Source organism: Cellvibrio sp. BR, assembly GCF_000263355.1.
Classification (GTDB): domain Bacteria; phylum Pseudomonadota; class Gammaproteobacteria; order Pseudomonadales; family Cellvibrionaceae; genus Cellvibrio.
This window is the reverse complement of sequence record NZ_JH668204.1, coordinates 230,686-288,356: the sequence shown is the minus strand read 5'-3', so window position 1 is coordinate 288,356 and position 57,671 is coordinate 230,686. Positions and strand designations below refer to the sequence as shown.

Genomic DNA, 57,671 nt, shown 5'->3' with positions numbered 1-57,671 from the left:
CATTGTGGGTGCAGGTGCAACCGGTGTGGAACTCTCCGCAGAATTGCATCACGCCGTACACGAAATTCACAACTACGGTTTCAATGCGGTCACCAACGAACATTTGCACGTAACACTGATTGAAGCTGGCCCGCGTATTTTGCCCGCACTGCCCGAACGTATTTCCGGCTCAGCGCACAGTGAACTGGTAAAAATTGGTGTGGATGTAAAACTCAACACCATGATTACCTCCGCCTCTACCGAAGGGCTGCACACTAAAGACGGTCAATTAATTCAAGCGGATATCATCGTGTGGGCAGCAGGCATTAAAGTGCCCGACTTTATGGCCAACCTCGCCGGTCTGGAAACTAATCGCATCAATCAATTGCATGTGAATGAATTTTTACAAACCACCCGCGACACCACCATTTTTGCCATCGGCGACTGCGCACAATTTGTAAACCCGGACGGCAGCCGTGTGCCACCGCGCGCACAATCCGCTCACCAAATGGCGAGCGCCTGTTACAAAAATATTATCGCGCACTTGAATAACAAACCGCTAACCGCTTACAAATACACCGACTACGGCTCACTCGTTTCCCTCGCGAGTTATTCCACCGTCGGCAATTTAATGGGCAATCTGAGCAAAGGCAGCATGTTCATCGAAGGCCGCTTGGCGCGCATGGTTTATATCTCCTTATATCGCATGCACCAAATCGCCATTCACGGTTTACTCCGCACTGGCTTGATTATGCTAGGTGGACGATTGAACCGCTGGTTAAGACCGCGCTTGAAGTTGCATTGATTTAAATCCCCCCTGCCCCCCTTTTTCAAAGGTGGGATGGTGTGTGCCAATTTATGATATTTGCACTCTGTAGTTCCCCCTTTGCAAAAGGGGGTTAGGGGGATTCACTCGACTCCGCTCTAGGCCCCCATTAACCTGCCGCCCACCCAAACGGGTACAGCGCAAATTTTCCAGTACAAATAAATTGGTTAACCAAACTGGATTAGTGATCTTCGGGGGGAAATTAAATAAATAGTTAAGACAGCGCTTGAAGTAGCATCGATTTTTTATCTTATAGAGCCTATCCGCATACAGTGTCCTACAACATTAAAAAAATGCCCATTAAAAAACACCAACCACCGCATGAATATGATTTTTGGTAATTGCAAGAACTGTGGATAACTCATATTGTCTACAAGGTATTCATCCTTAAGCTAGTCAATTCTAGGGATGCAACTAAAAGACTCAATCAATGAAAAAGGATATATTTTTATGCCTACAGTTACAGCCAAAACCTTATGGGATAACCACCCTTATCCAGACTCGCCATGCAGCACAGAGCTCTTTGCTAACCAATGTGCTATCCGAATGGGCGCTGCCTTGGAAAAATCGGGGATAGATACCACCTCGTTTAACACCATGTATCCACGCAGACGTTGCAACTCAGCTTACCCAAGCCTAAAACACCACAAGCCAGGACACATCATGGCTGCGCAAGAGTTGGCTAATTGGATCGACAAAAACCCCAAAATTTTTGGCAAAACAAAAAAGATAACTAAAAAATCAACTTCAGCTGATTTCATTGGAAAGAAAGGAATCATTTTTATCATGAATGGTTGGGGTGGCACTGACCATATCGACATATGGGATGGTAGCGATATGAAAGGTGGATCTCCCCAATATTTCTCACTAGGAGAACAAGTATGGTTTTGGCAACTAAACTAAATAAAGCTAGCTGTTTATTACTTGCATTGCTTTGCGCTGGCTGTCAGGCAGATGAGGCAAATATTATTGACAAAACCACTATAGCCGGATACGAATTGCAGATTGTGATTGACAAAACTAACTGCAAACTTCTGTCCACCAAAGATGGAGAGCAAAAGACAACTCCATTGAACGTCAAGCCACCTTGTCATTTTATTAGACGTGATAACGGTGAAACACAACAACATGCCTACCCTGACAAAAGTATACAAGCCCTTGTTCTTATAGTTGGCACATCAATATCTGAAGAGAAAAGACAAAAGTGGAATTTAGAAAAAGGGTTGGTGTGCGGAGAGCAAAGGCAGGCGATTTTTATTACTGCAAATGAAATCAATGTATCTGACAGTATTCTGGAAGGTGGAATTGCATGCAAGGACAAAGGAGCCGATGAAAAAGATTTCGCTTTTTTTGCTCAACAATTTGAATAGCAACCATTAAAGCTAGAATCAATGTATACACGAGTTAGCCGGTCATACGGCTAACTCGCTGCATAAATCACAACCCCACCCGCATCACATTCACCTGACGCCCACCCAATTTCGTGCGGCGTACAATTTCCCAGCCGCGTTTTTGGTAGTAGTCGGTGTAGTCTGTCGCTGAAAGCCAGAGTTCTTCCAAACCTAAATCCAGTGCGTAATTTTTTGCGGCATCGATCAAGCTATTGCCTATACCTTGATGACGCAAATTTTCCTCTACAAATAAATTGCTGAGCCACACCGGACTGGCGCTGGTGACTTTGGGCATACGTTCGCTACTGCGATAGGTGTAATCCACCAGGCTAACGCAACCAACTAGTTGATCGGTTTGCAAGGCGATAAGGGTTTTGGGGATGGCGCTTTCACGGATATGCATGACCAAGCGCTGCAGGCGCAGGGCGAGAGTTGATTTTAAACCTTGGCGCTCACACTCCTGATGATGCCAACGCGCGACCTGCGCAAAGAATTCCGGTTTGGATTCCAGTGCGCAGACGCTGATCCTAATGTCTTTTTTTACTGCCGATAATTTCACAATCGTTACTCGATGCGCACAAAATAGCAGTGCCGAACGGGCGCCACTGCTATAAAAAATGGGGATGCTTGAAATGGGGCAATCTACTTAGTGAGACAGTCTAATTAATGGGACAACAGGCAGAGACAAAAAACTCCCGGCTAGCGGGAGTTTTTTAAACACCGGTAAACAGGTCCGTTAATTGGTTTTGGTTTCACCGAACCATTTTACGTCTTCACCGTGCGCTTGTTTGTCCGCGTGGTACGACGAGCGCACCAGTGGGCCGCAGGCGGCGTGTTTAAAGCCCATTTCTTCCGCGAGTTTGGTGTACTCGGCAAATTCGTCAGGGTGAACAAAACGCTCAACCGGCAAATGGTCTTTAGAAGGCTGCAAATATTGGCCGATGGTGAGCATGTCGATGTCGTGCGCACGCATGTGTTTCATTACTTCAATAATTTCTTCTTTGGTTTCGCCGAGGCCAACCATCAAACCGGATTTGGTGAGTACATCGGGACGACGCGCCTTGTATTGTTTGAGCAATTCCAGCGACCATTCGTAATTCGCACCGGGACGCGCCTGGCGGTACAAACGCGAGACGGTTTCCATATTGTGGTTGAACACATCGGGCGCTTCTTTTTCCAGAATATCCAAAGCGATTTCCATACGGCCCCGGAAATCTGGCACCAGTACTTCCACTTGCAATTTCGGGCTGAGTTCGCGCGCTTCGCGGATACAGTCGGCAAAATGCTGGGCGCCGCCATCACGCAGATCGTCGCGGTCTACCGAGGTAATCACTACGTATTTCAACCGCATCTCCGCAATTGCTTCAGCGAGTTTGCGCGGTTCCTGTTCGTCGAGTGGATTGGGTTTGCCGTGGCCCACATCGCAGAAGGGGCAGCGACGGGTACAGATATCACCCATGATCATAAAGGTCGCGGTGCCGCCACTAAAACATTCACCCAGGTTCGGGCAGTTGGCTTCTTCGCACACGGACGACAATTTGTTTTTGCGCAGAATAGATTTAATGCGATCAATTTCGGGCGAGGCGGGAATACGCACACGAATCCAGTCAGGTTTGCGCTGGGTTTCGTCGCGATCGCTGGCAATCACTTTTACCGGAATACGCTCGACTTTGTCGGCATCGCGCAGCTTTTCACCCTGTTTGTAGCGCTCGGTACGTTTGACCGGCTGCAGTTCGGGTACGAAAGTCGATACGGGTGGAAGGTCTGTCATAAGAATCTCGTTGTTGGCTGACTGTGCCATTAACCCGTTGCGAGTCAGGAATAGCGTGTGAGACACGCCGTGAACCCATCCATGGGATGGGGGCTTGTCGTCGACATCCTGTCTCCGGCAGTCTCACAAGGCTATTCCTGCCTCACAACTCACTATGATGAAAATTCAGGCGTATTAATTGGCGCGCATTGTACAGGTTTCATAACCCAATTTCCGCGCAAATTCTGCGACAAGTTGGGTTTGAACATCCGCCAATGCGGGCGGATTGGGCAATAAATCTTTCATTTGCGTCATCGCCAAGCCCTGATAACCACAGGGGTTGATGCGCTCGAAGGGCGCTAAATCCATCGCCACATTGAGCGCCAAGCCATGAAAACTGCAGCCGCGCCGCACGCGCAGGCCGAGAGAGGCGATTTTATCGCCGTTCACATACACGCCCGGAGCATCCGCCTTGGCGGCAGATTCAATGTCGTAGTACGCGAGCGTGGCAATAATAGTTTGCTCGATGCGAGTCACCAGCTCACGCACACCGATGTTCAGGCGACGCAAGTCCAGCAACGGGTAGGCCACCAACTGGCCGGGGCCGTGATAAGTCACCTGCCCGCCGCGATCCGTCTGCACAACGGGAATATCACCGGGAAACAGCAAGTGCTCGGCTTTGCCTGCCTGCCCTTGGGTAAATACCGGCGGATGCTCCACTAACCACAGCTGATCCGGTGTTTCCGGCGTGCGCTGGTTGGTGAAATCGGTCATGGCTTGCCAACTGGTTTGGTAATCCTGCTGGCCGAGGTTGATGACTTCCAGCGCTAAAGAGGATTGCGCCAAGTTACATCACCATTTTAATGCTGCGATTAATACGCAGATCTTCGTGAATTGCCGTCAGCTGCTCTACGCCTGTAGCGGTAATCCACACAGTTAATGAGTTGTAACGGCCTTTGCTGCTTTCTTTGATAGTGATGCGCGTCTGATCGAAGCCGGGCGCGTGGCGCTCCATAATTTCTATCACATAGGTATGCAGATCCGGCCCTGCCTCACCCAGCACTTTGATGGGGTAGTTTTCGCAGGGAAACTCAATTTTGGGGGGCTGTTGGTCTGACATAAGGTATCTCGGCTATCGACAAGTTGGGCAAACGGGCTGTCCTTGATACTTGCGCGGGTACTTGTCTTGGTAAATAGAGGGATAAAAGCTGGCGCAAATTATAGCCTCAGTATGGGGGCGAAATCCTCTTTAACAAGCCGGAAAAGGTGGTTTTGACTATTCAGATATAGGCTTATCCGTTATGCTCGCCGCCAATCTTGGCGTTAAAAAAACAATTATTTGCGCCAAAAAAGAATAACTTTTGCGCCAACTACGGTAGCCATCACCTACGCTGATACGGCCCCAGTGACATGTAAAAAGGATATCCAGACTTGTCATCACACTCGCACCCACTACTCGACACCCGCCACGCCATTGAAACCCCGGAAGGCGCGCTCCTGCCGCTCACGCCCGCTGGGTTTATGGTGCGCTGTTTAGCACAGCTGATCGACATTCTGATTCGCGGCGTGATTACCACGATTATGTTTGTCCTGCTCTCCCTGCTCGGCAAAATGGGCACTGGGGTCGCGCTGATACTGGCGTTTTTGCTGGAGTGGTTTTACCCGGTATTTTTTGAAGTGACACGCAACGGCCGCACACCCGGCAAAAAATGGCTGGGGATTCGCGTGGTAAACGACGACGGCACACCTATCACCTTCGGGCCATCGCTGCTGCGCAATCTACTGCGCGTGGTGGACTTCCTGCCCATGCTCTATCTCACCGGCATTATCACCAGCCTGTGCAATCGCCAATTCAAACGTCTGGGCGATTTAGCCGCCGGCAGCATGGTGGTGTACGACGCAACCACCGCCCAACACACCGACTTTGCCGTGCGCGGCCAACTGCCGGTGCCAGCCGATTTCTCCACCGACGAACAGCGCGCGCTGCTCGCCTTTGCCGAGCGCAGCAATTATTTGTCTGCCGAGCGCCAAGCTGAACTCGCGGCACTGTTAGTACCGGTGATAGGCGCGCAGGACCCGGTCACGCGCATTAAACAAATGGCCAACAGCATGGTCGGCAAACACTAAGCCCACCGCTGCAGCATTTAGCCAAGGAAAAAATAGCCGATGAAACAAGGCCAATTTGAGCAAACCTATCAACCCTTATGGGAATTGCTGGAACAGCAAATCATTGCGCTGGAAAGCCCCAATCGCCAGCTCTCCGGCAGCGAACTGGCCAGCTTTGCCAGCCGCTATCGCCGCCTGTGTCACTTACATGCACTGGCAACAGACCGCCACTATTCCAGCCATTTGGTCGACAAGCTGGGCGATTTGGTGGTGCGCGGCCATCAACAACTTTATCGCCGCAAACAACCGTTTATGCAGCAACTGATCAGTTTTGTAGTCGCGGGTTTTCCGCGTTTGGTGCGCGCACAACAAACCTATATTTGGTGGGCGACGGCATTGCTCTATGTGCCGGGGCTGATTATTTATTTAGCGATTTTGTGGCAGCCGGATTTGGTTTACACCATTACGTCACCGGCGCAAGTCAGTAGTTTTGAAGAAATGTACGACCCGCAAAACCGCACTCTGGGCAGCGCACGCGAATCCGATACCAATGTGCAAATGTTTGGTTTTTATATTCGTAACAACATTGGTGTGAGTTTTCGCACCTTTGCCTCCGGCATTTTATTTGGTGTTGGCTCGATTTTTTTCCTCGTTTACAACGGTTTGTTGATGGGCGCCGTGGCGGGGCATTTAACCAATGCGGAATTTACCCAAACTTTTTTTACCTTTGTGGTGGGGCACGGCAGTTTTGAATTAACGGCGATTTGTATTTCCGGCGCCGCCGGTTTGAAACTCGGTTATGCGCTGCTGGCGCCGGGCAATCTCACGCGTACCGAATCGCTAAAACGCGCGAGTAAAATTGCCATCCAATTAATTTACGGCGTGATTATCATGCTGGTGATTGCGGCATTTATTGAAGCTTTTTGGTCCTCCAACAATATTTTAATGCCATGGCAAAAATATCTGGTCGGCGGATTTTTATGGACAGTGGTCATTAGCTATTTAGTCTTTAGCGGGCGCGGGCTGGATACATGCGCAGAGGGAAGCCCGTCATGAATCTGAATCAGGTCACGCTGGAAATTCGCCCGCGCTCGGCGTGGGAAGCAGTGGATTTAGGTTTACTCATGGCGAAGCGTTGGTGGCTGCCGATGATAAAAGTCTGGCTACTCGCCAGCGCACCTTTTTTGGCGTTGGCACTCATGGTGCCAGAACATTATTTCTGGGTCGCTTTTGTATTGCTCTGGTGGTTTAAACCACTTTACGAGCGCCCGCTGTTGCACATTCTAAGCCGCGCAGTATTTAACAATTTGCCCACAACACGCAGCACGTTAAAAGAATTCACCAAACTCGCGCGCCAACACCTGTTTATGAGCCTGACGATTCGCCGCTTTAGCCCCACGCGCTGCATGGATTTACCGGTGCTGCAACTGGAAGGGCTTGCTGGTAAACGTCGCCAAGCTCGTTTATTGGTATTACACCGTGAAGACTCAACACCCGCCGGCTGGTTGAGTTTTATCGGGCTGTTGCTGGAAATTTTTCTCACCATCGGCATGATCAGTATTCTCTGGTCAATGGTTCCGCAGGAACTGGAAATCGAATGGCGACATTTCTTTTTTAATCAGGAAAAGTCATGGCTGCCTTATTTACAACTGGGGCTGTGGTATGTGGCTTTGGGTTTAACCGCACCTTTTTATACGGCCTGTGGTTTTGCGCTTTATTTAAATCGCCGCGTGAAATTAGAAGCCTGGGATATAGATATCGCATTCCGCCGCATTGCCAACAAACGCACCGCTTCATCGCAACTGGTTTCGCTGCTCGGTGCTATAGCGCTGGGCTTTTGTTTGTTAATCGATGCAGCACCACACGCCTATGCCGATGACCAATTACCGACCATGGAAGCTGCGCAAGAGCAAACGGAAAATAGTGCGCAGGAATTGCTTGAGCAACCCCTGGGCGATTATCAGGACATAAACCGTGACCAAGCGCAGAAAGCGATTACCGAGGTCATGCAACAGGTAGAATTTAGTCGCAAAGAAACCAAACGCCAGCTCACCTTTATAGAAAAAGAAGAAGAAAAAAATTGGTTTTTTGAATTTCTTGATAAACATTTTGGCGATTTTTTTGACGAATTTGAGGATTTCAAAGGTTTTGGTTTTTTCGCCAGTGGCTTGGAAATACTCTTGTGGAGCGCCGTGCTGCTACTTGTCGCACTGGTGGTGTATCGCTACCGCCATTGGTTGTCAGCGCAATTTGTACGCATTGCGCCCACCAAGGTACCGCGCAGTAAACCGCAAACACTGTTTGGTATGGAAGTCACGCAGGAATCGTTGCCCGACGATGTCAGTGCCAATGCCTTACAACTCTTGCAACAAGGCAATAGCCGCGAAGCGCTTGCCCTACTCTACCGCGCCAGTTTGTTTCAATTAATTTATAAAGGCGCCGATATTCACGAAGGCCATACAGAAGGTGAATGTGTACAACTTATGCGCGAACTGCTGAATCATGTCGCTGCCGCGCAGCATCCGCAGCAACAACATTTACATCAGAAAATACTACAACAACAAATCGACTATTTTGCCGAGCTAACGCGCCATTGGCAGCAACTTGCCTACGGCCACAAGCTACCAGAATTTGCATTGGCGGAGCAGCTCTGCCTGCAGTGGAATAGTTGTTGGCTATTACCGGTCACACCGGCATCACCAGTTGCTGGCAAGGCGGGTGCGCAATGAGTAAAAAATCCCTGTCGCTGCGCCAAATTATTATCTTGCTTGCGTTTGCTGCCGTGGTGATCGCCGGGCTGATTTATTGGGCCATCAGTAACTTTCGCTGGGAAGAAAAAGAAATCGATTTAGGTTATTCCAGCGAAGCCAAACGAAATGATTTTCTCGCCGCCGAAATATTTTTGCGTAAACACGGCGTGCAAGCGACCAGCATTAAAAACCTCAGCCTGCTTGATGACCATCGCTGGCGCAATATTCCCTTGGGGCAGGACGATACCATCGTACTGATTAACGCCAATAAAACCCTCACCCAGGAACGCTATGAGCGTTTATACGAGTGGATTGAAAACGGCGGCACACTGATTACATCCACGCAAAACCCTTTTATCGGCTCCCACACCGATGAAGAGGATTTACTACTGCGCGATTTTGGTATCACCCCCGCCGCTGATCATGTGCCGGATTTAGCACAGTCATTGTTTGATGCTTTTGATAACAAGGATGAAGAAGACGAAGAACAGGAGGAATCAGAAGAAGACTCAACCGAAGCTACTGATAGCCAAAATGCTGAGCAGCTCCCCAAACAAGAGGCTGAAGAAACCGCTAAACAAGAAAGCACTAAGCAAGAAAATAAAGAAGAAGCAAAACAAAACGATAAAAAATCAACCACTAAAAAAACCAAAAAAGAAGATAAACCGGAAAACTATTATCGCTGCAGCTTGGGCGACGAACCGAACGAAGTAGAATTCGCCAATGAAGAAAAACCCTTACGTTTTGACTTTAGCCGTTACGATCCTTTTTTTTATCAGGATGAGGACTACGACGAGAGTGAAATAACTGCAGAAAATGAAACATCCGTAGACACTGAAGCAAACACAGCGGAAGCGAGCACAGAAGAAAACAACGAAAGCACCGACGATTCAGAAACATCGCACATGGTTTATTTTGAAGTTGGCGCTGGCGGCATCACCATTACCAGCGACAACACTATTTGGAGCAATCGCCGCATTGATTGTCACGACCATGCCTATGCACTCTGGAGCCTTGCTAACCACAATGGTCGCGTGTGGTTTTTAAGCAATCAGGATGCGCCCTCACTCGCTGCAATCCTGTGGCGCAATGCACCCTATGGTGTACTCGCCGCAATGCTTGCGCTGCTGCTGTGGCTCTGGACAAGAAGCCAACGCTTCGGGCCCATTTTTGTGAACAAGGAAACCGCGCGCCGCAGTTTGGCGGAACATATTTTTGCCAGCGCCATGTTGCTCTGGCGTAATCAACAACACCCACAATTACTCACCTTATTGCGCCAGCAAATTTTCGCTCGCCTGGTGCAACAGCATCCGCAGTTAGCACAAGCCGACAAACAACAGCGCAGTGTATTTTTACAGGAATTAACCGGCATCGACCTCGCAGCAATCCAGCGCGCACTTTATGCCGAGGATCTGCATCAACCGCAAGAATTTGCCAACGCCATCGCCCATTTGCAAACCATCAGGAAGCAACTATGACCGAGTCAATCCACAGCAGTGAAAGCGCCCACACGAATGAAAATACTAACGCGGTAGCAAACGCCGATGAAAACCTGCAGCAACGTTTGCAACAAGCCAGCGTACTGGCTAACAATTTATTAAACGAAATAAAACGCGTATTAATCGGTCAGGACGCGATTATCGAGCAAGTATTAATTGCATTGATTGCACGCGGCCACGTATTAATTGAAGGGGTACCAGGGCTGGGAAAAACCCTGCTGGTACGCAGCTTGGCAAAATGTTTTGGCGGGCAATTTTCGCGCGTGCAATTCACCCCGGATTTAATGCCCAGCGATGTCACGGGTCACGCCATGTTCAATATGGCAAAGCAGGAATTTGAAATCCGCAAAGGCCCGGCTTTCACTAATTTATTACTCGCCGATGAAATTAACCGCGCGCCCGCCAAAACCCAGGCAGCGTTATTGGAAGTGATGCAGGAAGGGCAGATTACGATTGAAGGGGAATCCTTTAAAACCGGCGAGCCGTTTATGGTATTGGCGACGCAAAACCCGGTTGAACAGGAAGGCACTTACCCGCTGCCCGAGGCGGAGCTGGATCGTTTTATGTTGAAGGTCATTATCGATTACCCCAGCGAAAACGATGAGCAATTAATGTTGCGCCAGGTTACTTCGCAAGCACAAGGCGGTTTTGGTTTGGAACATATTCGCACCCTGTTAAAACCAGCACATGTATTAAGCCTGCAAAAAATCGCCGAGCAAATTACGGTGGATGACCAAATTCTGCAGTACGTAGTAAAACTGGTGCGCGCCACCCGCAGCTGGTCAGGCATTGCGCGCGGCGCTGGCCCACGCGCTTGTATCGCATTACTCGCGGCAGCGCGCGCTTATGCTTTAATCAGCAACAACACCTTCGTCACACCCGACGACGTGAAAAAAATGTTTATCCCCGCCCTGCGCCACCGTATTTTGTTATCGCCGGAATTGGCGATTGAAGGCATAGCGGCCGAGCGGATATTGCACAATATTTTATTACAGGTTGATGCACCGCGAAATTGATTGGATTTTTAAATCCGCGCCCTTGAAATAAAGGCTTCATTTCGAAAACGCATGAATACATCCCTGTAGCTCCCTCAAGTCGTCCATGACTTGAGGGTTTCGAAATAAAGCCTTTATTTCAAAACCGCTAGCACCAATACCACATCAAAATATTTTCAGCCCCACCGGAAATTTTATGCGCAGAAAATGGATTCCCAGCTCACGATTAATTACCGCATTTGCACTATTGGGTGCAGCGGTTTTTATTAATGCCTTCAGCAAAAGTTATTTTAATGCGGGGCTGGCCGACTATTTACCAGCAGCGCTGTTTGGTGGGTTGATAATTATTGCGCTGCTGGATTTTATGTTGTCGCGCCGCCTGCCACCGGTAGAAATAACTCGCGAAGTCGCAGGCAACCTCGCTGTGGATAAGTGGGCACCGGTAACGCTGCGCATTAAACATCGCTTCACTCAGCCCACGCAGATTAAAATTTTTGACGGTGTTCCCAATAGCGCCGACCACGACAACCTGCCACTGACCATTGAATTACAACCCAATCACAACAGCCGTAACGAATACCAATTGCGCCCGCTGGTGCGTGGTGCAGAACAGATTAAGCAAGCGCAGGTGGAGTTTTATAGCCCACTCGGTTTCTGGGCGATTCGCTACTGGACGGGTGACATAACCCCCATCAAGGTCTATCCGGATTTTGTCGCCATTGCGAATTACGCGATTCTCGCCACCGAAAATCACACCAGTCAAATGGGCATTAAAAAACGTCAGCGACGCGGTGAAGGTATGGAGTTTCATCAATTACGCGAATATCGCCAGGGCGACAGCTTGCGTCAATTGGATTGGAAAGCTACCGCGCGCCGCCAAAAATTAATGGCGCGGGATTATCAAGACGAACGCGACCAGCAAATTGTTTTAATGATCGACAGCGGCCGACGCATGCGCGCCAAAGACGACGAACTCAGCCATTTTGATCACGCGCTTAATGCGATGTTACTCGTCAGTTATATTGCATTGCGCCAGGGCGACAATGTCAGCCTGCTCAGTTTTGGTAGCGAAGGCAATAAAAAACACCGCTGGATTCCACCACAAAAAGGTGTTGAGCGTGTAAAGACTTTGCTCAACGGAATTTACGATTTGCAAGCAACCCAAGCCACGGCAGATTACATCACCGCCGCCGAGAAACTCGCCATCCTACAACCCAAACGTTCACTGGTAATTCTCGTCACCAATTCCCGCGACGAAGACAACAACGAATTATTACTCGCGGTAAACCTGCTGAAGAAACGCCACTTGGTCATGGTCGTTAACATCCGCGAACACATTCTGGACAAACTCGCCGACACCCCCGTCCGCGATTTTGATGACGCCCTGCACTACGCCGGCGTACAACAATTTTTACACGAGCGCAGCGAAAGCCACCAACAACTAACCTCCTCCGGCATCTACGCCATCGACTGCACCGCCAATGAATTAGCGGTACGTGTGGCGAATGCGTATTGGGAAATTAAGGGGGCGGGGGTTTTGTAATAGAGGACTCACCACTGACAAGGCGAACGTAACCAAACTCCGTTTTTTCAACATCGTTTACCTTACCCACAGCAAAATTGATTGCCCAAGCGTTATATTCCGTGTAAGCAAAACCTTCCCGGCTCCAATAGTAATCACTTTGGGTAAGCGGAAAATATTTAATGTCAACAGCAGGATTATATTGCCCAGATTTAACTATAGATTCCAATTCCAATACGCTTGGAACATGCCAACTATTTGTGCCACAAAGCGACATCGAATTTATCGCAATGCTGTGCATGGATATATTGCAATCTTTCAAATTACCCGTTTTATCTTCCGTAAAATATGGGCAATTACTAACAATCCGCTGATTATCCTCTATTGACAGCGAGCCTGACGCGTCGTCACTCCAGCGGTACCGAAACTCGTGAGATAATCCCGGCGCACTTACACTTTTACTTTCCCATAAAAGGTTGGTTTTGTTGTCGAATATACATGACCAAACTTCAGCATCATCGGCAAGCCGGTTTCCAAATGAATCTATCTTGATAAAACGATGCCTTTTAGGCAGGTCGTTATCTTTATCATCGAGATTCAACTCACTTCCAAGCGGTGCTTCAGACGACTCACTAGGCGCATCGTCAACTGACATATCTTTTATTTTTCGCTCTGACTCAAATACTTCGGTGATATCCTGAGCATGTTTTTGAGATTCTTTATCAAGATCTGAGAGGGCGATACTACTTGAGTGTTTATTTGAAGAGGTTGGCTGTATTGAATCAGATAGCTTTTTTTCAAACTTATCTTTCTCTCCAATATTTTCATTCACACCAGAACCAGCATGATGAATGGTTTCATTAGAGTGGTGTGCTGACTTAGTTTCTGAATTTTCCTTAAGAAATTCTTTAAAATGCAACGCGAAGAATGTTGCGGCTATGCTTACAGCCACCAAAATTGTAAGTAATCGTTTTGTTTGCATAAATCCCTTTCCTTGAGCGCGTAGCTTCAGCGCCATTTCTGCTCGACATTCCTGTTGAATTTACTCGATCATAAATAAAAAAACTACCTATCATCACTGACAGATAGTTTCTTTGATTACTTTGCAAAAAAATAATTACAACAAGAAACCACTAATCCCCCCATAACTATTCCCGTACCTACCCCAGTTCAACCCAAAGGCTTTGGCGATATCCAGATATAAATTGGACATGCCGTTATTCATTGCATCGATGGCTTTGCCGTTTTGGATGGCGCCACCGGCGCCGCCTGCGACATAGATGCCGGGGTTTTCTTGTTGGTGGTTGCCGCCGCCGACTTCTGACATGACTAATATCAAAGTGTTATCCAGCAGTGTGCCGCCGTAGGCGACATCTGGACGAACGGCGAGTTCGTCCATTAGGTAGGCGACCATCATGTTGTACCAGCGGGTTTGTGAATCAAACAATGCGGATTCATTGTGCGAACTGACGTGGCTGCGGGTTTCGTTGTAATTTAATTTATCGCCCGAACCGAAATCGCCCATGTAGGGGCGCACGCTGGGGAAATTAATTTTTAACGATTCATCCTGCGCGCCCATAAATTGAAAACTGGCGGTGCGTGTAATGTTAGCTTGAAACGCCATAGCGATATTGCGCATTTGCGCTTTGGCAATTAATTCCGCATCGTCGTTTACGCCCGTCATACCGATAGTGGGGCGACTAAAACCGGTGCCGCCGCCGATATCCAGCGTGCCGGTGAGTGTGCTCTGGTAATAATTGAGCGCCTCTTCGTGGGTGAGTAATTTCCCTTGCTGTTTAATGTTGAGGGTATTGGCCTGCAATAAATCCAAATTTTCGTGCAAGCTTTCCAATACTTTTTTGCGGCGTTCCGCTTCCGGGTCCGGTGTGCCACTGCTGCTGCCAACAATGTCGGCGAGTAAATTGTCGTACACCTGTTGTGGGTTGTCGGACACTTGAATTTTATTGCCGTTTTTATTGGTGAAGGGCAAATATTCTGCGCCTATCGCCCGGCTCGACCACACGCCGACATGCATATTGTTGGTGAGGCGACCACCCAATGCTTCGCCCATAGCAACATCAAAAGACGGTGCACGCTCGACACCGCCGGAGAACACGCCGCGACAGGCTTCCGGGTGACCCGAACTGCCGCCGTGGCCGTTGTAGCTGAGATTTTTAAACGCGACAATTTTGTTGATGTGCGCGTTTAAATGTTGCAGCGGGCTGGTATCAAAACTGCCGCTGCCGAGTGCGCCGGTATTGTAGGAATGCCATTTGTCGCGCACACAACCGTTGGGGTAAAACACCATCACAAAACGTTTGGCGCCGCCCGCCTGGGCGAACACATTGGCCGACAACATAAACTGACTGGTGAACGCGGTGGTTAAACCGGCCTTCGCGAGCGTGCGGAGGAAATCGCGACGCTGCATTTTATTTTTTAAAATATTCATGCTGATGTCCTCCGCAATTATTTGCGCAAAATGTAGTTTTTGGTTTGAGTGAATTCCACCATCAAATCCAACAGGTTGGCATTGGTGGCGGTTTTGAATTCACGACCAAAAACTTGCAAGGTACAGCTGTCGCTCGCCTCCTCCAGTTGGCCGCGAGTGTAGCGATACCACTGACGCGCATAACAGGCTTGCGCATTCGGGCTTTGGGCGAGCAAATCGGTCAACTCATCCATGCCGTGATACAGAGTCACAGGTTCGGACTCGGATAGATAAGTTTCGGCCGAATTCAAGCTGCCTATTTCACCCAGCGAGTTGATGGCTTTTACCAAGCCGTTGTCGGTGGTTTCGCTGTTCACATACAAGCCGAGGGCGTTGTAATTCTCCAAACCAAAACCTATGCCGTCGATGTACTGGTGACAGGACTCGCAGCCCTCTTGCAAATGCGCGGATTCAAACCGCTCACGCACGGTGAGGCTTGGATCTTCCTGCGGTTTTAACTCCGCACCCACTGGCGGTGGCGGGAAGTCCTGACACAACAGATTGCGTCGCACAAACAAACCGCGTTTGACCGGATGGGTTTTCTCCGAGGCGGATTGAATCGCCAGAATACCGGCATGCCCCAATACCCCACGACGCTCGGCATTCACGCCGCTGTAATCCACGCGCTGCACGCCGCTGCCGCCCGGCCAGGTCAGGCCGTAATGGTTGGCCATCTGCTGGGTCATGTAGCTGTAGTTAGCGGTGAGCAATTCCTTGTAACTGCCGCCGCCAAATACTGTGCGTTTTACAAACTCGATGGTCTCGGCCTTCATGTCCGCTTTGAGACTGTTACTGATGGCGGTGGTTTTGATGTCCTTGTCCAAATCCAGCCAACCGGTAATAAAGCGCTCAAAGGCGACCTGGGCTTTTGGATCCTGCAACATGCTGCGCACGCGGGTGGCGATTTGTTCCGGCGAACTCAACTGCCCAGCATCGGCGGCGGCCATAAGAGTGGCATCCGGCGTAGTCGCCCAGTAGGTATAGGAGAGCATGGCGGCGACTTCATAGTCGGTCAGCTCGTAATAGTTCCCTACTGGCACACCCACTTCCGAGCGATAGAGCATGGAGGGCGAGGACAAAATCGCGGTGAGCAAGGCCAAGTCGCCCTGCGCGCTATGCAATGTCACCAGCTTGGTTACTTCGCTCGAACTTAACGGCCGACGGAAGGCGCGCTTGCCAAAGTTCTGCACCAAACAAGTCACGTTATTACAACCAGGGGCAAGGCTATAGATGTTCGTTACCATGCCTGCCGCCGCTTCTGCCGCGAGCACATACCCCTTGGCGTAGTCGTTGGTGAACACCGCATTGGCGTTGGTTTTGAAGCCATTAACCGGCAAGTCGCCCGGAATACGGCCACTGGTGACATCGATAGGGGTGGTTAAACCCAGTAAATCGCGCACCGAGTTGTTGTATTCCAGCGTTGATAACAAGCGGAAACTGCGATCTTGTGGGATCAAATCGTCCAGGCTTTCGGCATCACACACACCTGCGGGCGGCAGTATGGCATCTGCCAAAATCATCGCGGCGATACTGGTAGCACAACTGCCAGTACAGGTGCCAAAGCTCGCACCATTGGTGTCTTTGGGCATATTGGTGGCGATGTAGTCCGCCAATGTTTGCAGGTTGTAGCGACCGGCAATCGCTTGGTTAGTGAGCTTGTAACTGCCGGTCTGACCATCGCTACCGTGACAACCCACACAGCCCTGACTTTGGTAATGGCCGCGCGCTACTTCATGTTGATCGGTGATGGCATCAAACACCGCCAGCAGCGTCAGCGACAGCGCATTGCCCACCACCATTTGGGTCGTGGCACTATTAGCATCCAACAAGTAAGCCGCGCCGGTACCTTCCCAGTGCACAAACTGCATGCCGGGGCCGGCGGGATTGGCGTTGATATCCAGCAAAGTACCGGGCACAAACAACTTACCACTCAGGTTGCCGCTGGCACCGATACTCGCACTGCCGTTACCGACCTGAATCTGGGTGCCTGCTTCCACTGCAGCGGCAGCGGGTTCAGCAGCCAGCCAGCCATTGTCATACCAGCTTGGCTGGGCCTGATTCACGGTAAGGCCGGTGCCGGTCTGGTTAGCGCCGTTATTGCTGAAAATAATATTGGTCGCACCGCTGGTGTTCGCCCAGCTGGCGGGAATCACCAAGCGCAGCCAGCCTGCGCCATAGGCCGTGGCCGCCTCGGTCAGCGCAGTTCCCGGCCATGGGCCAGTGCGCGGTGTTTCTACACCGTTTTGGTTAGTCCACACATAAGCTGACACCGTGCCCCAGTTAGCAGGCTTTTTCACATACACATACTGCCCCTGCCCCAACCCCGTCACGGTGTAACTGGTAGTCAGGTCACCGTAGAGGGCATTAATAGTGGTGGTACCTGCTGCGGTGCCTGCGGTGAGTAAACCGGAGGCCGATACAGTCGCCACCTGTGGGTTGCTGCTGGTCCAAATCACCCGCGAAGTCATGCCCTGCAAGCCATCTGCCGCCGTAGCCACCAGTGCCAGCTGGTGCTTTTCACCTGCCAGCAAACGCACATTGGCACGGCCGACAATAGTCAGTGCGGTGATGGGGTTGGATGGCGGCACCACCTCCAGCGTGATGCTATCGCTGTAGCCGTCACTGCTCGCGGTGATGGTTACCGTGCCGGTGCTTAATGCCGTGAGGTTGATGGCGGCGCCGGTTTTACCTTGGGTAGAAATCACCGCCGGGTTGCTGGAACTCCAGCTCACCTCACCCACCGCAGGCAGTTGGGTGCTGTTGCTGTAGAGCATCGCCAGACTCAGGCCGATGACCTCGTTCACTTCGGCGCTGGTTTTACTGGCGCTGAGTGCAACACCGGTTTGCACTACATCCACACCCAATTCATTGATCCAATTGCGGAACAGGGTTTCCGCCTGGGCATTGGTTTCGGTGGAGCCAAAAGGCATGCGCATACCGGAACCGGTTTGGTATTTGTAAAGGTTGCTATTGGCGGGAATGCCCGGAACTACCCGGTTGCTCTGGTTGACCAGCTTCATGGATTCCAGCGCGGTGTCAAAACGCAAATCCATACCGCCCGAGGTGCCGGCGTGACAGTGGGCGCAGTTAACATCCAGGTAAGCCTTGGCGCGTTCGGTCAAACTCGCGTTGCTATCGGTTGGCGCCGCAAACTGCGCATAGCTGCTGGCATTGCCAATGGCGCTGCTAAACAGGTTGATGCTGTTGAGCACTGTCAGTTGGTTAGCGGTCACGCCCTGGTAATTGAAGTTGCCGTTGAGTTGACGGGTGCTTAGCGCCAGCGGGGTGAGTTGACCCTCGGCATTTTTATGACAGCCGCCACAGGTGCTGCCGGTTTCCACTTTGCGCGTCACACTCACCAAGCCGCCATCCGGCACCACGGCCGATTCAGTGACCAAATCAGCATCAGTTCCGGCGCTATTCCACTGGTAGTTAGCGGCCTGCCAACCGGTCTCCTGACGGAACAAAACCGAGGTAGTAAAGGGCTTATTGGTATTGCTAGCGGTGGCTACGGCCAGGTGTTTTACCACCACCGAGCCGACCGGCAAGTTCCAGAGTGCTGTCGGGTCAAAGCCCGCTTTGCTGCTGTTGGGCAGGGCGATAAAGTGGCGCATTTTGCCGCCATCAAACCAACCACCGCTATTGAGTGAATACTCAATCACACCGTGAGCCGGAATCAGGTTAGCCAAATCGGCAAACAGACCGGTGGTGGAAAGTTTGGTCGGGATCTGCGCCGTGGCGACATCGTCATCCACCACTTTGAAAATGCTGGATGGCCCACCCAATTCGCGGCCGTGGCTGGAGATCAGCAGGTTCTTCTGTAAATCCTTGCCTATCGACGAGATGTAGTAAGGGAATGCTTCGCTGATCAGTTTCTTCGCCTGCCCGTCATTGCTCACCGACCAGAGGCGCTTGGTCACGTAATCGCCAAAAATAAAACTGCCATTGAGCGCCGGTAATTGGGTGCCGCGATAGACAAAACCACCAATGATCGACACGCCGGAAGTACGGCCATAACCATCGCGCGGCGGCACATAATCCGTCAGGCAATTTTTGCTGGCAGCGCCACCCAAGGTGCCGCGGTTACGCGTGCCTTCACACACCGGCCAACCGTAGTTTTGGCCTTTGGTGATGATGTTTACTTCCTCATAGGCCAGATCGGTGTCCTGCCCGATTTCGGTTTCCCACAGGGTATAGGGTGCATCGGTATCAAACGCCCAGCGCCAGGGATTGCGATGGCCCATGGACCAGATCTCCGGCAAATAACCTGCCTGACCAACAAAGGGGTTGTCCGCCGGCACGCTGTAATACTTGCCATTCACTGGCGTCGCCAGCGGCTGGATGCGGATAAATTTGCCGCGCAAAGTGGTCGGATCTTGCGCGCTGTTGTTGTGGCGGCGCTGATAGGCATCGCTCGGCTGCGGGTTGAGCGGGAAGGCGCTGTGACCATAACCGCCCTCGCCTATACCCACATAGAGGTAACCCTCGGTGGGGTGGAATTGCATCATGCCGCCCTTGTGATCCTCACCCGGTTGCGGAATGCGCAGCAGCTCGACCTTGGAACCAGCAGAGGTTGGGTTGGCCGGGTTATCGACCGTCCAGCGCTCGATAATCGCATCGCCGGTTTTCCCGCCCACTATGCCATCGGTGCGCGGGTAGAAATTATCGCTCTCACCGAAAATGTAATAGATGTAAATAAAACCATTGCTGGCGTAGTGCGGGTCAAAGGCCATGCTGAGCATGCCGCTTTCGTTGTTATTCAGCACGGTGGCTTTGATATCCAACAACTTGCGCACTTCCGCCGGCACTACGGATTCTTTGTTGGGAAATGCGTAGATCGCGCCCTCTTTATCCACCACGTAAACCAAATCATTGGCGCCGTCGTTAGTCACCATCACTGGTGAAAAGAAAAAAGATTCCAACGCCGGGAAAGCGTTCACAAAGCGGTATTTACCGCTGCTCACCGTGCCGGTAATGGGGAAGCCAAGTGGCGCCGCCAATTGCGGACGCTCGGGTAAACCTTGAGTCGCGGCGACAACATTGATCACCAGGGTATCGGTCGCGGTGGAACCATCGGCTGCCGTTAATGTGAGTGTGACCGTGTGATTACCAAGGCTGGTCAATGGTGGTGTCACTACTTGTTTACCCACCAATGCTCCCGCCCAGGCGGTGCTGGTCCAACTGGCCGTCGTGTAATCACCAGTGGATGCTGCCGCCGACAATGCTTGACGGCTATTCACATTTGCTTTGCGATCCACCCCCGCATTAGCGACCAGGGTTGCAGGCACGCCGCAGGCCGCCGGTGTTTTCCAGGACGCAGTACCAAAGTCATAACAATTATTAGGGGCGACAAAATTTAAATCGCCCGTTTTAGGGTTGCCGTTTGCGCTAAACACCATGCCCGCCGATGTGAGCGCGCCCGTGAATTGATAGCTGTAAATTGTCGGTGCATTCGCAAGGCGAACCATCGCAGGCCCCGGCCACACACTGCCGGTACGCGCAGGCACGGCATTGAAAAAATGCACGTTTACACTGGCCCAGTTAGCGGTATTTTTAAAATACAGGGTGGTATTTGTGGCGGCCACGCTTGAGGGGGCACTGGAAGAGGTTTGTGCAACGCTTGACGATGCTATCGACAGACTGGATGAGCTTGGCGCAACACTTGAAGAAGCAGGTGCAACACTGCTTGATGCCGGTGCAGAGGAGGATGCCACTGCAGTGGTAAAGCCGCACTGCGCAAGAGTTTTCCATACTGTATTTTCATAACAACCGGCGCCGGTAAATTTCAAATTCGCACTTTGCGGCGCACCGGTATTGTTAAAAATAATATCCAGCGAGGTTGGCATAACACCAGCAGCCAAGTCCGCGCTAAAGTCGTAACAATAAAAAACGCCACGCTTGGTCATACTCTTACCGGGCCAAGCGGGCAAAGCGGTAATGGCCCCTGCAGGAGCAGGGTTCCAAAAATAAAGTGAGGGGTTTGCGTAATTAGCAGGATTATTAAAACAAATCGAATTGGCGCTAATGATTTGCGTCGCTACCGATGATGCCGCCGCGCTGGATGGCACGCTCGAAGGTGCAACACTGGAGGCGACAATGGAAGAAACCGCACTGGACGATGACGCCGCATTTGCTAAATAAAACCCGCACTGCGGCAAACTTTTCCACACGGTATTTTCATAACAACCCGCGCCGCTACCTGAACCATTAAAAGTGAGATTGGCGGTTTGATTTGCACCGTTGTTACTAAAAATAATACTGAGCGATGTTGGCAATGCACTCGCTGTTAAATGGCTCGCCAAATCATAGCAATAATAATTGCCAATCTTGACCATCGCCCTGCCCGGCCAGGCAGGTAGATTGGTCATGCTGGACGCAGGTGTAGGCGCCCAGAAATAAATACTGGGGTTGGCAAAATTGCCGGGGTTATTAAAACAAACACTGCTGCCTGAAATTGTCGCCGCTAATTTTACGGCGGAAATTGCCTTGCTCGTTTCATTGAAAGCAATGTGATAATCACCCGTAGAGGGGATTAAAAAATCTTGCGCCGGAAAGGTTTCATTCCAATTGTCGGTATAGCGACCAACCTTAAAACGCGGATTAGTCCCTGCAAAATTTTGTCGCGTCTCCCACAAACCTGTTGCGGTGTTTTTCGTCATGGCAGTGGCGACCCAATCCGTGGGTGTGCCGCGAAAATAAGCATTGCTCCACTGGGCGCTACTTCCATGAGAATAAGCAAGGGCGACAACACTGAACAAAAGAGTGAACCACCCTTTTGCCGCAAAACAGGCTGATAACTTACGCATAGTATCTTCCTACAGGAAACCAAACGACCGGCGTTACGCGCCGCGAAGCCTGGAAATATTATTGTTATGTAAATTGATATTATTTAAAGAATAACGAACCCGTGGAGCGGAGTTATCGCCCAACCAGTGCAACGTTTTGCAAATTATTTTCAGAAAAACATTAAGCAAAAGTATGCCGCTACCCAGCCACAGTAATGCCCGCAACTGTTGCGTACCGGATCCATAGTCTTTTGTAACGTAAGAGTATTTGTAAGGCGCTGAAACAACGCAGGGTGATACTTGTTCGAATTACTTTATTTTTTTAGTGTGTTTTTTTTACTGTATTGATCGATGCGAGAAAGCAGATGATTGCGCTAACACAACAGTATTAAAACGATCACCATCGCCATTGCAGAATAGTTTTGTTCCGTTGTTGCAAGCAATATGAATACGTATGCAGAAAATTCAGGCAGGGAATACAAAAGTATTGGGTGACAATTAGTTACATCGCGTAACAGCGGAGCAACCCATAGTCGAATGGAAAACCACTTGCTAGCCGCATCACTTCAAGCGGCTAGCATTGGTTGAGAAATTAACGGATAAAGTGTTAATCACCACGCACATAGCGTTGACCAAAACGCGTTAATACTGCCAGCGCGATGCCAGCCAATAACCAGACTGGCGCAACCACTAGCGCGAGCAATATGCCATCCACCACCGCCATGCCCGCAATCATGCGCGGAATAACCGGCCCGGTGTAAGGTTTGCCGCGCATATGTTCATAGCGCGCAACAAAGGTTAGCGACAGGGTGTACAGAAACTGCAACACAGCGGCAATAAGCACCCACTGCAACCACTCACCAGTTAAGGCCATAAGCACCACTACAAATACCAATGCCCGAGCTAACCCCATTACCAAAATACTGGCAGTCGTTTTTTTATGGAACACATCGTAAATGGCAATGGTTGCAAACAGTGCGACTGCAGCACATAGGCCTGTCAGCGCAAAGGGTGTGAGTGCGACAAGAATAAAACCCGTTAAAAATAATGTAATCGCAATAATCACCGCCGTTTTTACGCTGACACTGCCAGTCACCAGCGGGCGGTAGGGTTGGTGTTGTTTGTCCCATTGATAATCACACAGATCATTCAGCACCATGCCGCCGCAATAAAATGCCGACAGCGCAAGCGCCAATACCGGCAACCACACCCACTGCACCGTAGCAGGAACAGCATAATCAATTAACACCATGGCCGTGAGCACGTTCATCCACACTGTAGGCAAGTTGCTGATACGGCACAGTGCCAAGAGCGGTTTTATTTTCATGTACATTTCCCAAGAGAAAAAGTTGAACGCCAAGAAATTTCTGATAAATACATGTTCGTCATACTCGCGAACGCGAGTATCCATAAAAATTAATCAAATACATGGCGCAGCATTAAATCGCATACGTCGGTGGCGGCGATGGGTTCACGGGGCACCAGACGTGCCTCGGTGGACATAAAAATCGGCGTGGAGTCCGCACCGGATAATGCCAAACCATGTGAACCTTTCACTTGCTCCGGCTGCATGGAAATGACATCCATTAAATAGCGGAAGCCCAATTTTTTGCGCAGCACCTTACCCGCCATGCGCAGCATAGGGAAACGCAATTTGGGATTAAAAAATAATTCGCAGGGGTCATAACCGGGTTTGCGATGAATCTCTACTGTAGGCGCAAAATCCGGCGCTTTGTTATCGTCCAGCCAATAATAATAAGTAAACCAGGCATTGGCCTCGGCCAATAAAATAAGTTCACCTGAGCGCTCGTGATCCAACCCAAGCTCGCGTTTGCCTTCTGCATCCAATACCCGTGCGATGCCCGGTTGTTGCTCAAATAATTTTTTTACGGTGGGAATTAATTCAGCGTCCTGAATATATACATGGGCGATTTGATGGTCGGCCACGGCAAAGGCTTTACTGGTTGCAGTTTCCAAATACTCGTGCCCCAAATCGGTTTTTACCGCGAGTAAATTCGCTTCGCGCAAAATGCGGTTGGGGTGTACCGGTTTATCCACCGCACCAATACCGTATTCCGATAACACAATCACCCGGCAATCGCGCGCGGTAAAAAAGTCGAGCAGTTTACCCACCAACGCATCGACCTCTTGCAGGTCTTTGCTGATATCGCCTTGGGGGCCGACTTTTTGTAAGCAGTAATCCAAATGCGGCAAATAAACCAATTGCAAACTGGGAGATTTTTTTAACTCGACGTTTATCGCCGCATCGGCAATCCAGGCGCTGGATTTAATGGAAGTCGCTGGCCCCCAAAATTGAAACAAAGGAAATGGCCCAAGCTTTTGCGACAATTCTTCGCGCCACTCCAGCGGATAGGTATAACAATCCGGCAATTTACTGCCATCGGCGCAATAGAGTGGGCGCGGCGTTAAGGTGTAGTCTGCACCGGTGGCCATGGCATACCACCAAAACGTATTGGCGCAAGTAAACGACGAATCTTTTGCGCGTGCTATATCCCAAATTTTGGGCGCTTGAATTAAGCGGTTGCTCTGCCGCCACAACCAAACTTCATTAAGGTCACGAAAATACCAGCCGTTGGCAACTATGCCGTGCTCCGCCGGTGTTTTTCCGGTGAGGTAAGTGGCTTGCACGGCGCAGGTAACGGCGGGCACCATGGGTTTTATATCCACACTGTTGCCCAGCAATTTTTGTAAGTTGGGTGTGTGCTCGCCAATTAAATTGCGCGTTAGCCCCACCACATTAATCACCAGCGTTCGTTGCATAAAACTTACCTATTGTATTTTTTCGTCATACTCGCGAACGCGGGTATCCATAAAAATCTTAATTATTTTGGCCGAGCAGATTTTTCACCCACTGCAATTCGCGCGCAATGGATACATCCAGCGGGTAATCCCGTAAGTGGGCGGGCAGATTTTTAAAGCTGTAGGTTTCCACTTCTAATGGAATAGACGCATCCAATTGCGGTAAAAAATCGGTCAGGAAAAATTGCGTGGTGGTGCATGGCCCGAGGTTATCGATAAAAATCGGCACATGAAAATGCACACGGCATTCGCTATAAACTTCGCCATTTTCAAGTGCAGCTTGCAGCTCCGGCAAATCGCTAAAACGATGCAAACCCTGCGCATGTTTGGCAACCGCCTGATGCAAATACACCGGCTCGTTAAATTGCATTAGCGTGGCAATTTGCTCGCCCTGCGCCCGCAGGGCACTGGAGACTTGTACTTTCGCAATGGTGATATTGGCGGCGCGCAGCCGCGCGAGCACATCGGCGGCATCTTCAAATTCCACTGCCTGGTGACAACAGTCAAAACAAATCCCAATGTAGGTTTTTAATTCCGCCGGAAAATCCATGCGCGCAAAAAAGTCGATGGTTTCAGTCGTGGTTTCCAATACACAGCAGGGTTCAGGTTCCAGCGCCAACTGGATCAGAATGCCACTGCGCTCATGCAGTGATTTTAAATGCTCAAGTACGGCGATTAAATTTTTACGCACCAGTGACCAATCGGCTTCCGCAAAACCTTGTTTATAGGCAATAGGTACAGTGGAAATCGATAATTGCTGCGCACGCGTGGTTAAAGCCACCGCCAGATCGGCCAAGCGTTGGGTATAAACCACTCGCTCTTGCGTGCGCCAGTCGGGCTCATAGACAGCTTCTTTTACCGGCTGATCATGAAACGTGCCGTAGGGAAAACCATTAATGGTAAGCAAGTAACAATCGTGTTGTTCACACCAGGCGCGGAACTCGGCGATTTTTTTATCGTCCAGTTCAACGCTGGCCTGCTGGGCGATACGCAGCCCGAGCGGGAACGCCGCATTAGGTGAAACTTGTTGTTTTACACTCAAGCCGTGGGATTCAAGGTTATCCAGCACGTGCTGCCAGGATTCGCCGGGGTGAATATTGCTGCAGTAAGTTAATTGGCGCATGGTCAATTGGTGGCCGGAAAATCACTAAGTAATTTATCAATACTGCGCTGCATCACATCAAGCTCAATATGATTAAATTGCGCCGCCTGCCCTTCGCCAGTTAATAAGGTAATACATAATTCCCCTCCCAAATGCTCGCGGAAATCCTGCAGGGCTTTGTGAATATCCAGGCGCGTTAACGCACTGTGACTCAGGTTAAAACCCAAATCGCGCAGTGTTGCTACTATTTTTTCCAACAGCTCTTGCGTGATAAAACCCATGTTGGCGGAATAGAGTGAATCCAGCGCGATACCAATCGCCACAGCTTCGCCGTGACGTAAATCGTGATGGGAAAGCTCCTCCAAGCGATGTGCCGACCAGTGGCCAAAATCGAGCGGGCGCGCGCTACCATATTCAAAGGGATCGCCGCTGGTGGCGATATGATGCAAGTGCAATTCGGCGCAGCGACGAATCATATAGGCTACCGCTTGCTCGTCAAATTCAGCGAGCAAGTGGCGGCTCTGGTGCAGCCAGTTAAAAAATTCCGCATCTTTAATCAGTGAAACTTTTACTGCTTCAGCAATACCGGCGCGTTGGTCGCGTTTGGGCAGGGTTTGCAAAAAAACAAAATCATTAATCACTGCAAACGGCGGTACAAAGGTGCCCAAATAATTTTTGCGGCCTAAAAAGTTCACCGCATTTTTTACACCGATGCCCGCATCGTTTTGCCCCAGCACGGTCGTGGGCATACGAATTAAACGAATACCGCGGTGTGCTGTTGCTGCCGCATATCCCATCGCATCAATCACAGAACCACCGCCAATCACCAGTACAAAACTGTGACGATCGATTTTGTAATCCTGTGTCAGGCGATAGAACTCTTCGACTTCTTGCGGATCGCTTTTGCAAATCTCACCACTGCGCACAATTAACGGCGGAAGAATTAAATTAATCGTATCGCTGTGGCAGCGTGCATATTCCGTCAGGTCATCTATTAATTGCGGATGATTTTTCAGTACATCGGCATCTATAACCGGAAATACTTTATGCTCGCGATCGCCGGCGCGCTGCAGAATTTCGCGCAGCACCGGGTTTTCTACCGCAAAGGTATGCCGGGTAAAACTCACCGGAAATTCATAGCTGACACTGAAGCGTTGGATAATTTGCGACATCTTTTTTTACTACGTCTTTTAATTGGGAACAGGTTCGTCAACACGGGGTTTTTGCCCGCGCAATACCGAGTTATCACTGTAAGACTGGCGCTGATCAATCACCGGCGTTTGCATTAACGCATCCACATCAATTTGACCCGACTGGGCGTAGGCGCTAATCGCATTGGTCCAGGTGGTGAGTTCAACGGCAGCGGGATCAATGCCGCGCTCTAACATCAGTTGCGCGGTTTTGGGAACCGAGAGCGGATCGCTCACGCCCCAGTCGGCGGAGCTGTCGACAATAATGCGTTCAGGGCCATATTCACGCACAATTTCCACCATGCGCGCCGAGCCCATTTTGGTATTGGGGTAAATTGTAAATGCCGCCCAGGCGCCGTAATCCAATACGTCGCGCACGGTTTCTTCGTTGTTGTGATCCATAATGAGTTTGTGCATGGGCACACCCATTTCGCGCGCGACATCCATAGAGCGCAACACGCCGCGTTTTTTATCGCGATGGGGCGAATGCACCATCACCAGCATGTCGTAATCCACTGCCATTTTTAATTGCGCTTGATAGGCATATTCTTCGGCGGGTGTCATTTCGTCGTAGCCAATTTCGCCAATCGCGACCACGCCTTCTTTTAAAATAAATTGCGGCAAAATTTCCAATACTTCGCGTGCAAGACCTTCGTTGTTGGCCTCTTTGGAATTTAAGCCCATGGCACAGTAATGGGCGATGCCGAATTGCGAGGCACGAAAGCGCTCCCAGCCAATTAAGCTGGCGTAGTAATCGATAAACGAACCGACATTGGTGCGCGGTTGTCCCAACCAGAACGCCGGTTCAATCACGGCGCGAATGCCGGCGGCGGCCATGGCCTGGTAATCGTCTGTTGTGCGACTGCACATATGAATATGCGGATCAAAAAATTTCATAATTAAAATTCCCGGTGATTGTCTGTCGCACTGACAGAGAAAATATTGAGGCCTATTAACCCACTAATAACTGCACATCCGCTGGAATATCGCGCCCGGCACTGCGCCGTTCATCGATATAGTCATTTACCATCGCGACTAATTCTGGCGTAGTACGCAAATTAACGCCGTAAATATTGCCCAGCGGTTCGCCAATAAATAAAGCTTTGAGCAGCATTTGATTCCAGGCGAGAGCATCGAAATACAAAAACGGATACGGCGAATCGCAGGCGACAGCAGAAAAGACCGAGCGCATATTGGTGCGACACCCTTCGGCGGCGCGCCAGACATGTTGTTGTGGCTCAGGCAATAAACAGAGCGCGCGATAGTAAGCGCAGGACTCACCCTCATCGGCAAAGCGAAACCATTGATTAAAACGCTGGGCAAAATCGGGCTCCGCCAGATCCGCGCGCGCCAGCACAAAACTGACACGCACCGTATCCAGCAAGCTCCAAGCCTTGGGGCTCCATCCGGGAATTAACGCGGCGGCGTGCTCAAGCTCCGCACCAGAGGGGGCAAGCGGCTGGCGCGGCACATGCCGGCTCGCCAACGAAACCAGCTGGGTAAATCGATCGTCCGTAACGCCAGTGGAAATTTGATCCTGAGTGCGCTGTATAAATTCCTGGGTGGTTGAATTCACACGCACTGCCAACACACTATTCAATAGCGCCAGACAGGGTTTACTCATGGTTTGCAGCTTTTAGGAGAAGGTTATTGTTTTTATCTTGCTTCAACCTCAGGGTAGTTTTAGGCAGGAGAGCGGAGCAAGATGAATACGTATGCAAGGTATTAGCACCCACCAAATCCCTGATGACAAGCCAGCCAATATAAATATGACTTTATTAGACCATTACCAACGAAACGGGAAAAGCGAAGAATCGCTAAGAAAAGAAAAGAGAGGGGATTTACCTGAACCGCGCGGGGCAAAAAAGCATAATGTAGTGGATAAGCGGCTCTACACTGCGATACAAGCAATATAGAGCCGCAATGGCTTAGCTAAACAAATTGCGGAAGAACAATTTCAAGTTATCCAATAAACGCGCGAAAAAGCCCGCTTCTTCTACAGCCTGAACCGCCACGATTGGGGTATTTACCAACAGCTGCCCATCCAATTCCACCGTAAGGTTACCCAGCTCCTGACCAACTGCAATCGGCGCTTTGATGATTTCGTTGATATGCATTTTTGCTTGCAGTGACTGCTCGCGTCCCTTGGGCAGAGTGAGCACTATATCCTTGGGTATCGCGAGGCTGACTTCGTCGGCCTGACCCGCCCATACACGGGAAGTACCTACTTGCTGACCCGCTTGATACAGCGATGTAGTTTGGAAATAACGGAAACCATAGGCCAATAACTTTTCCGTTTCTGCCGCGCGCGCGCGCTCTGACTCAGTGCCCATTACCACAGCGATAAAACGGGTGTTATCACGCTTGGCTGAGGCCACCAAACAATAGCCCGCCTCGTCGGTGTGACCAGTTTTTAAACCATCCACCGCGTCGTCGCGGAATAACAGCGTGTTGCGGTTGGGCTGGCGAATATTGTTGTAGGTGAAATACTTTTCCGCATACAGAGGATAATGGGTTGGGTGATCATTAATAATCGCACGCGCCAGCACCGCTAAATCTTTTGCGGTAGTTAAGTGGCCTTCGGCAGGCCAGCCCGATGAATTTTCAAAATGGGTACTGACCATACCCAGGCGGGCGGCGGTTTGATTCATTAAATCCACAAATGCATCTTCATTGCCGGAAATATATTCGGCCAAAGCAACCGTAGAGTCATTACCGGATTGAATAATTACCCCGCGCAGCAAATCGATTACTGGAACCTGGGTGCCCTCTTTTACATACATGCGCGAACCGCCCATCTGCCAGGCTTTAACACTGATATTTACCAGTGAGTCTTCGCTAATTCGCCCCTTCTCAATTTCATCCACCACCAAATAGCTGGACATCATTTTAGTAAGGCTCGCGGGAGGCAAGCGTTCCGCCGAATTAAACTCCGCAACAATCGCTCCAGTAGTGGCATCTACCAAAATATAGCCCGTAGCCGCCAATTGCGGCGCAGAGGGAATTGCTTGTGGCTGTTGCTGAACAACCTGACCGGGCGTAGGAGTTGGCAAAGTGGTAGCAGGGACAGGAGCCGAAGGCTGTTGCGCAAACGCGATACTCGCGCCGGCAAGAAAAATACTGGCAGCAATTTGTTTAATCATGATGAGATAACACTCTTTAAAACGAAAAATAAAAATGAATGACGAATTGTAACAGTAAAGCAGCGCAGTGAATCAAACCTGAATCACTTTGCCACCGTTACTGATAAACCACATGGGCTTCATATATTTTTATGCGCGCCAATTGATCGCGCGCTTCCTGTAAGGATTTAGCATTGGCGAATGGGCCAACACGCACACGGTGAATTTCTTTGGGCGACTGAGCAGAATTAATAGTGAGTGGATAGGTTAGTTTAGTGCCAATACTTGCGGCAAATTGCTGCGCTGCATTTTTTTGCGAAAAAGCACCAACTTGCAAATAAGTACCTGGTGGCAACGCAGACTCGACCTGTGCAGCGGAATTACCACCCGCACGCAAAGGCACCGGTGCTGCGTCATTCGGCAACGCAATTTCAACTTCAACACGTCCGGTTCCTGTTTTATGAATTCCGATACGCTGGGCAGCGGCATAACTTAAATCAACAATTCGCCCGTGATGAAAAGGCCCGCGATCATTAATACGCACCACAACACTTTTACCATTGTCGAGATTTTTCACCCGCACATAGGATGGAATAGGTAAGGTTTTGTGCGCGCCGGTCATAGCGTACATGTCGTAGACTTCGCCGTTTGAGGTGCGATACCCGTTGAATTTTTTACCATACCAGGAGGCATAACCCCGCTCTTTGTATGAAGACTCATCCGCGATCAAGTGATAAGTTTTGCCCAACACGGTATAGGGATTTTTGTTGCCCGCACGGGTGCGCACTTCATAACGCGGCACCGCATCTGGCACGTGCGACAGATCGACATCTTCATCCGGGCCAAAATCTTTATCGTGGGCATAGCGCCCATCGTTGGGATTATAGGGCGGTTTGGTTTTTCCAGTGGGCGCTTTTTGTGGTGCGGAACAAGCGGCAAGCAAAACACACAGGCCGAGCAGACAGAGAAAATAAATCTGGCATCTGCCAAAAAATTGTTTTGCGCGCGCCACCCATTGCATTAGTTTGCTCCCGCTACTTTTTGGTTGGATTTATTCATCGCATTTTTGATTTCTACACTCAAGTCATACACCGCCATGGCATACATCGGACTGCGGTTATAACGGGTAATCGTGTAAAAATTTTGCAGGCCAAACCAATATTCCAGACCTTTTACGCCTTCAAATTCAATGGCGATAGCCGGGATCTTGCCGCTCGCCTTAGTGACAGGGACCACACCGGTTTTTTTCCATTCATTTAATGTCAGTGTGGGTGGCACCACTTTATTAAATGCGTCGTTGGCGATCACTTTACTGCGCGCCTGCGACAGTTTTGCCGGTACCACTACTGCCTTATCTGTCTGCCAGCCATGTTGTTTAAAATAATTGGCCACACTGCCAATTGCATCGGTGGGGTTGTTCCAAATATCGGTAAAACCATCACCGCTAAAATCAACCGCATAATTGCGGTAGCTGGAGGGCATAAATTGCCCGTAGCCCATAGCGCCCGCGTAAGAGCCTTTGAATTCGAGCGGATTATGCTGTTGTTCGCGCGTGAGAATTAAATAATTCACCAACTCCGAGCGGAAAAATGGTGCGCGCGGTGGGTAATCAAACGCCAGTGTGCTCAGGGCATCAATCACTTTCCAGCTGCCCATATTGCGGCCGTAGTTAGTCTCCACGCCAATAATCGCCACGATAATTTCGGCGGGCACACCGTATTCTTTTTCAGCCAACGCCAGTGCCGCACGATGTTCATTCCAAAAGGCAACGCCATTAGTCACGCGCATGGGCACAATGAAAATGGGGCGATACTCTTTCCAGGTTTTGGACTTTTCTGCCGGGCGTGCAATTGCATCCAGGATCGGCTGGCGTTTTTCCGCCTTACTTAACAACTGCGTCACTTCGGCCGCCGTAAAACCATGCTGCTGTACCATTTCGTCGATAAATGCTGGCGCCAAAGGGTGCTGGCTGTAATCTGCCCAGGCCGGAAGCGCCGCACCCAGCAACAGCGGCAGTGATTTTTTTGCTAAGCAACGTATTGAAGAAAACATAAGACCTCGATTCCTGTTGTGCCCCGCACCCGGTCGTTAACCTTGCGGAGTCATTACCCGTTTTTTCTCTGTTGATATGGCCATCAAAATGCCGAAGCCGGCAAAGAGCGCAACAATTGCGGTTCCACCCTGGCTAATCAGGGGCAAGGGCACCCCCACCACCGGTAGCATGCCCGATACCATACCCATATTGACGAACACATAGACAAAAAACGTGGAGCTAATACTCGCCGCCAAGAGGCGACCAAAGGTGTTTTGCGAATTGAGCGCGATCATCAAGCCGCGAATAATGAGCATGGCGTAGATGGTTAACAGCAGCAGCACACCAAGCAGACCAAACTCTTCCGACATCACCGCGATAATAAAATCTGTATGCCCCTCCGGCAGAAAATCCAGCCGCGATTGGGTGCCTTCCATCCAACCTTTGCCCGAGAGACCGCCAGAGCCAATCGCTGTTTTGGACTGGATAATATTCCACCCCGTCCCCAGCGGGTCTTGCGTGGGGTCAAGCATGGTTAACACCCGCTGGCGCTGATAGTCATGCATCATAAAATGCCAAATAGGCCAAAGGCTGGCGAGAAAGACCACGACCGCCGCCGCGATGTAACGCCACAATAATCCACTAAAAAACAGCACCATAATGCCCGAAGTCGCGACCAGGATTGAGGTGCCCAAGTCAGGCTGTTCAATGATCAAGGCCGTAGGCACACCAATAAGCCCCAGCACCGCCAACACATGTTTGAAACGCGGCGGCAAAAAACGCCCACTCAAATAAGCAGCAATCGCAATCGGCAGTGCAAGCTTCATAATTTCAGAAGGCTGAAAGCGAAAGCCGCCAATTTGCAACCAGCGCTGTGCGCCCATAGCAACATTGCCAAAGATGGTGACTGCAACCAGCAGAATAACGCCGCCCACATAGGCAAAGGGGGCCATGCGCCGCATGAAATCCACCGGTATTTGCGCCACCACAAACATAGTGATGTAAGCGATCACAAAAAAAGTGGCCTGCTTTTCCACGCTCGGCAAGTTGTGACCGCTGGCGCTGTAGAGCACGGTCAAGCCTATCACCGTCAATATCAGCAGCAGTCCCAGCAAAAAGAAGTCGATGTGCAAGCGCTCCGCCAGCCGCGCCCGGCGACTGAATGCACTGGCAGCCTCGGGCATACGCCGTAAAAAATCCTGTCTACTCATCAATCAGTTTCCTGCAGCACTGAGGGCTGATGATGATGCAGCGGCACTGCTGCTAGCCGCCGCTTCACGCGCGGCTTTGCGCTCAGCGATATAGTTGTTGGCGCGCTTGACGATGGCAGCATGGTGATAGCCCAGCGGCGGCACAAATTCATCCTGTTTCAGGTAGTAACCCAACAGGTGGGCATCCATCATGGCGCGCGCCACCGGTGCCGCCTGACTGGATCCGCCCTCGGCGTTTTCCAACATCACCGCTACCGCGATTTGCGGGTTTTCCACCGGCGCAAACGCAATAAACAAGGCATGGTCACGATGGCGTTCCTTGAGCAAACCGGAGTTATATTTGGCATTTTGCGCTATACCTACTGCCTGCGCTGTCCCCGACTTGCCAGCCATTCGGTATTCAGACCGCTCGGCCGCCCTGCGCGCCGTACCACGGGCGCCGTGCATTACCTCGGCCATGCCGTCAAAGATGGCATCCCAGTATTCAGGCTTGGTTTCCAACTGGCTTTCAATGATCGGCGCTTGTGGTTGATCGCCAATCTGCCTCACCAATTGCGGACGGAAGCGAGTGCCGCGGTTGGCAATGGTGGACGCCATAACCGCTAATTGCATGGGGGTCGTCAACACAAACCCCTGCCCCACGGACATATTCACTGTATCACCCGGATACCAGGCCTGACCTTTGGTGGCACGCTTCCACTCGCGGGATGGCCACACACCTCTGCGCTCGTTGGGAATATCGATCCCAGTCAGCATGCCCAAACCAAAATGGGCGCCAAACTCACTCATATGATCAATACCCATACGCACCCCCAAATCCCAAAAATAGGTGTTACAGGATTCAGCAAGCCCGGTTTTCAGGTTGACCATACCGTGACCGCCGCCAGTTTTAGCCAGAATCCAGTCGCGATAAATACGCGAGCTGCCTGGCAGGGTATAAAAACCCCGATCGGCGATGGTGCGGTTAACATCGGTAAAACCATGATACAACCCCGCCATGCCCACCACCGGTTTGACCGTTGAACCGGGCGGATATTGGGCCTGCAGGAAGCGATTAAACAAAGGGGTATCTATGTCATTGTTGAGCGCGCGATACTCAGGAACACTGATGCCCGTCACGAATAAATTGGGGTCAAACCCGGGATAACTGACAGCCGCCAAGACCCCTCCGGTTTTTACATCAATCGCGACAACGGCACCGCGCCGACCGCGCATAACTGCCGTCGCAGTTTCCTGCAGACGGGAATCAAGATGCAGGTGCAAATCGCCCCCCTGCTTGGGGTCGATACGATCCAGAACCCGCATTACCCGACCGCGAGCATTAGTTTCTACGTTCTGGCTCCCCACCTGCCCCAACAAGGTATCTTCATAACTGAGTTCTATACCGCTTTTGCCAACCGAGTGAGTGCCTGAATAACGCTGGATTTGCTCGGGAGTAAATGCGGCCACCTCTTTTTCGTTGATGCGCCCGGTGTAACCAATAACATGGGCAAACAGGTCGCGGTATGGGTAGTTACGCACCAGCTCTGCATTCACCTCTACCCCGTCAAGCAGATGCTGATTAACCGCCAACCGGGCAATTTCTTCTTCAGTGAGGCGATAGCGCAGGGGCACCGGGTCAAGTGAATGGCGCCGCTGTTTTTTGGCCTTGTAAAATTTCTCCAGATCCAGAGGGGTGACCTCGATCAGGCTTTTTAGTAACTCGATGGTCGCATCCAGCTCATCTTGACTGGAGCTGATGACATAGAGAGTAAAACTGGGCTTGTTGTCGGCGAGCAACTCGCCGTTGCGGTCAAAAATCAACCCGCGGGTAGGCGCAACCGGCTGTACATGCACGCGGTTGCGCTCGGATTGAGTGGCATACTCCTCGTAGTTCACAATTTGCAAATCGTAATAGCGATACACCACGGTAGAGACCAAGGTCAGCATAAAGGCGGCCATCACCAGAATGCGATTGCGGAATAATCGAGCCTCGCGCTGGTGATCTTTAAACTGTTGGTCTTCTTGCATTCTTGGGCCAGAGGTTGATCAAAATCAGTAATTGAAGTTATGGCCATCGCAACCCTTAGGGGTGCAAACAGCCGATGTTATTTGTGATAAGGATGGTTTTGCAAAATACTGCAGGCGCGATACAACTGTTCAATGACCAGAATGCGAACCAAGGGATGGGGTAAGGTCAGCGGTGACAGAGACCATTTAACCGATGCCATGGCCAAACATTCGGGCGCTAAACCATCGGGGCCACCAATCAATAAGCAATAATTAAAGCCGCTCATCTTCCAGCTGGCGAGATTCTCTGCCAATTGTTCAGTGCTCCAGGGTTTGCCCTTTACATCCAACGCAATTACCTGCTCGCCCTTGCCACCTTTTTCAATCGCCGCAAGCATGGCCTCGCCTTCTTTGGCCATGGCAGTGGCGATATCGGTATTTTTGCCGCGCTGGGCGAGCGGCAACTCCAGCATTTCAACCGTGACATCGCGCGGCATACGCTTGGCGTATTCCGCGTAACCCTGCTCGACCCAGTCGGGCATTTTGGTGCCCACGGCTATAATACGAATACGCATTCGCTGTTAATCCGTCACTCATTAACGTTAAAGGCGATTAGCGGGTTTCATTGACCAGAGTTTTTCCAGCTCGTAATAATCGCGCGCTTCCTGCTGCATCACGTGCACAATGGTATCGCCGTAATCGACCAGCACCCAATCACCGGCGTCCAGCCCCTCAACACCCAGAGCGCGAAAACCGGCCTTTTTAGTCTCTTCCACCAAGTTTTCCGCCAGCGAGCGGGTGTGACGGCTGGAGGTACCGCTGGCAATAATCAGGGTGTCGGTCACATCGGTGAGTTCATGCACATCGAGCGTCACTATCTCTTTGCCTTTGAGGTTCTCAAGGGCGTTAATGATCGCTTGGTTTAAATCAGACATTCAATTACCTATAAGTTTTAAAAAAATCAGACTGTGTTAGAAAATAAAAAATAACAATTTAACGGTACAACTGCTGTGCATGGATGTATTCAAGGACAGCATCCGGCAGTAAAAATTGCGGTGTCTGCCCGGTCTTTAGCTGTGCGCGAATATCCGTGGCCGATACCGGTAACAGGCGCGGAGCAACAATGACGACTGCCCCCATCGCAGCCGTTTTAATCGCGGCGACATCGGCACTATGACGACGCACAAGTTCCGCCACTGGCCCTACCGTTGGCAATTCATAGCCGGGGCGCTCTACCACCACAATATGCGCAAGGCGAATTAACTGCTGCCACTCGTACCAGGTATCCAGGGTGCAAAAGCTATCCATACCCATGCACAAGCTGAGACTTGTTTGCCCCCCCTGCTCCGCACGTATTTCCCTGAGCGTATCCAGGGTATAAGAAGGTTTATCGCGCTGTAGTTCGCGCTTATCTATCTGCAACTCGGGGCAGCTGTGCAAGGCCAGCTGCAACATGTCCACTCGCTGCCCGGCACTGGCGCCCGGCGCAGCGCGATGGGGCGGCAAATAACAGGGCAGCAAATGCATTTCATCCAGCGCCAACTGTTGTTTTAATTCCAGTGCCAAGCGCAAATGACCGATATGAATAGGATCAAAGGTGCCACCAAAAATACCGATACATTTGCGCATCATCTAATTACTGACGAATATGCCCGTCGCCAAACACCACCCATTTTTGCGAGGTCAGTCCCTCCAGACCAACGGGGCCGCGCGCATGGATTTTGTCAGTAGAGATCCCAATCTCCGCCCCCAAACCATATTCAAAACCATCCGCAAAACGGGTTGATGCATTGACCATCACCGACGCTGAATCCACTTCGGTGATAAAACGGCGCGCGCGGGTATAGTCTTCAGTCACTATGGCATCGGTATGCTGCGAGCTGTATTGGTTGATATGTGCAATGGCTTCATCCAAACCGGCCACTAGCTTAATCGACAAGATCGGCGCCAGATATTCCGTCGCCCAATCCTCTTCAGTGGCGACATTGGCCTGAATAATCGCGCGGGTTTTTTCATCGCCGCGCAGCTCAACACCTTTTTCGCCAAAGGCGGCAGCAAGGCGCGGGAGAATATCGGCGGCAACTGTCTCATGAACCAATAAGGTTTCCATCGCATTACACACACCATAACGATGGGTTTTAGCATTCATGGCAATGGTAAAGGCTTTATCAAGGTCCGCCTTATCGTCGATATACACATGGCAAATACCGTCGAGATGTTTAATCACGGGTACCTTGGCATCGTTGCTAATACGCTCGATCAGGCTTTTGCCGCCGCGCGGCACAATCACGTCCACAAACTGCGGCATGGTGATCAACTCACCCACAGCAGCGCGGTCCGTTGTTTCAATTACCTGCACCACATCGGTAGGTAAGCCAGCGGCTTTTAAGCCAGCCTGCAAACAATTGGCGATGGCGCGATTGGAGTGAATGGCTTCACTGCCGCCGCGCAAAATTGCAGCATTGCCGGATTTCAAACACAGGCTCGCTGCATCGATCGTCACATTCGGGCGGGACTCATAAATAATACCTACCACGCCCAGTGGTACCCGCATTTTCCCCACTTGAATACCACTCGGGCGATAGCTCATCCCAGTGATTTCACCGCAGGGATCAGGCAGCGCGGCAACCTGACGCAATCCTTCGATCATGCTATCAATCGCCGCAGGTTTAACGGCGAGGCGATCCAGCATCGCGGCATCCAAACCATTGGCCTTACCGGCGGCCAAGTCTTTTTGGTTCTCTGCAACCAGAGTGATACGGGATTTATCCAATTCAGTGGCAATCGCCAAGAGCGCTGCATTTTTCACTGCAGAGGGTGCGGCGGCAATCACACGGGAGGCAGCACGCGCTTTGCGGCCAACTTCGGCCATATATTCTTTGACGTTCAATTCAGACATGAAACAACCTGTTGCGGGTAATCCGGAAAAAATGGCCGCGATTATAACCTGAGTGCCGCCCAAAGTTGGCGCTGCTTGCGCCTTTATTTCAGTCTTTTGGCCGATTCACACAATTGCGATGGGGCGCACAAGAAAATGATTTGCGCCATAAATAGGCCGATAAGCTTCAGTTTTGATTCAGTTTATGAGGACTAGTCTGATCCTGTGCAATCACTGCACAAGACGTAACCGCGGCGTCAGCCATCCACCGTTAATGACTGGCGCAAGATCATTCTCAGGAGTCACATCATGAAAAAGTTGTTAGCAATCAGCGCGCTGGCCGGCATCAGTTTGTTGCTGGCTAACAATGTCCTCGCCGATGGCAAGCACAAACACAAACATCACCACAAACACGGGCACAGCCACTATGTGGAATATCGCGATGACTATGCCCGGGTAGTGCGCAGCACACCCGTTTATCGCGAGGTTGCCGTAAGAGTGCCGGTGGATTCCTGCCATGTCGAAACAGTTGCCTATACCGAACGTCGCGGCGGCGACTCTTTCCAAGGCACCGTGGTAGGCGGCTTGATTGGTGCAGCTATCGGCCATGAAGTAGGCCGTAACGGTCACGCCACAGCAGCGGGCGGATTGATTGGTGCAGCAGTTGGTAACAATGTCGCTGGCGGCAGTCGTCGGGTAACCAGCTATGAAGATCGCGAGGTGTGCACTACCCGTTACCGCACCGAATATCAGCGCGAACTGGTGGGCTATGATGTCACCTACCGCTATGATGGTCGCGTCTATACTACCAATACCCGCCACCACCCCGGCGACCGTATTGTGCATGTCCGAGATCGCTACTAGTCACTGTTAGTCCCCTCCGGGCGGAGGTCGAATTGACCTTTGCCCCATCAGCGGCGATAGTGAAGCAGTGCTATTACCCAGTTGGAATTTGTTATGTTGCAGTCAAATACCTTCCGCGCCGTGTTATCCATCGCTATGCGCCAAGCGCGGGTCAGCCTGACCCAGTGTATTCTGGCAGCGAGCTTTGCGCTGGCCAGCAGCCAAGCCCTTGCCGACCCCTCGCTGCTGGAAGGTGATATGGGCCTGACCTCCAGCGCGCCCAGCAATTCATTAATCGACAACCAAAGCTTACCCGACGAACCCGTACCACCGAAATTCTCCCCGGCCCAAGCGGCGGCACTGGTACGCACCAAAGTGGGCGGCCAAGTGATGAGCGTAAATAGCCAGCGCGGTGAATCCGGGGTTATTTACGGTGTTAAAGTGCTCAATGGCGGCCGCATGCGCGTCATCAATGTGGACGGTCAAACCGGTCAGTTACTCAATCAATAACCCAGCCTCTGAATAATAAGGTCAGGATTTACCTATGCGCATATTGATAGTCGAAGACGAAAAACCCCTGCGCGAGCAAATTCTCGCCCTGATGGCAGACGAAAAGTACGCCTGCGACAGCGCTGCCGATGGCCGTGAAGGTTTATTTTTAGGCAGTGAATACGACTATGATTTGGCGATTATCGATTTGGGCCTGCCGCTGCTGGACGGCACCCAGCTGATCCGCGAGCTGCGCAGCAAATCGCGCAATTTCCCTATTTTAATTTTGACCGCGCGCGGCAATTGGCAAGACAAGGTGCAAGGGCTTGAAGCCGGTGCCGACGACTACCTTACCAAACCCTTCCATCCGGAAGAGTTGCGCGCGCGCATTCACGCCCTGCTACGCCGCGCCAGCGGCCATGCCTCCTCAGTGCTGCGTTACGGCCCCATCACCATCGACACCAGCGCCAAGCGCGTACACCGCGATGACACCGAAGTTGAATTGACCAGCTTTGAATACAACACCCTCACCTATCTCGCCTTACATGCAGGCAAAAACATCTCCAAAAGCGAGCTTACCGAACACCTGTATGCGCAGGATTACGACCGCGACAGCAATGTGATTGAGGTTTTTGTCGGACGCCTGCGCAAAAAGCTCGACCCGGACGGCAGCCTCAACTTAATTAGCACCCAACGGGGCTTGGGTTACCGCTTCAATCTGGATGTTCAATAAGCCTTGTCCAGACTGAAGGCGCGCTTTTCCTCTATTGCCGCCCGGCTGCTGCTGGCATCGGCCGTATTGCTACCATTATTTTTGGGGTTGACCGGCTTTTTTCTCGACCGCGCCTTCGAAAACAGCCTGAATGTCGCCGAGAGTTCGCGACTACGCGGGCATATCAATTTGCTATTCAGTGTCGCCGAACCGGAAGGACGGAATGGCCGGTTTGATAGTTTAAGAATGCCCGTCACCCTCAGCGAGGCTGATTTTGAACACCCCAACTCCGGGCTCTATGGCTATATTTTCAACGGCAAAGAAAAGTTGGTCTGGCATTCCAACTCTGCCGCCCTACTCGACCCACCCGCCTTCAGCAAAGTGGTTACCAAAGACTCCCCCGGCCAGCTGGTTTTTAGCGAGCAAGTGCTGGATAAAAAGCGGTATTTTGTGGCGAGTTACGCCGTTAATTGGGAGGGTGCCAGCGGCAAACCCACGCCCTTTTATTTTGTGGTTGTTCACGGGGCGACTGAATTCAAAGCCGAACTCAAAGCCTATCGCAATGAACTGTGGCGCTGGCTGGGTGCAGCAGGGATTTTCCTGCTAATCGCCCAAACCATGATCTTACGCTGGGGCTTGCGCCCGCTGGGCAAACTCGCCGTGGCGCTAAAAAAGATGCAAAGCGGAGACACCAGCAATATTGCCGGCGAACATCCCAAAGAATTACAAAAAATTGTCGACAACCTCAACCAGGTACTTGAGCGCGAGCAAGCGCTGCGCCAGCGCTACCGCAACAGCCTCGCCGACCTTGCGCACAGTTTGAAAACACCGCTCGCCGTGCTGCAAAGTAAACTCGGGCAAGGCACTGAATCTGACAGTGAATTGCAACAAATTGCCAGCGAACAAGTTGCCCGCATGAGCCAGGTAGTGACCTATCAATTACAGCGCGCCGTTTCCAGCCAGCAACAGGGCAGCTTCCGCCGCACCCGTATTGAACCCATTGCACAGCGCCTGTTTGCCGCACTGCAAAAGGTGTACGCCAACAAACAAATGAAACAGACATTGGACCTTTCGCCTAACGCGGTCGTCGCGGGGGATGAACAGGATGTGATGGAACTGCTCGGTAACCTGCTGGAGAACGCCTTTAAGTATGGCTACAAAGAAGTGCGCATGAGCTCAAGCCTAAGCGCCAATAAACTCTGTATCGATATAGAAGATGACGGTCCCGGCGTCCCCGAAGACCAGACCGAACGGATTCTGGAGCGCGGCCAGCGACTGGACACCAACCAACCCGGCCAAGGGATTGGCCTGGCTGTGGCCGCCGAGATCATCCGCAGCTATGACGGCGACATACACATCAGCCGCTCCGACTTGGGCGGCGCACGCTTTAGCATTCTGCTGCCACTCCCCACCGCTTCCGACTGACAGGCTGTAAGCCAAAGCGCACACAACTCCCCCTCCAAACCTCACAACATACGCAGCTTTTCGCGACTGGTACGAGGGTCAACAACCGCCGATACTGGCACCATCACCAAGAATTGTGCACACAGCGACGTGAACACCACAACATCTACCATGGACGGCGCCCCACTCATTTGTCAAAAAAGAAAGACTTCGAGGAGAGAAGAGCCATGACCGCCAGGACTTGCATTGCCGTAGATTCAACCTGCGATTTGCCCGCTAAATTTATTCAACAGCACAACATAGAAGTACTGCCTATTTATATCAATCACGCCAAAGGTCAGGAGCTGGATTATCGCGATCCACAAACCATGCTCAATTTTTACAAAAACCACAGCCGCGACGTGTATGGTTTGGCGCAATCAGACCCACTCTCGGTTAACGATATGACCGATATTCTCAAACAGCGCCTGCTCCCCAAATACGACCTGGTGCAAGTTGTCACCATCAACAGCAAAAAAAGTGATGTCTTCAAACGCGTGTCAGAAGCAGCATTGGTCAATGAACCCAAATTCCGCGAGCTGGAGCGCAACGAAGGCCGCGCCCCCTTCCGCATCCGCCTCTACGATTCCATGTCCATGTTCACCGGCCATGCACTGCTGGTTTACGAATTGGTAAAACGCATTCAGGTAGATAAGTTGCCGCTCAATAAATCGATCCGTGAAATCGACAATATGCGTGATCAGGTTTACGGCTATTTAATTCCTAACGACCTGTCATACATGCGTGAACGCCGCCATCTGCGCAAAGGTGACAACAATATATCCTGGGTCAACTTCAAGTTAGCGAGCGCGCTGAACCTGCGTCCGATTGTGCAGTTACACCGCGGCAATACCGACAAAATCGATACCGGTAAAGGATTTCTGGGAGCATTGGAAAAGCTGCTGGTACACGTGAAAAAGCAAATCCAGCAGGGCCTGACCAGCGACGTCATCGCCATGAGCTACGGCGGTTTATTGGAAGAGATTAAGGATGAACCGGTACTCGTGGAGTTCCGCGAGTTTTGTAAACAATCCAACATCAAAACCATGCTATCAATGATGAGCATGACCGGCGCTGTCAATGTAGGCCCCAAATCCTTCGCCCTGTCCTTTGCGACCGATAAAGATCTGGTTTAACTATCGCCTTAAACAACAAACCCCGGATTCACCGGGGTTTGTAGCAATACCAAAAAATCACCTTTAGCTTTGTAAGCCAAACATGGCGGCAATATAAGTGACGTAACCAGCGAGCAAAATAGCTCCTTTAAGACGTGACAAGCGCAATCCAAAAAACAGGAACAACAACAGGATCACAGCGGCCGCCAACATAACGAACTGATCGATGTTGAGCAGACGCCCCTCAAGGGGCAAAGGCGAAATAATCGATGACACACCCAAAATACAAAGGATGTTAAAGATATTACTGCCAATAATATTACCCACGGCAACATCTGCATGCTTGCGAATAGCCGCAATAATTGACACAGCTAATTCAGGCAGCGAAGTTCCCACTGCAACCACTGTCAAACCAATAATTGCCTCTGGCACCCCCAACTCCTGCCCCAAACCAACCGCACCAAGCAAGAATCGATTCGCGCCCACAATCAGCATCGCCAGACCACCAATGGTCGCCAGTAGTGTCATGGGTATAGTCATAGGGACAACTTCAATTTCTTCAGACTCAGCTTGATGGAGCTGGGCCTCAGGACTGGAAGTATCCTCACGTTCAGTACGATATGCCCAAACCAGATAGGCCGTAAGGAACCCAAGCATTAAAATCCCCTCCAGACGCCCCAAACCGCCAAAGCTCGCAAGCCCCATGAACAACAGCGTTGCAAACAGCATGGTGAGGCCATCGCGACGCAAGGACTTGATATGGGTTACCAAGGGCATGATTACCGCACTAATACCCAAGATCAGCAGGATGTTTGCAATATTACTTCCCACCACATTGCCCAATGCAATTGCGGGCGAGCCGCTGATTGCCGCCTGCACCGACACCACCAATTCAGGTGCCGATGTTCCAAAACCGACGATCACCAAACCCGCCAACAACGGCGACACACCAAGCCGTCGGGCTGCAGCCAAAGCACCGCGCACCAGCGCCTCACCGCCAACCGTTAGCAATACCAAGCCAACAAATAACCAGAACAAATGAATCATGGATAAGCCTCCAGAGTTTAAATTTGGTCGCAACTATAACGGTAAATTTACGCTTTGCCTAAACCCTAATGATTCGTCAGCCACAAAAAAGCCCGCGCGATGCGCAGGCTTTTTGTTCAACGGGCAGCTTGTGGTAGCAGCGATTAACTATCGTACCCATTCGGGTTTTTAGATTGCCAGCGCCAGGCATCCTGCATCATGCGCTCCAGGCCAAACTCAGCCGTCCACCCTAACTCGCTTTTAGCTTTGACTGGATCAGCGTAACAACTGGCGATATCACCAGCGCGACGCGGCACAATTTTGTATGGGACAGGGCGGCCACTGGCAACTTCAAACGCCTTCACCATTTCCAGCACAGAATAACCGCGGCCCGTACCCAGATTATAGGCGCGGCAGCCGACGCCAGATTTATCCAAACCCTGCAAGGCAGCGACATGTCCTTTAGCCAAATCCACCACATGGATATAGTCGCGCACACCGGTTCCATCAACCGTGCTGTAGTCATCGCCAAACACACTTAATTCCTTGAGTTTGCCAATTGCTACCTGTGCCACAAAGGGCAGCAAATTATTAGGAATACCGGCTGGATCTTCGCCAATCATGCCGCTTTCATGAGCACCGACCGGATTAAAATAGCGCAGCAGTGAAATGTTCCACTGACTCTTGGGAGCCTTGGCGATGTCTTGCATCATCTCCTCAACCATTAATTTACTGCGGCCATAAGGATTAGTGGCAGAGGTCGCGAAGGATTCATCAATCGGCACTGAAACCGGGTCGCCATACACCGTAGCGGATGAGCTGAAAATCAGTTTCCAGACCTTAAATTCTTCCATTACCTCCGTCAGCGACAGGCTACCCGCCACGTTGTAACGGTAGTACTTCATGGGAATTTGGTTGGATTCACCAACCGCTTTCAAACCGGCAAAGTGCATCACTGCCGCAAAACTGTGCGCAGCAAACACCTTGCGCATAGCCTCTTTGTCATTGATATCCACTTCATAAAACACCGGCTCAACACCGGCGATAGTTGCCACGCGCTTGAGCGCTTCAAATTTACTGTTGCAGAGGTTATCCACCACCACCGGCAAATAGCCATGATTGATAAGCTCCACGCAGACGTGGCTGCCAATAAACCCGGCACCGCCGGTTACAAGAATAGGTGTGCGAGACATGTAAGATTCCTTATAAATAAAAGCCGCAGGCGTGCATTGAAACAGACTTACCAACACAACATAAGGGCTACGGAAGAATCTTTTATTAAATCATATAATTATTATTTAAATAAGATGATACATCGATAAATCGCAAAATAATCCCAATAAAAAAGGGCGAGCTGAGGCTCACCCTTTTTGCATAACTGAATAACGTCAGAATTACATGATTGGCAGAGACAGAGTAACCACAAAGTTAGTTTCATCAGGAGCAGCACCATCGTTATCATCGATGATCTGACCCAAGGTAAAGCTCAACTTATCATTGAATTTGTAGGTAACATCCAAGTGCGATGCGGTTGCATCACCGTCATCCATGTGTTGACCGTATTTTACATTTACTTTTTCGAAGTTCAGCTCAGCCGTGGCATAGCTATAATCTTCAGAGAAGTAATTATGGTCTGCATTAATTGCATCGTAATAAGTGACCTTGAATGGGCCATAGCCGATGAATGGAATTACTTCCACGTAGTCACCAGGGCTTACAGGCTCATAAGTCATTTCTACTTCTTCTTCGCCCACTTCTTCCATATATGTACCAGTGGGGTTGGCGTAGTTGTAAGAAACAACACTTACACCGTAAGAGAAGTCGCCAGCACTGCCTGAGTAGCCAACATAGATGTCATATTCAGTGCCAAGAACTTTATCGCCAGAAGAAGTCCACAATCCAGCAACAAAGCCGTTGCTGCTGACATTGATGTCACCAATCAATGCGGCGCCACCCAACAAATCAAAACCACGCCAGTAGTACATGCTCGATGCACCAACAGAGGCAGCAACTTCAGCAGCATGAACGGCTGGCACAGAAAAACCTGCCATTGCAGAAAGAGCGATTGCACCAGCAACTAACTTTTGTTTCATTTTCATGAGTTCTTCCTCTAATTAATGGTCTTTTAAATTGTCTTTTAATGCAGCTATTGATAATTCACACTAGCCTGAGCAGACCATTGCAGATACCACGCCAATTTTATTTTTTTGATAAAAATCAAAAAGTTAGCCATTGAATACAAGATTGAATACCAAAAACGAAACAAGCCTTAGCACCAAAATAGTGCGCACAATGCGAGCGTTTTTGCTGTGTACGCACCAATAACTATCACTTATAACGAATTACATCCTCGCGCGACTTTTCCAGCAGGATTTGCGCGTCAATTTGATCGTCAGCGGCTGGCGCCCGCAAATAACGCAACAATGCTGCACTCAGTGCAAGCCGCCACTCACGTACCGACCAGGGCGAATACAACAAGAGGGCGATAAGTACTATGCCCACCCCAATTAACGTGGTTAAAGGCAGCGCCTCATCGGCCAGTTGTTTACCTATCACTATGGCCAGCACCGGTGTCATTAAAGTGATGAGCGATACTGCGCTCGCCGATAGCCGCTGCAAAATAAAAAAGAACATCACAGCTCCCAGTAGCGACCCTACAATCGCCAAATAAACAATGGCACCGGCAGATTTCAGTGATACCTGCGTCGGCAAGCTGCCGTCCATCCACCACCAGCTGAGCAATAATCCCGGCAATGCAAACAGCAACGCGCCGGTTGCCTGCTGAAAAGGGGATGCCTGCAGCTGAGTATCACCACTTAATTTTTTGACCCATACACTGCTGAAACTAAACAGCACGCAGGACAACAAAATCCCCACCACACCGTAAATTGAATCGGCATCCAAACGTATTTGCTGATAAAAAATCACCAGCAGACCACTAATCGCCAACAACAGTGCGAGCACACGTTTAATGCCAAACGGATTTTGTTTTAAAAGGATCAGCGTCATCACACCAGTAACAAACGGTGACAACGCAAAAATAACGGCAACCAAACCAGAAGGGATAAATTGTGCCGCCCAATACACCAACGGCATATTCGGAAAAATCCCCAGCGAAGCGGCAAAATAAATATTGCGCTGCTTCCAGTAAGCTTGAAGCGATTGACGCAAGAGTGCATGAATAAATAGTGCAAGAGCCAGGGCCAATAACATGCGCGCAGTAGCCGCCGCGACAAAACTCAGGCTATCGCTACTCCATTGGATTGCAAGAGGTGTGGTAGCCCAAATGAGCACCACCGAAAAATAAGCAAAAAATACGGCCACGGCATAACTCCTTATTGCCCTATGAGCAACATATTGGTAATTCGCCGCAGCACAACGTCAGCAATGATTGCTGATTAAAAACTGAAACCCGGAAAACAAAAAGGCCGCAGTTTTTTATGCTGCGGCCTTTGTTTATAACGATTATTCAACTAATCAACAAATTCCGCCAAGCAACGCGCCATGACCACGCACCAAAAAATTGGTCGTAGTGCGGCGACGTGCTTGATGGAATTCATTTGGTACATAATTAATTGATCTAAGGTTATAAGGATTTGTAAAACTAAGGCGAGGTTAATTTAATTTCTGTTCAGCCACAAGTCATTTTTGCGTTTTTTTTATCCAATTAATTACCCTATACTCATGCCCTGATTTTTCATGAAAAGATGTAATGACAAAAAGCGATGAAAACATATCTGGTTGGCGGCGCAGTCCGCGATAAATTATTAGGCCGCACCGTTACCGAAAAAGATTGGGTAGTAGTCGGCAGCAGCCCCGAGCAAATGATCGCCCGTGGCTTTATGCCTGTGGGGCAGGACTTCCCGGTATTCCTGCATCCGCACACCAAAGAGGAATATGCACTCGCCCGCACCGAACGCAAAACCGGCAAGGGTTATGGCGGTTTTAGTTTTTATTGCGGCGATGAAGTGACCTTGGAAGATGACCTTATCCGCCGCGACCTCACCATTAATGCGATGGCACAAGATGAGTGCGGCCACATCATTGATCCCTACAACGGTCAGCAAGATCTCGCTGACAAATTATTGCGCCATGTATCCCCCGCGTTTGCCGAAGACCCGGTGCGCATTTTGCGTATCGCCCGTTTTGCCGCGCGCTACCATGACTTGGGATTTCGTGTTGCCACAGAAACAATTGCGCTCATGCAAACCATGGTTGCCAATGGCGAGGTGGATCATTTGGTTGCCGAGCGGGTATGGAAAGAAACGGAGCGCGCCCTGGGTGAAAACAACCCGGAAATTTTTATTGAAGTGTTGCGCGACTGTAATGCGCTAGCGCGTCTATTTCCTGAAATTGATGCGCTGTTTGGTGTACCGCAAACCGCCGTCCATCACCCTGAAATAGATACTGGTATTCATACCCTGATGAGCCTGCATCAAGCCGTAAAACTAGGTGGCAATACCTGCGTCCGCTTTGCAACACTGCTGCACGATTTGGGCAAAGCCGCAACACCGCCAGAAGAATGGCCGCGCCATATTGCTCATGAAGATCGCAGTTTGCCGCTAGTAAAAAATCTATGCGCACGCTTGGCGGCCCCTAAAGAATTCAAAGAATTAGCACTCATCACCGCGCAGTGGCATACACACTGTCATCGCGCCCTTGAACTCAAACCGACAACCGTTTTAAAAGTATTGCATGCAACTGATGCCCTGCGCAGGCCAGAACGCTTTGAGCAATTTTTATTGTGCTGTGAAGCCGATGCGCGCGGACGCACGGGCTTTGAATTACGCGAGTACCCACAGGCCGATTATTTTCGCCGATGCTTACAGGCTACAAAAAATGTAGATATCGCCGCAGTTCAAGCACAGGGGTTAAGCGGCCCTGCATTTGGTGAGGCGCTCGATAAGCAACGACTGGCACTCATCACTGCATTAAAAAATACATGACAACAACTCACATAGTCCGGCAGGAATAGCCTTATGTCTCATAACACTAAAGTTGCATTGGTAACCGGCTCAGCAAAACGCATAGGTGCAGAAATAGCGCGCCATTTGCATGTTGCCAATTTTAATCTGGTGATTCACTACCATCACTCAGCAGCCGATGCGCTAGCACTGGTGGATGAGCTCAATAATATCCGTACAAATTCGGCTGTCGCAGTTAAAGCCGATTTAAATAATCACGAACAACTTATCGCGCTGGCAAAACAGGCAAGCGAGAAATGGCAAGGCATTCATCTGCTGGTCAATAACGCTTCCAGTTTTTATCCCACACCTTTTGGGAAAGCCGGTGGTGATGACTGGGATAATTTGATTGGCTCCAATTTAAAAGCCCCCTATTTTCTCGCCCAGGCACTGGCACCACAACTCACGGCAGCGGCGGGCTGTATTATTAATATTGCCGATATTTATGCCGAAAAGCCGCTGCGCAATCACAGTATCTATTCTATTGCCAAGGCTGGAAATTTAATGCTAACCAAAAGTCTGGCGCAGGAACTTGCGCCGCGCGTGCGTGTAAATGGTATTGCACCAGGCGCCATACTATGGCCAGAACAGGAAAACAAATTATCCGATGAGGATAAAGAAAAAATGCTGTGTAAAATTCCGCTGCAGCAGCGCGGGCAGGCACAGGATATCGCCAAAGCAATTTTATTTTTAGTGAATGACGCGCCCTATGTTACCGGTCAGATACTGGCGGTCGATGGTGGTCGCTCACTCACAATTTAACTCAAAGAAACGCAGGAACGTATAATGATCAGAGCACAATTACTTTTGGCGACTGGTGAGTGGCTGACAGGCGGCGATGAATTGGTGCAACGCTGGCGCGAGAATGTTAATAGTTTTATTTGGGTAGATTTACTGGGTGAGGAAGCGCCCATCGAAAAAAACTTTTTACTGTCTATGGGGTGCCATCCGCTCGCTATCGAAGACGTGCAGCGCTTTCGTCACCCACCAAAAACTGAAACCTTTGACAATTACACGCTCATTTTATATCGCGGCATTACCGAATTTAATAAAGACCTGACCATCCAGCAAATGACTATCGCATTATTTGCAGGTGAACGCTGCCTGATCAGCTGTCATCCGCGCCATTCCATGGGCATTAATCATTATTGGGAAAATGCGCAGACTGAAAATTTATTGGTTAGCCCCGGCTTGTTGGCATCGCGCATTATGCGATTTTCTGTTGGCCGCTACTTGGAAGCAATTCTGGCTTTTGAACCCTCGCTTACTGAACTTGAAGACTCCATGCAGGAAAAGCCCAATGATGAAGTGATGCGTGAACTGATTGCTTACCAAGCGCGCCTGCGCAAACTAAAACGAATTTTTAGCTACCATGAAAAGCTAGTCACTAATTTATTACAAGATATTCCCCAACAACTCATTGAAGAAGATGGCGATATAGAACACGCGCTACAAGATTTATTTGAGCGCTGCGAGCGGCTACATGGTTTGTGTACCATGTACTATGAAATTTGCGGGGATTTAATCAACGGCTATTTATCAATCAGCTCACATCAATTGAATAGCACCATGCGCGTACTCACGGTGATCACGGCAATTTTTGTCCCGCTGACATTTATCGCCGGCATCTACGGCATGAACTTTGAAAATATGCCAGAACTGCGCGAACCCAATGGCTATTTTTATACACTTGGTGCCATGCTGGTAATTGCTGCCGGTTTCGGTGGAATTGCTTATAAGAAATGGCTCTAGGCAAGCATACCTAATGCTGGGTAGAAATTTTTCTGCCTTGCCACTCAAAATCAATTGCCCATAAGGATTGGGAGCTTTGATCATAGGCCTGCCACAACTCACCATAGGTTTTTTGTAGCTGCGGATGACGTATCTGCGGTGCAATTTCAGCCAAAGGCAAAAGCACAAACGCATTTTTGGTGATTTCGGCGCGCGGCAATTCAATTCCACTTTCCACGCCGACAAAATCGCCGTAAGTCAAAATATCGATATCCAAGGTGCGCGGGCTGAATTTCGGGCCGCTACGCTTGCGGCCATTCTCATCTTCAATTCGTTTCAATACATCAGATAGTTCGGCAATCCCGAAGCGAGTCTGCGCGCCCACTACAAGGTTAAAAAAATTACGCCCATCAAAGCCAATGGATTTACTTTCATAGACTGATGATATTGTTAAGTCACCCAACAAATTTGCCAACGCATCCAGTGCCGACTTAATGTGTTTGTAGCGCTCAACATTACTGCCCAAGCTTAAATAAATTGCCGTCATTGCGGGCGCTCTCCCGGTTTTTCCCCGCGTTCAATAATCAGCCCAACATCGCGCGCACCACGCACCGCTCCGGGTTTACTTAAACGCAAACGCAGCCAGGGCACATCAAACTCGCTGCGAATCACCTGCGCAATTTCTTCTGCCAGCGTTTCCACCAACAGTGCATTACGGTTTTCCACGTAGGCGATTAATCGCTTGGAAACCGCTTTGTAATTGAGCGCAAATTGAATGTCATCGGTAGCGGCAGCCTTGCGAATATCGCTCGCCATTTCCAAATCGATACTCACGGTCTGGCGCACTTCGCGCTCCCAATCGTAAATCCCGATAATAGTGTCGATACGTAAATCGCGAATGTAGACAATATCCATAAATAATTCTTTTAAAGAGGAGAGAGAGTATTAAGCGGCCAGCGCGCTTTTACATTAATTGCCAAACCTTCTTGCTGCCCGGCGAGCAGACGTTGACAGCCTGCATAGGCGATCATGGCACCGTTATCGGTACAGAATTCATGACGCGCGTAAAATACTTTTGCGCCTATGCGGGCGAGCTGGGCTTCCAAATCGGCGCGCAACTTTTTATTGGCTGAAACGCCACCAGCAATCACCAGTGTTTTCATTCCCGCCTGCTCCAACGCGCGCTTGCATTTAATCACCAGCGTATCCACCACGGCCGCCTGAAAGGCGTTGGCAATATCGGCACAGGTTTGATCATCCGGCAAGCCATTTGCCTGAGCATGGGCATTTACCGTCGTGAGTGTGGCAGTTTTTAAGCCGCTAAAGCTGAAATCCAAACCGGGACGGTCAACCATCGGGCGAGGAAATTTGAAGCGACCTTCACTCCCCTGCTCCGCCAACGCGGCCACTTGCGGGCCGCCGGGATAATCCAGATCCAGCATTTTGGCAGCCTTATCAAATGCCTCACCGGCAGCATCGTCGATGGACTCCCCCAACAATTCATACGCGCCCAAAGCATCCACTTTGACCAACTGGGTATGCCCGCCAGAAACCAGCAAGGCCACAAAAGGATAGGCGGGCGGATTAGCTTCCAACATAGGCGCCAATAAATGCCCCTCCATGTGGTGCACGCCAATCGCCGGTACGTTCCAGGCATAAGCCAATGCTCGCCCCATAGAGGCTCCGACCATCAAGGCCCCTACCAAACCGGGACCAGAGGTGTAAGCAATGCCGTCGATATCAGCAGGCGAGGAGCCACTGGCACTCAAGACTTCATTAATCAGAGGCAATAATTTGCGCACATGGTCGCGCGATGCCAATTCAGGCACCACACCGCCATATTCCGCATGGAGCGCAATCTGACTGTAAAGCCGGTGCGCCAGCAGGCCGCGCTCACTGTCGTAGACAGCCACGCCCGTTTCATCACAAGATGTCTCCAAACCCAGTACACGCATACAAAGAACCTCACCCGACCCACATGCCGGACAGCAACCCGAAAAACAGGGCGCCATGATAAAGGCTGGACTCACGAAAACCCAGCACCAGTGAAGCGCCCAAGGTTGCGACCGCCATAATAAGTGTATAGAATCCGCACCCCTCGGATACTTCGCGGTGTTTACACGCCTGTAGCTATCCTCAAGACATCATTTTTAAGCACTCTTTTAAAGGTAACAGCATGCCTTCAGTAAAAATTAAAGAAAACGAACCCTTTGATGTAGCTCTGCGTCGCTTCAAGCGCGCGTGTGAAAAAGCAGGTATTTTGGCTGATGTTCGCGCTCGCGAATGCTACGAAAAGCCAACCACTATTCGTAAACGTGATGCTGCTGCCGCTGTTAAGCGTCACGCTAAAAAGGTTCAACGCGAATCTAAAAAGTTTACCCGTCTGTACTAAGTTGTTAGCTGCCACTCACATTCGGCAGCCATAGTCTTAGTTTGACCGGTTCCGCTCGTTAGTCTTGTTTGCATCTGTCATCTAACGAGTTGTGCGTTCCACTCCTGTATTACTGACCAAACGGTGAGTCATGAGTCAACCAACGCTAAAAGACCGCATAAATGATGCCTTGAAAACCGCGATGCGCGCTAAAGAAAAAGAGCGCGTCGCGGTTTTGCGTCTTGTGATGTCTGAATTCAAACGCATTGAAGTCGATGAACGTATCGACGTTGATGACACTCGCGCCCTCGCCCTGCTCGATAAAATGGTCAAGCAGCGCCGTGATTCTGAACAGCAATACCTTGCCGCTGGCCGCAGCGAACTGGCCGCCCAAGAAGCTTACGAAATCAGCGAGATCCAAGCTTGGCTCCCCGCCGCACTGAGTGCAGCCGAGCTGGAAGCTATTGTCACCCAGGCGATTGCCGATGCAGGCGTCACCGAAATGCGCGACATGGGCAAAGCAATGGCGCTGATCAAACCCCAGGTACAAGGCCGCGCCGATATGGGCGAGGTGAGCAAACTGCTCAAAGCCAAACTGAGCAACTGATCGCCACCAGCCCATCTGACTGCAACAACAGCCCAGGCACTATTTCATAAGCTCATAAGCGACGCACCTCATGGCCGGTTTAATCCCCCAGAGCTTTATCGATGACATGCTCGACCGCCTCGATATAGTCGATGTGGTCGATAGTCGCGTCAAACTCCGCAAAACCGGCAAAAACTTCAGCGCCTGCTGCCCGTTCCACGACGAAAAGACCCCCTCCTTTACCGTAAGCCCGGAAAAGCAGTTCTATTATTGCTTTGGCTGTGGCGCGAGCGGCAATGCACTGGGGTTTGTGATGGATTACGAGCGGCTCAGCTTCCCCGAAGCAGTTGAATCCCTTGCTCGCCTGACCGGACTGGAAGTACCGCGCGAAGTCCAGACCGAAGCGCAAGCCAAACGCGAACAGGAAAAACGCAGCATTTATACATTGCTGGAAAAGGCAGACGAATTCTACCAGCAGCAGCTGCGCCATCACCCCAGCAAACTTCAGGCAGTTAACTACCTCAAAAATCGCGGTCTGGATGGCAAAACCGCCAAAGCCTATGGTGTAGGTTTCGCTCCTCCCGGCTGGGACAACCTGCTCAAGGCCCTTGGTCAAAACGACGAAGACAAACACCTGCTGATTGAAGGCGGCATGCTGATTCATCAGGAACAGGAAAAGAAACTCTACGATCGTTTTCGCCACCGCATTATGTTCCCCATCCGCGATACCCGTGGGCGGGTGATCGGTTTTGGCGGGCGGGTACTGGGCGATGACAAGCCCAAATACCTGAACTCCCCCGAAACACCGGTGTTCCATAAAGGGCAAGAATTGTATGGTCTTTACGAGGCGCGTCTGGCTTACCGCGAACTGCCGCGCTTGCTGGTGGTAGAGGGTTATATGGATGTGGTCAGCCTCGCCCAGTTTGGCATAGGTTACGGTGTTGCCACCCTCGGCACTGCCTGCGGACCGGATCATCTCGATCGCGCGTTTAAATACACCAACGAAGTCGTATTTTGTTTTGATGGCGACAAGGCTGGCCGCAGCGCGGCTCATCGCGCTCTGGAAGCCTCCATCGATACGATGATTGATGGGCGCACGGTAAAATTCCTGTTTCTGCCCGAAGGCGAAGACCCGGACACACTCGTGCGCCAAATCGGCCCGGAGAAATTCGAACGCATGATTGAACTGGCGGTGCCCTTTGAGGACTATTTATTCGACGCGGTTGCGGAAGGCATCAATATCCGCACTATGGAAGGCCGCGCCACATTTAGCAAACGTGCGGCACCACTACTGGATCGTCTCCCCAAAGGCGTTTTCCGCGAATTGATGTTTGAAAGCCTCGCCACCCGCACAGGGCTTAATCGCAACATCCTGCAAGAACTGATTCAGGAACAGCAACAAAAAGGCGAGATGCAACCGCTATTTAGCGCACCACCTGCACCACAGAAACAGGAAGAAAGCACCCCACACCTTGCAATACCTAAAAGAATGGAGCCGGCGTGGGACCACCTACCACCAGCACCATCAGAATACCCGGACGCAGAATATGGCGACTTCCCTCAGGAACTGCCACCAGCGGATTATCACGAATTCTACGAAGAGCCACGCCTGCGACGCGAGCCGGGTAACAAGCCGTATCAGCCTGATTTGCAAAGTCGCGCAAGCAGCAAGTACCTGATGCCCCCCGTCCGCAAAGCCTTGGCGCTACTGCTTACCCATCCAACCCTCGCCAGCCTGGAACCCAATCACGATGAATGGCTAGCGCAGGACGATGATCTGGACTGTCAAATGCTCGGGCGGCTCTTGAAAGTGCTTCATGAACGCCCACATTACAACCTGTCACATCTGATTGGCTATTGGCGGGGCATTTATGGCGCTGAAAACACAGAGCGATTAGCCGCCGTTGCTGGCCATGATTTGTTGCAAGCTGCTAATGCCATATCGCAAACACGGCAAGACAAACCTGCTAAAGCCGACTATGACACCGAAGCCGCATTCACCCATGCGATGCAAAAGCTGCGACTCCAGCAAACACAAAAAAAAGCAGATGAATCCTTGGCTAAGTTGAAAAACACCAACTTTAATCAACTCAGCAAAGAGGAAAGAGAGGCGCTTGTGCGCGCTGCTCTGGATAAAAAGTTGCAACACTGAGCACAAAAGCCGGTCAAAGGTCGGCAAATTGACCCAAAACAGTCCGAAGAACAGGGCCTCAATCATATGTCGCCTAGAATCCACACACGCAAGTGGAGTATAATTTCGGGCTTTGCATTTCACTCATCAGGTTTTAAATAGGGTTTCGAATGTCTGAAGACGTCCAACAGCAACAGTCCCGTATTAAAGAACTGATCGCCCGCGGTAAAGAGCAGGGTTATTTGACCTATGCCGAGGTAAACGATCACCTGCCGGAGGACATCTCTGATCCGGATCAGGTCGAAGACATCATTCAGATGATCAACGACATGGGTATCCGCGTGTACGAAACTGCACCCGACGCCGATACCCTGTTAATGACCGATGGTGACTCCGCCGCCGACGAGATAGCCGCCGCCGAAGCTGCTGCCGCTCTGGTTGCCGTGGAGACCGAAACCGGTCGCACCACCGATCCAGTGCGTATGTATATGCGCGAGATGGGCACTGTAGAGCTGCTCACCCGCGAAGGCGAAATTGTTATCGCCAAACGTATTGAAGAAGGCGTGCGTGAGTTAATGCACGCCATCGCTTACTGGCCCGGCGCCGTGCAACAAGTGTTGGACGAATACGCATTGGTTGCCAAAGAGGAGCGCCGCCTGGCCGACGTAATCATCGGCTGGCTGGATCCGGTAGAGGATATCCCCGCTGCCCTCGCCGAGGTAGAAGAAATACCTGTTGCTGCTGCAGGAGCCAAACCCGCCGCAGACGACGAAGAGGAGGAGACAGCAACCGAAGATGAAGAGGAAGCCGTTTCAGGTGTAGACCCAGAAGAGGCACGTGCCCGCTTTGAAGAGCTGCAAAAACAGCACGACAAAACCACCAAGGCACTCGCCAAATATGGCTATGGCAGTAAACAAGCTGAAAAAGAACTGTCCGCACTGGGTGACCTGTTCAAATTCTTCAAACTTCCTGCGCGCCAATTTGAGCCTATTTATAGCAAGGCACGTGTAGCGCTGGATAGCGTGCGCAAACACGAGCGCCACATTATGGATCTGTGTACACGCAGAGCACAAATGCAGCGCAAAACCTTTATCAAAGAATTCCCCGGCAATGAAACCAACGAAGCTTGGCTACCCGACTTTTTGAAAGGCAAAGTCGAAGCGCCTGAGAAACTTGAGCGCGTACTGCCTGATGTGCAATCAGCACAACAGCAGTTGGCACAAATCGAAGCCGAGAGCGGCCTCAGTCTCGCCAGTATCAAAGACATCAACCGTCGCATGTCAATTGGTGAAGCGCGTGCTCGTCGCGCCAAAAAAGAAATGGTGGAAGCTAACCTGCGCCTGGTTATTTCTATCGCGAAAAAGTACACCAACCGCGGCCTGCAATTCCTCGATTTGATTCAGGAAGGCAATATTGGCCTGATGAAAGCAGTGGATAAATTTGAATACCGTCGCGGTTACAAATTCTCTACTTACGCTACCTGGTGGATTCGCCAGGCGATTACCCGTTCTATCGCGGATCAGGCGCGCACCATCCGTATTCCGGTGCACATGATTGAGACCATCAACAAACTCAACCGTGTATCGCGCCAAATGCTGCAGGAAATGGGCCGCGAACCAACGCCGGAAGAACTCGGCGAGCGCATGGAAATGCCCGAAGACAAAGTACGCAAAGTACTGAAAATCGCCAAAGAGCCAATCTCCATGGAAACGCCAATCGGCGACGATGAAGATTCGCATCTGGGCGATTTCATCGAAGACACCACCATTATTTCTCCAGTGGAGTCAGCGACAATGGAAGGCTTGATGGAAGCCACCCGTGAAGT

50 protein-coding genes (2 of these 50 only partly in view) are annotated in these 57,671 nt (G+C 50.7%); 21 read left to right on the top strand and 29 right to left on the bottom strand.

Annotation, left to right across the window (positions count from 1 at the left end; genetic code table 11):
* The 3 genes from O59_RS17095 to O59_RS17085 form a co-directional block, all read left to right on the top strand.
* A protein-coding gene (locus tag O59_RS17095; protein WP_007644845.1) for an NAD(P)/FAD-dependent oxidoreductase crosses the window boundary here: on the top strand, positions 1-784 show its 3' portion. It extends 521 nt beyond the left edge of the window; the window shows 784 of its 1,305 coding nt (coding positions 522-1,305); its start codon lies beyond the left edge, outside the window; its stop codon occupies positions 782-784.
* A gap of 471 nt (positions 785-1,255) precedes the next feature.
* On the top strand, positions 1,256-1,708 hold the full coding sequence (locus tag O59_RS17090) for a T6SS effector amidase Tae4 family protein (RefSeq protein WP_081489729.1): 453 nt from the start codon (positions 1,256-1,258) through the stop codon (positions 1,706-1,708).
* Positions 1,687-2,175: a hypothetical protein gene (locus O59_RS17085; protein ID WP_007644836.1), complete on the top strand. Its 489-nt coding sequence runs from the start codon at positions 1,687-1,689 to the stop codon at positions 2,173-2,175. Before O59_RS17090 ends, O59_RS17085 begins: the two co-directional genes overlap by 22 nt.
* A gap of 67 nt (positions 2,176-2,242) precedes the next feature.
* On the opposite strand, the gene O59_RS17080 is transcribed toward O59_RS17085, so the two are convergent.
* The 4 genes from O59_RS17080 to O59_RS17065 form a co-directional block, all read right to left on the bottom strand.
* The gene (locus tag O59_RS17080) at positions 2,243-2,755 is read right to left on the bottom strand and encodes a GNAT family N-acetyltransferase (RefSeq protein WP_007644834.1); all 513 of its coding nucleotides are present in this window, start codon (positions 2,753-2,755) and stop codon (positions 2,243-2,245) included.
* Between the two features lie 177 nt (positions 2,756-2,932).
* The gene (gene lipA / locus O59_RS17075) at positions 2,933-3,967 is read right to left on the bottom strand and encodes a lipoyl synthase (protein ID WP_050977102.1); all 1,035 of its coding nucleotides are present in this window, start codon (positions 3,965-3,967) and stop codon (positions 2,933-2,935) included.
* 174 nt (positions 3,968-4,141) lie between these two features.
* Positions 4,142-4,792 (bottom strand): lipoyl(octanoyl) transferase LipB, encoded by a 651-nt coding sequence (gene lipB, locus O59_RS17070; RefSeq protein ID WP_007644832.1) that lies wholly within the window; start codon positions 4,790-4,792, stop codon positions 4,142-4,144.
* Between the two features lies 1 nt (position 4,793).
* Positions 4,794-5,066 carry a YbeD family protein gene (locus O59_RS17065; protein WP_007644831.1) on the bottom strand — a complete coding sequence of 91 codons (273 nt, stop codon included), beginning with the start codon at positions 5,064-5,066 and terminating at the stop codon, positions 4,794-4,796.
* Positions 5,067-5,377: 311 nt separating this feature from the next.
* On the opposite strand from O59_RS17065, the gene O59_RS17060 reads away from it, so the two are divergent.
* From O59_RS17060 to O59_RS17035, 6 genes are all read left to right on the top strand, one after another.
* Entirely contained in the window at positions 5,378-6,073 is a 696-nt protein-coding gene (locus O59_RS17060) for an RDD family protein (RefSeq protein ID WP_007644828.1), read from the top strand.
* A gap of 39 nt (positions 6,074-6,112) precedes the next feature.
* Entirely contained in the window at positions 6,113-7,108 is a 996-nt protein-coding gene (locus O59_RS17055; protein ID WP_007644825.1) for a stage II sporulation protein M, read from the top strand.
* On the top strand, positions 7,105-8,781 hold the full coding sequence (locus tag O59_RS17050; RefSeq protein ID WP_007644822.1) for a hypothetical protein: 1,677 nt from the start codon (positions 7,105-7,107) through the stop codon (positions 8,779-8,781). The genes O59_RS17055 and O59_RS17050 overlap by 4 nt, the downstream gene beginning before the upstream one ends.
* The gene (locus tag O59_RS17045) at positions 8,778-10,280 is read left to right on the top strand and encodes a DUF4350 domain-containing protein (protein ID WP_007644820.1); all 1,503 of its coding nucleotides are present in this window, start codon (positions 8,778-8,780) and stop codon (positions 10,278-10,280) included. Before O59_RS17050 ends, O59_RS17045 begins: the two co-directional genes overlap by 4 nt.
* Positions 10,277-11,317: a MoxR family ATPase gene (locus O59_RS17040; protein ID WP_007644818.1), complete on the top strand. Its 1,041-nt coding sequence runs from the start codon at positions 10,277-10,279 to the stop codon at positions 11,315-11,317. The genes O59_RS17045 and O59_RS17040 overlap by 4 nt, the downstream gene beginning before the upstream one ends.
* A gap of 175 nt (positions 11,318-11,492) precedes the next feature.
* Positions 11,493-12,839: a DUF58 domain-containing protein gene (locus O59_RS17035; protein ID WP_007644816.1), complete on the top strand. Its 1,347-nt coding sequence runs from the start codon at positions 11,493-11,495 to the stop codon at positions 12,837-12,839.
* Here O59_RS17035 and O59_RS17030 read toward each other — a convergent pair.
* The 18 genes from O59_RS17030 to O59_RS16940 all read right to left on the bottom strand — a co-directional run bounded on the left by O59_RS17030 (position 12,817) and on the right by O59_RS16940 (position 38,447).
* Complete coding sequence (locus tag O59_RS17030; protein WP_007644814.1) at positions 12,817-13,836, bottom strand: DUF1566 domain-containing protein; 1,020 nt, start codon at positions 13,834-13,836, stop codon at positions 12,817-12,819. The two genes, O59_RS17035 and O59_RS17030, sit on opposite strands and share 23 nt — an antisense overlap.
* Positions 13,837-13,935: 99 nt before the next feature.
* Positions 13,936-15,267, bottom strand: coding sequence for a DUF1552 domain-containing protein (locus tag O59_RS17025; protein ID WP_007644812.1), 1,332 nt, complete (start codon positions 15,265-15,267; stop codon positions 13,936-13,938).
* Positions 15,268-15,284: 17 nt separating this feature from the next.
* Positions 15,285-22,112: a starch-binding protein gene (locus O59_RS17020; RefSeq protein WP_007644810.1), complete on the bottom strand. Its 6,828-nt coding sequence runs from the start codon at positions 22,110-22,112 to the stop codon at positions 15,285-15,287.
* A gap of 586 nt (positions 22,113-22,698) precedes the next feature.
* A complete protein-coding gene (locus O59_RS17015; protein ID WP_050977101.1) occupies positions 22,699-23,418 on the bottom strand; it encodes a UbiA family prenyltransferase in 720 nt (239 codons plus the stop codon).
* Positions 23,419-23,507: 89 nt separating this feature from the next.
* A complete protein-coding gene (locus O59_RS17010; protein WP_007644808.1) occupies positions 23,508-24,872 on the bottom strand; it encodes an alkaline phosphatase family protein in 1,365 nt (454 codons plus the stop codon).
* Between the two features lie 58 nt (positions 24,873-24,930).
* On the bottom strand, positions 24,931-26,034 hold the full coding sequence (gene eboE, locus O59_RS17005) for a metabolite traffic protein EboE (protein WP_007644807.1): 1,104 nt from the start codon (positions 26,032-26,034) through the stop codon (positions 24,931-24,933).
* Between the two features lie 2 nt (positions 26,035-26,036).
* Positions 26,037-27,185 (bottom strand): 3-dehydroquinate synthase, encoded by a 1,149-nt coding sequence (locus O59_RS17000; protein WP_007644806.1) that lies wholly within the window; start codon positions 27,183-27,185, stop codon positions 26,037-26,039.
* Between the two features lie 18 nt (positions 27,186-27,203).
* The gene (locus O59_RS16995; protein ID WP_007644805.1) at positions 27,204-28,100 is read right to left on the bottom strand and encodes a TatD family hydrolase; all 897 of its coding nucleotides are present in this window, start codon (positions 28,098-28,100) and stop codon (positions 27,204-27,206) included.
* A gap of 55 nt (positions 28,101-28,155) precedes the next feature.
* Positions 28,156-28,827 (bottom strand): EboA domain-containing protein, encoded by a 672-nt coding sequence (locus tag O59_RS16990; protein WP_007644803.1) that lies wholly within the window; start codon positions 28,825-28,827, stop codon positions 28,156-28,158.
* 304 nt (positions 28,828-29,131) lie between these two features.
* The gene (locus tag O59_RS16980; RefSeq protein ID WP_007644802.1) at positions 29,132-30,346 is read right to left on the bottom strand and encodes a D-alanyl-D-alanine carboxypeptidase family protein; all 1,215 of its coding nucleotides are present in this window, start codon (positions 30,344-30,346) and stop codon (positions 29,132-29,134) included.
* A gap of 97 nt (positions 30,347-30,443) precedes the next feature.
* Entirely contained in the window at positions 30,444-31,346 is a 903-nt protein-coding gene (locus tag O59_RS16975; RefSeq protein WP_007644801.1) for a septal ring lytic transglycosylase RlpA family protein, read from the bottom strand.
* Positions 31,346-32,377 carry a lytic murein transglycosylase B gene (gene mltB, locus O59_RS16970; protein WP_007644800.1) on the bottom strand — a complete coding sequence of 344 codons (1,032 nt, stop codon included), beginning with the start codon at positions 32,375-32,377 and terminating at the stop codon, positions 31,346-31,348. Before mltB ends, O59_RS16975 begins: the two co-directional genes overlap by 1 nt.
* 36 nt (positions 32,378-32,413) lie before the next feature.
* Complete coding sequence (rodA, locus tag O59_RS16965; protein ID WP_007644799.1) at positions 32,414-33,568, bottom strand: rod shape-determining protein RodA; 1,155 nt, start codon at positions 33,566-33,568, stop codon at positions 32,414-32,416.
* 3 nt (positions 33,569-33,571) lie between these two features.
* On the bottom strand, positions 33,572-35,578 hold the full coding sequence (mrdA, locus tag O59_RS16960; protein WP_007644798.1) for a penicillin-binding protein 2: 2,007 nt from the start codon (positions 35,576-35,578) through the stop codon (positions 33,572-33,574).
* A gap of 77 nt (positions 35,579-35,655) precedes the next feature.
* On the bottom strand, positions 35,656-36,132 hold the full coding sequence (rlmH, locus tag O59_RS16955; protein ID WP_007644797.1) for a 23S rRNA (pseudouridine(1915)-N(3))-methyltransferase RlmH: 477 nt from the start codon (positions 36,130-36,132) through the stop codon (positions 35,656-35,658).
* A gap of 27 nt (positions 36,133-36,159) precedes the next feature.
* The gene (gene rsfS / locus O59_RS16950; protein WP_007644796.1) at positions 36,160-36,492 is read right to left on the bottom strand and encodes a ribosome silencing factor; all 333 of its coding nucleotides are present in this window, start codon (positions 36,490-36,492) and stop codon (positions 36,160-36,162) included.
* A 58-nt stretch (positions 36,493-36,550) separates the two neighbouring features.
* Positions 36,551-37,189, bottom strand: coding sequence for a nicotinate-nucleotide adenylyltransferase (gene nadD, locus O59_RS16945; protein ID WP_007644794.1), 639 nt, complete (start codon positions 37,187-37,189; stop codon positions 36,551-36,553).
* Positions 37,190-37,193: 4 nt separating this feature from the next.
* Positions 37,194-38,447, bottom strand: coding sequence for a glutamate-5-semialdehyde dehydrogenase (locus O59_RS16940; RefSeq protein ID WP_040393270.1), 1,254 nt, complete (start codon positions 38,445-38,447; stop codon positions 37,194-37,196).
* Positions 38,448-38,744: 297 nt separating this feature from the next.
* Here O59_RS16940 and O59_RS16935 point away from each other — a divergent pair, with 297 nt between their 5' ends.
* From O59_RS16935 to O59_RS16915, 5 genes are all read left to right on the top strand, one after another.
* Positions 38,745-39,299: a glycine zipper 2TM domain-containing protein gene (locus O59_RS16935; protein ID WP_007644792.1), complete on the top strand. Its 555-nt coding sequence runs from the start codon at positions 38,745-38,747 to the stop codon at positions 39,297-39,299.
* Positions 39,300-39,392: 93 nt separating this feature from the next.
* On the top strand, positions 39,393-39,788 hold the full coding sequence (locus tag O59_RS16930; protein WP_007644791.1) for a PepSY domain-containing protein: 396 nt from the start codon (positions 39,393-39,395) through the stop codon (positions 39,786-39,788).
* Between the two features lie 34 nt (positions 39,789-39,822).
* Positions 39,823-40,500 (top strand): response regulator transcription factor, encoded by a 678-nt coding sequence (locus tag O59_RS16925; protein ID WP_007644790.1) that lies wholly within the window; start codon positions 39,823-39,825, stop codon positions 40,498-40,500.
* 3 nt (positions 40,501-40,503) lie between these two features.
* A complete protein-coding gene (locus O59_RS16920; RefSeq protein ID WP_007644789.1) occupies positions 40,504-41,904 on the top strand; it encodes an ATP-binding protein in 1,401 nt (466 codons plus the stop codon).
* 206 nt (positions 41,905-42,110) lie between these two features.
* Positions 42,111-43,058 carry a DegV family protein gene (locus tag O59_RS16915; protein WP_007644786.1) on the top strand — a complete coding sequence of 316 codons (948 nt, stop codon included), beginning with the start codon at positions 42,111-42,113 and terminating at the stop codon, positions 43,056-43,058.
* A 63-nt stretch (positions 43,059-43,121) separates the two neighbouring features.
* Here O59_RS16915 and O59_RS16910 read toward each other — a convergent pair whose 3' ends face one another.
* From O59_RS16910 to O59_RS16895, 4 genes are all read right to left on the bottom strand, one after another.
* Entirely contained in the window at positions 43,122-44,084 is a 963-nt protein-coding gene (locus tag O59_RS16910; protein ID WP_007644784.1) for a calcium/sodium antiporter, read from the bottom strand.
* A 143-nt stretch (positions 44,085-44,227) separates the two neighbouring features.
* Positions 44,228-45,256, bottom strand: coding sequence for a UDP-glucose 4-epimerase GalE (gene galE, locus O59_RS16905; protein ID WP_007644780.1), 1,029 nt, complete (start codon positions 45,254-45,256; stop codon positions 44,228-44,230).
* A gap of 201 nt (positions 45,257-45,457) precedes the next feature.
* Entirely contained in the window at positions 45,458-46,162 is a 705-nt protein-coding gene (locus O59_RS16900; RefSeq protein WP_007644777.1) for a hypothetical protein, read from the bottom strand.
* Between the two features lie 229 nt (positions 46,163-46,391).
* Positions 46,392-47,387 carry a DMT family transporter gene (locus tag O59_RS16895; RefSeq protein ID WP_007644766.1) on the bottom strand — a complete coding sequence of 332 codons (996 nt, stop codon included), beginning with the start codon at positions 47,385-47,387 and terminating at the stop codon, positions 46,392-46,394.
* Between the two features lie 401 nt (positions 47,388-47,788).
* On the opposite strand from O59_RS16895, the gene O59_RS16890 reads away from it, so the two are divergent.
* Genes O59_RS16890 through O59_RS16880 form a run of 3 tightly spaced genes read left to right on the top strand, consistent with a single transcriptional unit; the run spans position 47,789 to position 50,779 of the window.
* A complete protein-coding gene (locus O59_RS16890; protein WP_007644765.1) occupies positions 47,789-49,009 on the top strand; it encodes a multifunctional CCA addition/repair protein in 1,221 nt (406 codons plus the stop codon).
* A gap of 33 nt (positions 49,010-49,042) precedes the next feature.
* On the top strand, positions 49,043-49,789 hold the full coding sequence (locus O59_RS16885) for a pteridine reductase (protein WP_007644764.1): 747 nt from the start codon (positions 49,043-49,045) through the stop codon (positions 49,787-49,789).
* Positions 49,790-49,813: 24 nt separating this feature from the next.
* On the top strand, positions 49,814-50,779 hold the full coding sequence (locus O59_RS16880) for a magnesium transporter CorA family protein (protein WP_007644763.1): 966 nt from the start codon (positions 49,814-49,816) through the stop codon (positions 50,777-50,779).
* A gap of 10 nt (positions 50,780-50,789) precedes the next feature.
* Here the strand turns inward: O59_RS16880 and folK are convergent, their stop codons facing one another.
* Genes folK through tsaD form a run of 3 tightly spaced genes read right to left on the bottom strand, consistent with a single transcriptional unit; the run spans position 50,790 to position 52,713 of the window.
* Positions 50,790-51,305, bottom strand: coding sequence for a 2-amino-4-hydroxy-6-hydroxymethyldihydropteridine diphosphokinase (gene folK / locus O59_RS16875; protein ID WP_007644762.1), 516 nt, complete (start codon positions 51,303-51,305; stop codon positions 50,790-50,792).
* The gene (gene folB / locus O59_RS16870) at positions 51,302-51,673 is read right to left on the bottom strand and encodes a dihydroneopterin aldolase (RefSeq protein ID WP_007644761.1); all 372 of its coding nucleotides are present in this window, start codon (positions 51,671-51,673) and stop codon (positions 51,302-51,304) included. The genes folK and folB overlap by 4 nt, the downstream gene beginning before the upstream one ends.
* 11 nt (positions 51,674-51,684) lie before the next feature.
* The gene (tsaD, locus tag O59_RS16865; protein ID WP_007644760.1) at positions 51,685-52,713 is read right to left on the bottom strand and encodes a tRNA (adenosine(37)-N6)-threonylcarbamoyltransferase complex transferase subunit TsaD; all 1,029 of its coding nucleotides are present in this window, start codon (positions 52,711-52,713) and stop codon (positions 51,685-51,687) included.
* A gap of 221 nt (positions 52,714-52,934) precedes the next feature.
* On the opposite strand from tsaD, the gene rpsU reads away from it, so the two are divergent.
* From rpsU to rpoD, 4 genes are all read left to right on the top strand, one after another.
* A complete protein-coding gene (rpsU, locus tag O59_RS16860) occupies positions 52,935-53,150 on the top strand; it encodes a 30S ribosomal protein S21 (RefSeq protein ID WP_007644759.1) in 216 nt (71 codons plus the stop codon).
* A gap of 130 nt (positions 53,151-53,280) precedes the next feature.
* Positions 53,281-53,736 (top strand): GatB/YqeY domain-containing protein, encoded by a 456-nt coding sequence (locus O59_RS16855; RefSeq protein ID WP_007644758.1) that lies wholly within the window; start codon positions 53,281-53,283, stop codon positions 53,734-53,736.
* Between the two features lie 70 nt (positions 53,737-53,806).
* On the top strand, positions 53,807-55,867 hold the full coding sequence (gene dnaG / locus O59_RS16850; protein ID WP_007644757.1) for a DNA primase: 2,061 nt from the start codon (positions 53,807-53,809) through the stop codon (positions 55,865-55,867).
* A 149-nt stretch (positions 55,868-56,016) separates the two neighbouring features.
* Positions 56,017-57,671: the 5' portion of an RNA polymerase sigma factor RpoD gene (gene rpoD, locus O59_RS16845; protein ID WP_007644756.1), read on the top strand. 202 nt of this gene lie beyond the right edge of the window; the window shows 1,655 of its 1,857 coding nt (coding positions 1-1,655); its start codon is at positions 56,017-56,019; the stop codon falls past the right edge of the window.

What these genes read in the sequence shown, in the direction of transcription:
- O59_RS17090 (WP_081489729.1), top strand. Translation starts at nt 1,256, where the DNA reads ATGCCTACAGTTACAGCCAAAACCTTATGGGATAACCACCCTTATCCA.
- O59_RS17085 (WP_007644836.1), top strand. Translation starts at nt 1,687, where the DNA reads ATGGTTTTGGCAACTAAACTAAATAAAGCTAGCTGTTTATTACTTGCA.
- lipA (WP_050977102.1), bottom strand. Translation starts at nt 3,967, where the DNA reads ATGACAGACCTTCCACCCGTATCGACTTTCGTACCCGAACTGCAGCCG.
- O59_RS17065 (WP_007644831.1), bottom strand. Translation starts at nt 5,066, where the DNA reads ATGTCAGACCAACAGCCCCCCAAAATTGAGTTTCCCTGCGAAAACTAC.
- O59_RS17055 (WP_007644825.1), top strand. Translation starts at nt 6,113, where the DNA reads ATGAAACAAGGCCAATTTGAGCAAACCTATCAACCCTTATGGGAATTG.
- O59_RS17050 (WP_007644822.1), top strand. Translation starts at nt 7,105, where the DNA reads ATGAATCTGAATCAGGTCACGCTGGAAATTCGCCCGCGCTCGGCGTGG.
- O59_RS17045 (WP_007644820.1), top strand. Translation starts at nt 8,778, where the DNA reads ATGAGTAAAAAATCCCTGTCGCTGCGCCAAATTATTATCTTGCTTGCG.
- O59_RS17040 (WP_007644818.1), top strand. Translation starts at nt 10,277, where the DNA reads ATGACCGAGTCAATCCACAGCAGTGAAAGCGCCCACACGAATGAAAAT.
- O59_RS17035 (WP_007644816.1), top strand. Translation starts at nt 11,493, where the DNA reads ATGCGCAGAAAATGGATTCCCAGCTCACGATTAATTACCGCATTTGCA.
- O59_RS17030 (WP_007644814.1), bottom strand. Translation starts at nt 13,836, where the DNA reads ATGGCGCTGAAGCTACGCGCTCAAGGAAAGGGATTTATGCAAACAAAA.
- O59_RS17025 (WP_007644812.1), bottom strand. Translation starts at nt 15,267, where the DNA reads ATGAATATTTTAAAAAATAAAATGCAGCGTCGCGATTTCCTCCGCACG.
- O59_RS17020 (WP_007644810.1), bottom strand. Translation starts at nt 22,112, where the DNA reads ATGCGTAAGTTATCAGCCTGTTTTGCGGCAAAAGGGTGGTTCACTCTT.
- O59_RS17015 (WP_050977101.1), bottom strand. Translation starts at nt 23,418, where the DNA reads ATGAAAATAAAACCGCTCTTGGCACTGTGCCGTATCAGCAACTTGCCT.
- O59_RS17010 (WP_007644808.1), bottom strand. Translation starts at nt 24,872, where the DNA reads ATGCAACGAACGCTGGTGATTAATGTGGTGGGGCTAACGCGCAATTTA.
- eboE (WP_007644807.1), bottom strand. Translation starts at nt 26,034, where the DNA reads ATGCGCCAATTAACTTACTGCAGCAATATTCACCCCGGCGAATCCTGG.
- O59_RS17000 (WP_007644806.1), bottom strand. Translation starts at nt 27,185, where the DNA reads ATGTCGCAAATTATCCAACGCTTCAGTGTCAGCTATGAATTTCCGGTG.
- O59_RS16995 (WP_007644805.1), bottom strand. Translation starts at nt 28,100, where the DNA reads ATGAAATTTTTTGATCCGCATATTCATATGTGCAGTCGCACAACAGAC.
- O59_RS16990 (WP_007644803.1), bottom strand. Translation starts at nt 28,827, where the DNA reads ATGAGTAAACCCTGTCTGGCGCTATTGAATAGTGTGTTGGCAGTGCGT.
- O59_RS16980 (WP_007644802.1), bottom strand. Translation starts at nt 30,346, where the DNA reads ATGATTAAACAAATTGCTGCCAGTATTTTTCTTGCCGGCGCGAGTATC.
- O59_RS16975 (WP_007644801.1), bottom strand. Translation starts at nt 31,346, where the DNA reads ATGCAATGGGTGGCGCGCGCAAAACAATTTTTTGGCAGATGCCAGATT.
- mltB (WP_007644800.1), bottom strand. Translation starts at nt 32,377, where the DNA reads ATGTTTTCTTCAATACGTTGCTTAGCAAAAAAATCACTGCCGCTGTTG.
- rodA (WP_007644799.1), bottom strand. Translation starts at nt 33,568, where the DNA reads ATGAGTAGACAGGATTTTTTACGGCGTATGCCCGAGGCTGCCAGTGCA.
- mrdA (WP_007644798.1), bottom strand. Translation starts at nt 35,578, where the DNA reads ATGCAAGAAGACCAACAGTTTAAAGATCACCAGCGCGAGGCTCGATTA.
- rlmH (WP_007644797.1), bottom strand. Translation starts at nt 36,132, where the DNA reads ATGCGTATTCGTATTATAGCCGTGGGCACCAAAATGCCCGACTGGGTC.
- rsfS (WP_007644796.1), bottom strand. Translation starts at nt 36,492, where the DNA reads ATGTCTGATTTAAACCAAGCGATCATTAACGCCCTTGAGAACCTCAAA.
- nadD (WP_007644794.1), bottom strand. Translation starts at nt 37,189, where the DNA reads ATGATGCGCAAATGTATCGGTATTTTTGGTGGCACCTTTGATCCTATT.
- O59_RS16935 (WP_007644792.1), top strand. Translation starts at nt 38,745, where the DNA reads ATGAAAAAGTTGTTAGCAATCAGCGCGCTGGCCGGCATCAGTTTGTTG.
- O59_RS16930 (WP_007644791.1), top strand. Translation starts at nt 39,393, where the DNA reads ATGTTGCAGTCAAATACCTTCCGCGCCGTGTTATCCATCGCTATGCGC.
- O59_RS16925 (WP_007644790.1), top strand. Translation starts at nt 39,823, where the DNA reads ATGCGCATATTGATAGTCGAAGACGAAAAACCCCTGCGCGAGCAAATT.
- O59_RS16915 (WP_007644786.1), top strand. Translation starts at nt 42,111, where the DNA reads ATGACCGCCAGGACTTGCATTGCCGTAGATTCAACCTGCGATTTGCCC.
- O59_RS16910 (WP_007644784.1), bottom strand. Translation starts at nt 44,084, where the DNA reads ATGATTCATTTGTTCTGGTTATTTGTTGGCTTGGTATTGCTAACGGTT.
- galE (WP_007644780.1), bottom strand. Translation starts at nt 45,256, where the DNA reads ATGTCTCGCACACCTATTCTTGTAACCGGCGGTGCCGGGTTTATTGGC.
- O59_RS16900 (WP_007644777.1), bottom strand. Translation starts at nt 46,162, where the DNA reads ATGAAAATGAAACAAAAGTTAGTTGCTGGTGCAATCGCTCTTTCTGCA.
- O59_RS16890 (WP_007644765.1), top strand. Translation starts at nt 47,789, where the DNA reads ATGAAAACATATCTGGTTGGCGGCGCAGTCCGCGATAAATTATTAGGC.
- O59_RS16885 (WP_007644764.1), top strand. Translation starts at nt 49,043, where the DNA reads ATGTCTCATAACACTAAAGTTGCATTGGTAACCGGCTCAGCAAAACGC.
- O59_RS16880 (WP_007644763.1), top strand. Translation starts at nt 49,814, where the DNA reads ATGATCAGAGCACAATTACTTTTGGCGACTGGTGAGTGGCTGACAGGC.
- folK (WP_007644762.1), bottom strand. Translation starts at nt 51,305, where the DNA reads ATGACGGCAATTTATTTAAGCTTGGGCAGTAATGTTGAGCGCTACAAA.
- folB (WP_007644761.1), bottom strand. Translation starts at nt 51,673, where the DNA reads ATGGATATTGTCTACATTCGCGATTTACGTATCGACACTATTATCGGG.
- tsaD (WP_007644760.1), bottom strand. Translation starts at nt 52,713, where the DNA reads ATGCGTGTACTGGGTTTGGAGACATCTTGTGATGAAACGGGCGTGGCT.
- rpsU (WP_007644759.1), top strand. Translation starts at nt 52,935, where the DNA reads ATGCCTTCAGTAAAAATTAAAGAAAACGAACCCTTTGATGTAGCTCTG.
- O59_RS16855 (WP_007644758.1), top strand. Translation starts at nt 53,281, where the DNA reads ATGAGTCAACCAACGCTAAAAGACCGCATAAATGATGCCTTGAAAACC.
- dnaG (WP_007644757.1), top strand. Translation starts at nt 53,807, where the DNA reads ATGGCCGGTTTAATCCCCCAGAGCTTTATCGATGACATGCTCGACCGC.